The sequence below is a fragment of the Thermoflavifilum thermophilum genome (assembly GCF_900116565.1).
In the GTDB taxonomy this organism is placed as follows: Bacteria; Bacteroidota; Bacteroidia; order Chitinophagales; family Chitinophagaceae; genus Thermoflavifilum; species Thermoflavifilum thermophilum.
Genome location: NZ_FPCJ01000001.1, coordinates 2,495,252 through 2,552,922, shown reverse-complemented (window position 1 = coordinate 2,552,922; position 57,671 = coordinate 2,495,252). Strand labels below are relative to the sequence as shown.

Sequence of the window (57,671 nt, the reverse complement as noted above, 5' to 3'; positions counted from 1 at the left end):
ATCGCTCACCTTTGGCGGTTACTGGGCATGGGATCCGGTGGAAAATGCTTCCCTGGTGCCCTGGCTCACGCTGGTAGCCGGCATTCACACCCTGCTGGTATATAAGCATACAGGACATTCCCTGCGGGCCAGCTTTTTCTTTTTCATCATTTCTTTTATCCTGGTGCTATACAGCACATTCCTCACGCGCAGCGGCATCCTGGGTGATAGTTCTGTGCATGCCTTTACCGACCTGGGCATGAGCGGACAGCTGCTTGTATATTTGTTTGCATTTCTGGTGCCTGCATTGATATTATTTGCACTTAGATACAAAGAAATTCCCGCCCCGCACACAGAGGAGCCTCTGCACACCCGCGAATTCTGGATGTTTATCGGTTCACTGCTTTTGTTCATCTCGGCTGTGTTTATCTCATTTACAACATCCATTCCGGTATGGAATAAAATTTTTCATACCAACATGGCTGAGCCGGTGGACAGGGAATTTCATTATAACCGGATCCAGATTTTCATTGCGATTCTCATTGCATTGGGTACAGCCGTCGTGCAGTATTACAAATACCGACAAAATTCATGGCAATTTCTCCGCAAAAAAATAGCAGTGCCTACGGTTATCGCAATAGCGGCCTGCATTCTGTTTGGCTGGTTGAGTGATATTCATTACAACCGATACGGATTAGGATTTTTGATAGCTATTTATCTGCTCTTCTTTGTAAGCATCTATGCAGTAGTAGCCAATCTGGGTTATATCCTGATCATGCTCAAAGGGAGGCTCAGAAAAGCCGGTGCATCGGTTGCTCATGCGGGTTTTGCGCTGTTTCTCATTGGTGTGGTGCTGTCTTCAGCCAAAAAACAGGTGATTTCCATTGACCGGATGGGCATGATGGATGTGTTTGATTTCAGCAATAAAAATGAAAATCCACGCGAGAATGTATTTCTTCCTTTTGGTGTACCGGTGCAAATGGGCGATTACGAAGTAACCTATGTCGGTGATTCCACCGCTCCGGGTGATCCGAAGATTTATTATGCCGTACAATTTGCCGACAGGCAGCATCCAGATAAGCCTTTGTTTACGCTTTATCCGGATATCCTGAAAAACACAAAAGGCATGCAGGGCTATTCAGCTAACCCGCATACCGAACATTTCTGGAATAAAGATATTTTCACCTATGTCAATTATGCCAGCAATATTGAACCAGATCAAAGCGATACTGCACGTTATTATACCCATGAAATGAAGACTGGCGATACGGTGTTTCTGCAAAATGGCTATCTGGTTTTAAAATCGCTTTACCGAAACCCACAAAATCCGAATTATCATCCGGAGCCTCAGGATATAGCCGTAGCAGCCGAGCTGGATATTTTCAGCGGTGGAAAAACCTACACCGCCAGTCCGATTTACTACCTGCGGGGGCATGAGCAAGGCGCTGTGGATGATACAGTACAGCCCTTGCAGCTCTATTTGCATTTTGGAGGAATCGATCCTGCTGCCCAAAAAATCATGCTATCAGTGAAACAAATTCCTCCTAAAGATCATTTCATCGTACTGAAGGCTTATGTATTTCCGTTTATCAATATTGTATGGCTGGGGGTGGCGGTAACCATTCTGGGATTTCTGATAAGTCTTGTCCATCGCATTCGCCAGCAGATTGAAAAAGCAAAGATTGCTCAAAAAACAGTTTATGCAACAAAAGATGTGGAAGTTTAGCCTGCTGATCAGTTTGGCCCTGATCGGAAGTTTATGGATAAGCAGTTGCGGCCAGTCTGCATCACATGAACCCTGGACGGCAGCAGAGTTACTTTCGCCTGACACGCTGGCCGCCTGGGTGATGCATCCGGAGCAAAGTCCGCATCCCATCATTCTGGATGTAGGCCCGGCAGGCGTAATTCCTGGTGCCCGTGAATTAGGTCCGGCTCATGAAGCCGAAGGAATGGCTCATCTGAAATCCACCCTCAGCCAATTGCCTAAAAACAGCCTGGTGGTGATCTATTGCGGTTGCTGCCCCTTCAGCAAATGCCCGAATGTGCGGCCGGCTTTCCGGTTGGTGAAACAAATGGGATTTACCCACGCCCGGCTGCTGAATTTATCAGACAACCTGAAAAAAGACTGGATTGATAAAGGTTATCCGATAGAGAATCCTTGACAAAACTTTTTCTGCCGAATGAAATGTTAGGTTAAAAGCTGACACGGCTGGTCTTCGGGCTGACCGGAAAATGTAAATTTGTTGATGAAGTATTTTCCCGTCATGCGCCGGATCTGGTTGATGGTGTGTTTGTTGCTGGCAGGCCTTTCGGCCAGAGCCCAGAATCTGGATAGCCTGGTACGCCGGGCTATGGCTTCTCCACATCGCGGGCCTCACGATACCATTTTGGTGGCAGGCATTGTTATTGGCCATGATACCCTGCCTTACATCGGATTACCTGAAGTGGTGATTACGGCTGAAATGCCCAAAGCCCTGCGAAAGCGGCTGGAAGAATGGACACGCCTGCGTAATGCGGTATATGTAACCTACCCTTATGCCCGTGCAGCTTCCCGAATCCTGCGCGAAGCCGAAGCCCAGCTGGCTGCTATGCCCGATAAAAAATCTCGTAAAGCCTATATCAAGAAAAAGGAAGCCGAATTGCGGGCGACCTTTGGCCCTCAGATCGAAAATCTATCCGTTTATCAGGGTCGCATTCTTATCAAATTAATTTACCGGGAAACAGGCACCAGCTGCTATGATATCATCAAGGAAATGAAAGGTGGCTTTTCCGCACGCTTCTGGCAAACCATTGCTTTTTTCTTCGGAAGCAATCTGAAAAGCACTTACGATACCCAGGAGGATCGCGATATCGAAGCCATTGTACAGGAAATTCAGCACAATCCCTATTATCGGTACTATTGATAACAGGAAAAAATATTTAGCCTTTCATCGATTGCTCAAACGTTTCAACCATCTTTGAAGAGCCGATAAACAAGGGTGTACGCTGATGAATATCTTCCGGTACAATATCCAGTATCCGTCTGTTGCCATCTGTAGCTTTACCGCCTGCCACCTCAATGATAAATGCCATGGGATTGCATTCGTACATCAAACGCAATTTGCCTTCGGGTTTATCTTTTCGTGCAGGATATAAAAAGATACCTCCTTTGATTAAAATGCGATGGATGTCGGCCAACATACATCCGGCATAACGCAAGGCATACGGTTTTTTCCCATCCGTTTCACTCATGCAATAATCCACATATCGCTTTACAGGCGGATCCAGTTGAAAATAATACCGATGATCAAATGCATAAAATTCGCCCGTTTCGGGGATACGATAATTGGAAAAGCAATGATAAAATTCACCCACCGTATCATCGAGTGTAAAGCCATTCACACCTCTGCGGGTGGCATATACCAGCATGGTAGATGATCCATAAATAATGTATCCGGCAGCTACCTGTCGGGTGCCGGGCTGCAGAAAGTCTTCCATCCTGCAGGGGGTGCCTTGCGGAGTTACGCGCCGGTAAATGCCGAAAATGGTACCAATGCTGTTATTAACATCAATATTACCGGACCCATCCAGTGGATCCATCATCACCACATATTTCGATTGATTGTTTTGCGGATCATCAAACACAACCATGTCTTCCATTTCTTCCGATACAATACCTGCACAATGAATACCCGCTCGCAACACTTTGATGAATTCGTTGTTAGCATAGGCATCCAGCTTTTGTACTTCTTCACCTTGCACATTGGTGCGTCCTGCATTACCTAAAATATCTACAAGGCCTGCTCTCCTTACTTCTGCATTTACCCGTTTAGCTGCCAACCCGATGCTGCGCAGCAAGCCTGATAATTCGCCGGTGGCATGGGGAAACAAACGCAATTGCTGAATGGTAAATTCATCAAGTGTAAGGAAATGATGATGTTCGCGCATAACGGGTTTTTCGTTAAAGATAAAACAGAATGTGCATCTATCTTCTGCTATCGTTGTATTTTCGCATACATTTATTGCAAACGTTATCAGGATGAAGATTTTTAAATTTGGTGGTGCAAGCCTTCAAAATTATTCACGTATTCAGTTGGTGCTGGATATTTTGCAAACCACTTCCCACAGGCCGCTGGTAATCGTAGTTTCGGCCATGGGCAAAACCACCAATGCGCTGGAAAAAGTAGTGGAATATGCCTTTCATCAGCAACCGGATCTTTCCCTTCAGATGCTGGATGATATTGTAGCCCGCCATACCGAAATCATACATGAACTTTTTCCTGAAGGGAATGCCCAGCTCTTGCAACAAATGCAAGCATTTCTGGATCCAGTCCGGAATTTATTGATACAACCGCTGGGAAAAAACTATGATGCATTTTATGATCAGGTAGTGAGTGTGGGTGAAATGCTGTCGTCGCTCATCATCAGCGCCTGCCTGCACCGGTTGCAGATTAGCCATGATTGGATGGATGCACGCACAATTATTCATACAGATGCGCGATACCGCGAAGCAGAGTTAGATTGGCAGTTAACCCGAAAGGCTGTTGCTGAGAAATTCATTCCCGTTCTGCAACAAAAGGGCTGCGTACTTACACAGGGATTTATAGGCTCTGCACCTGATGGGAGCACCACCACGTTGGGTCGCGAAGGGAGCGACTATACAGCTGCCATTCTGGGACATTTGCTGGATGCAGAAAGTGTAACGATATGGAAAGATGTACCAGGTTTGCAAAATGCTGATCCGAAGCTTGTTCCAAATACAACCACCATTCCGGAAATTTCTTATCGCGAAGTCATTGAAATGGCTTATTACGGGGCACAAGTCATCCATCCCAGAACGATTCAACCTCTTCAGCAAAAAAATATCCCTCTGTTGGTCAAATGTTTTCTGGATAAGCAAATGCCTGGAACCCGCATCCATGAACGGATGCCCGATGAACCCCTTCCTCCGATTATTGTATGGAAGAAAAATCAGGTTTGGGTAGAATTTACCACGCGCGATTTTTCATTTATTACCGAACATCGCATCAGTAAACTATATCAGGTATTTCATCAATTGCATATCAAAATCAACTTGATGCAAAATGGTGCTATTAGCTTTTCCTGTTGCATGGATCATCAGCCTGAAAAATTAAATGCCCTGATTCATGACCTGCAGCATGATTTTGAGATACAATACCGGGAAGGCATGGAGCTGCTTACCATCAGGCATCCGCAAAACGGATGGCATCAGGAATTGATTCGTGATTATCTGGTTTGGGTTGAACAAAAAAGCCCCAATACCTTGCAGATAGTTATACAACATACATCCCAGGCATCCATACCAATAGTTCCTGTACATTGAATTAAATTTGTGCATGGCCAGAAAGGTAGAGGCACATCTGCATGCATTATCTCATTACCTTCCTGAAGGAGCATTACCGCGTGTATTGGATTATCTGCAACAATATAAAGTACACCTGACCATCACATTACCCAGGCAAACGGTACTGGGCGATTACCGTCATCCAGATGATTACAGCGGACATCGTATTTCCATTAACGGCAATCTGAATCGGTATGAATTTTTGATTACCTTATTGCATGAGCTGGCTCATCTTATTGTATTCATACAACATGGCAACCGCGTGGAAACACATGGTGCTGAATGGCAAGCTGTTTATGCCCGTTTGCTGAAGGAATTTATGGCTTTGCAAATTTTCCCGAATGATATTGAACATGTATTGAATCAAACCCTGCAACGACCGGCTGCTACCAAAGCAGGCGAACAGGCATTGGCTCGTGTATTGCGAAAATATAATCCACATAAGGATGGCATGGTACTCATTGAAGAATTGCAATTGGGTGAATGGTTTACAGCTGAAGATGGAAAATTGTATGAGCGGGGACCCAAACTGCGTACTCGCTACAAATGCAAACAACTGGATACCGGCAGGGAATACCTCTTTCATGCTTTGTATGAAGTGAAAAGATGGACAGAGAATAAACAGCAAGAATCGGAAAAATGATTATTGCCAGATGTTTACAGATACAAGTAATAAGGGCTCAACCATTGTCTGAACAACGAAGTATAATTACCCTGATGATCCTGATAAATTAATACTGTTGAATTAAAATGTGTTTTTTGCCTGGAATATATCTGTGCGACTACATGTGAATTTTGCATGCCAGCGCGGGCGTACATCTGGCATTCGTCAGCCGGATATAATCCATACAACAACGCTAAATGATACAATTCTTTCTTACGTTGTGTAGGAAGCAGCACGGCAAACCATCCTGTATCGGCAAGATGCTGATCTGCAAAACACAACAGCTCTTCCAGCCTGAGCTGATGATCATGAAAGGCCAACGCTCTTTTCTCATTCACTGAAGAAAGCTGCCGATGAAAAAAAGGGGGATTGCAGATGATAAGATCCACTGGTTTTGCACTGACCCATGAACGTGCATCTGCATGAACAGCCTGCAGATGATGGCTCCAGGGGCTAAGAGCAAAATTCTCTCTGGCTTGCTCATAGGCAGCTTCATCGGTTTCCAATGCCGTAATCTGATAGGGTGGAATCAGTTGCTGCGCAAGCATCAGCGAAAGCAGGCCTGTACCGCTGCCTACATCCACAATATTGGCAGGCATCAGGGCATGCGTGCGGATGAAATGCGCTACATACGCACCAAATACACAGGCATCGGTAGTTACTTTCATGCCGCACCGATGCTGATGAATGGTGAATTGTTTAAACCGGAAACAAGACTGCGACATATTGCAAAATTAACCACAATCCTGTGCCATATTCATCCAAACATTTTCCTGCCTTCATAGATATTGTGCTTTTAAAAATTTATGCTGACCTATAATTTTGAATAAAAATTTTGATGTGTCCATTTTGTAAGAAAAAGCCCGAAGATTACTTTGCAGAAAGTCAGCATTTCGCAGCTATTTACAATCTTGCACCTATTGTGCCTGGCCACTCGCTTGTCATTCCCAAGCAACATGTCGAAAGCTTGTTTGATTTGCCGGACGAAGCATTCGTTGAAATGATGAAATTCAGCAAGCGAATCATGAAATTCCTTTGTGATTATTTTCACACGAATGCCTTCGATTGGGCTATTCAGGAAAAGCCACCTGCTGGCCAATCGGTCGCTCATCTCCACTTGCATCTGATTCCCAGATACGAGAATGATTTACCTTTGCCGGGCGACTGGTATGTGCAAATGGTGGCATCAGAGAAACAGCAAATTGATGTTCACATGCGTGCAAGGCTGAGTGAAGAGGCATTACAGCAAATGACTGAAAGGCTAAAACAAGCTGCTGCAGCTTATTTTACATCAAACTGAAAAGATTTGCCATGAATACATATTCCATTACCGGCAGCTATACAGATTTATATGAAATGGTAATGGCGCAGGCTTATTTTCTGGAAAACCGCCATCATACGCCGGCTGTATTTGATTATTTTTTTCGCAAAATCCCTTTTGATGGTGGGTATGTGATATTTGCCGGATTGCATGAGTTGCTGGATATGCTGGAAGAATGGACTTTTTCCGAACAGGATATGGATTATCTGCGTGAGACATTGCACTTGCATCCGGCCTTTCTGGATTATTTGCGTGAATTCCGCTTTCATGGCAACATATATGCCTGCAGGGAAGGGGAGGTGGTATTCCCTTTTGAGCCAGTGGTACGGGTGGAAGCTTCAATTCTCGAAGCCCAGCTACTGGAAACCCTGTTACTGAACATTTTGAACTTTCAGTCGCTGATCGCTACCAAAGCAGCCCGCATCCGGTATGTAAGCGGGAGTAAAGTATTAAGTGAATTTGGTTTCAGGCGCGCACAGGGGCTGGCTGGGATTATGGCTGCCAGAGCCGCTGTAATTGGAGGTTTTCAGTCAACCAGCAACGTATATGCCGGCGAGCGATATGGTATTCCGGTAGTGGGCACCATGGCACACTCGTTTGTCCAAAGTTATGAAAGCGAACTTGCCGCATTTCGGGCTTTTGCGAAGCATCATCCAGAGGGCTGTATTTTTCTGGTCGACACCTACGACACATTGCATAGTGGCATTCCAAATGCCATTGCGGTAGCCAAAGAAATGGAACAGGAAGGGAAACGTGCACTGGGTATTCGGCTCGACAGTGGCGACCTGGCGTATTTATCGCGCAAGGCACGTGCCATGCTCGATGAGGCTGGATTGACGTACATGAAAATCGCCGTATCCAATCAACTGGATGAATATCTGATCCGCAGCCTGCATGAACAAGGTGCCCCCATTGATATTTTTGGCGTAGGCACCAAACTGGCCATCGGCCATCCCGATGCCGTGCTCGACGGAGTGTACAAGCTTTGTGAAGTGAATCATTTACCTACCATCAAATTATCGGAAAACCTCACAAAAATGAATCTGCCCGGGAAAAAACAGGTTTACCGTGTGTTCAACTCTGATGCTCAATTTCTGGGTGCCGATGTAATTGCCGCTACAGACGAAAATGAAGCGGAGCTGCTGATCATGCATCATCCATTTGAACCTGGCAAATCAAAAAAAATCAAAGGATATCCGCTTGAACCGTTATTATTTCCGATGATGAAAAATGGGAAACGTATCTCACCCCGTCCTGCTCTTCAGGAAATTGCAGCCTATGCTCAGAAACGCCTGCAACAGCTGCCACCAGAATACAAACGGTTTGAATTCCCGCATGTATACAAGGTAGGGCTTAGTGAAAAACTGCTGCAGCTGCGTGATCAGCTGCGGGCCCAATACCAGCATTCCTGGATGAATCATGATACCTAAATTGCCATGCTTCAGGATGGTTGTACTTCCGGGCATACTGAAACTGCCCACCATACTTCATCTGAAAGCTCAACCAAATAATGCAAAAGATTTGCTATTTTAGAGGCTATGCAGGCATTGATACTGGTAGATATTCAACAGGATTTTTTACCCGGTGGTGCACTGGCTGTGCCGGAAGGTGATCGCATCATTCCTGTGGTGAACGAAATGCAGGCTGATTATCCGCTGGTGATTGCAACACAGGACTGGCATCCGGTAAATCACATGAGTTTTGCCGTAAATCATCCGGGCCACAAGCCTTTTGATGTCATCGAATGGAAAGGGATGCCACAAACGCTCTGGCCTGTTCATTGCGTGCAGAACAGCCCGGGCGCTGAATTTTCACCCTTGCTGCAAACCGATAGAGTAGAAGCTATTTTCAGAAAAGGAACTGATCCGGACATAGACAGTTACAGCGGATTTTTCGATAATGGCCATCTCAAATCCACGGGTCTAACAGGTTATTTGCGTGAAAAAGGTGTGGATGAAGTGGTAATTGCCGGCCTTGCAGGTGATATTTGCGTGTTTTATACAGCCATGGATGCCCTTCAACAAGGTTTTAAGGCTACGATCATCCGCAAGGCTGTACAACCATTGCATGAAAAAGACTTTCAGGAACGCATGCAGCAATTTCAGGCAAAAGGAGGAAAGTTTATCTCCGGCTAATTGAATCACCTGTTATTTCAGATTACTGCCTGGTTTGTGTTTGATAAGTTTGCGCATCCGACGTGTGAGTCGTTCCAGGCTTTCAATGGGCTGGGGAAGGCCTCCAGCATACAAATCATTCATACGCATAGCAAGTTCGTGTTCTTCAAAAATCCGCTGCCCCGGATATAACAACAGAAAATTCTGTTCTGTAAAATGCTTGTTCAGCTTATCTCCCAGATGATCCATTGCTGGCTGATGGGAGAGGGTACCTTTTCTTGCACTGACCACCCATAGCCAATCGTCGCGCCCCACATCACGAGCTGCAATCAGAAAATCTTCCATATCTTCAAACAACACAAAGCTGGGTTTCACAACAGGTTTGATATTTTCCAGCAAATTGAGCAAAGGCGGAATACTGGGTTCTGCACAGTAAATCAGCGGATTAGCGCCAATTTCATAGCTAATGCGTTTTAGCTTCATAACCCATTGCTGAAAGCCGATTTCATATTCTGCATTTCGGGGTACAATCACTACAATTTTGCGTGCTGTATTCAGGGGAAGCGCGAAATTGCATACATATACCGATTGCCATACTTCCTGCACAAGGCTCCCCAGCGTGTTCCCAAAAATCCACTCCAGCGTGCGCTTGCGGCTGCTCCATCCCAACACCAAATCAGTGACCATCAATTCTTTGGTGGCACGTGCAATACCACTTACCGTATTTAAATCAATCCTTGTAACCACCTGCACCTTATGATTTGTAGCAGCTGCACGCCTGACGGCCTCTTCCAGCATGCGATTGCGAATCAGCACTTCATCACTTGCCTTTTCATTATCCTTGATTACGGAAAGGGCAAACACAGGATGTTCTCTTTCCGAAGCTTTGAGCATCAGCGCAAAATCAAGCAACCGTTCAATGGTTTGTGGGTTCGAAATAGCTACCATCACCACATCGCGATCTTCTTCCCGTTCGGGTGTTTTTTGTGCTTCGCTGATGGCCAGTTTCTTTCCAGAAGTTTCTGTTGCAAAAGAAGCCACTAAACAAGTAAATAAAATCAATACAATAGTTCCGTTGAGAATTTGTTCATCGACCAAACCCACTTTATAACCCGTCAGAATCACTGCAAGCGTAGCAGCGGCATGTGCACTGGTAAGCCCAAAAATCACACCCCGCTGAGATGCATCATAATGAAAAATTTTCTGAGCCAGAAAAGCAGCAAGAAATTTCCCAACAATGGCAGATGCCGTCAATGTAATAGCTACCAGCCACGATTCCCATCCCTGAAACAAAATATGCACATCCACCAGCATGCCCACCCCAATCAAAAAGAATGGGATAAACAAAGCGTTGCCCACAAACTCCAACCGATTCATCAATGGAGATGTATGGGGTATTAATCGATTCAGAGCCAGGCCAGCCATAAATGCACCAATAATCGCTTCCACGCCGGCAACTTCAGCCATAAAACCCGCCAGGAAAACCATGCCCAGGACAAACATGAAATGTGAGATTTCATCATCGGACACATGCCTGAAGAACCAACGTCCAATAGCCGGAAAGCTCAGAAATATCAAGGCTACAAACAACACAATGGCTGCACAGAGCTTTACCCAGAATGAAGCTGTGATATTACCTTCAGCATATCCTGTAATGACAGCCAGAATCAGCAAAACCAGCGTATCTGTGATAATTGTGGCACCCACAGCTATAGCTACGGCCTCATTGCTGATAATCCTTAATCGACTGGCTATCGGATAGGCTACCAGGGTATGGGTAGAAAACATGCTTGCAACTAAAATAGAGCTTATCAGCGACAGATGCAACACACGCTCACATACCCAAAAACCAATAACAAAAGGGAAAGCAAAGGTGAATACGCCAAATAAAATACTTTTATGTTGATTTTTTTTAAACTCATTTAAATTTAATTCCAGCCCTGCTAAAAACATAATGTACAACAATCCAACCGTACCAAATAGATTGATACTATTTCCTTTTTGCAATAAATCACCCTCCAGAATATTGAATCCATGATGCCCGAGTATGATACCAGCCAGAATCAGACCAATTATACCAGGTATACGCAATTTCTTCATCAACAACGGCGCCAGCAAAATCACAAACAACACAATACAAAATACCAAAACCGGATCTTGCAGGGGCAAATGAAAACTTATGGCTAAAAAAGGGAAGTCCATGCATAAAAGGTTTAACCAAAAAAAATGCTGATTTCGCTTTTTGCAAAATAGGAAAATCTTTTCAGCCAATAGTCATATTTTCTTTGCTGGCCGTGCATTTCCGCTTCGTTTCCTATATTTGCACAACATCTTTTCATGTTTATTCATCCATCTTTCAACCAATGGGAAAGCCAAACACACGCCCTGAAGGGAATCCGGATACAGTGGATATCCTTGCTGCATGGTATGAACTCATCGTATGGAATGACGATGTGAATACTTTTGACTGGGTGATTGAATCACTGATGGAAATTTGTCATCATACCCTGGAACAAGCTACCCAGTGTGCCTATATCATCCATTTCAAAGGGAAATATGCCGTTAGAAAAGGATCCTATGAGTTGCTGCATCCCATGAAAGAGGCACTCATTGATCGTGGCATTCAGGCTACACTTTCTACCTGTGGAGAAGAAGTTTAACGCATAAAAATCTATCAAACTATGGAATATAGAACCTTGGGGAAAACCAACATGCAACTATCCGTGGTAACTTTTGGTGCCTGGGCTATTGGTGGATGGATGTGGGGTGGAACCGATATCAAAGAAGCGGAAGAAGCCATTCATGCCGCTTATCACGAAGGTATTACCTCTTTCGATACCGCGCCTGTTTACGGACAGGGATTGAGTGAAGAAATCGTGGGCAGGGCATTGAAAGCCTATCCACGCGATAAGGTACAAATCCTTACGAAATATGGCATGCGCTGGGACCTGGAAAAAGGCGAATTCGCATTTTTGAGCAAAGACAACTCGGGAAAAGAAATTAAAATTTACAAATATGCAGGTAAAGAAAGCGTCATCAAGGAATGTGAAGATAGCCTGCGACGCTTGCAGACAGACTATATTGACCTGTACCAAATCCACTGGCCCGACAGTACCACACCAGTAGAAGAAACCATGGAAGCCGTGCAACGGCTGATCGAACAGGGGAAAGTACGGTATGCCGGCGTCTGCAATTATTCGGTGGAACTGCTCCGCAGGGCACATGCAGTAATTGACCTGGCTTCTGATCAGGTGCCCTATAGCATGGTGCGCCGCGATATTGAAAGGGATGTGGTGCCATATTGCCTGGAACACCAGCTGGGTATCCTTGCCTACAGCCCGCTACAACGCGGTTTACTCACCGGTAAATACCAGCCTGATCATGCATTTCGGGAAGGAGACACGCGGCCTGACACGCCCTACTTTAAACCTGAAAACATCCGCAGGATCAATGCTTTCCTGGATCGAATCAAACCCATTGCACAGGACAGGGGCATAACGCTATCACAACTGGTGGTGAGGTGGACCCTACAGCAACCCGGCATCACCGTGGCACTGGTAGGAGCCCGCAATGCCCAACAGGCCAAAGAAAATGCCCGTGCAGGCACATTTACACTTACAGAAGGAGAAATCCAAAAAATCAATCAGGAATTAGCACAACTTGTGTTAGCTTAGTGGAAGTTTTGAATAACCTGCAAACATCATATTTTCAGAACATGAAGCGATGGATGAAAGCCTGGGTGGTATCTATTTTCATCGGATATGCAGCACCCGTATGGGCACAACAGAATTTCCTCCAGCAACAGTTGCAATATGCTACCGTGCAGATGGCTTACCGCAACAAAGACTCTTTGCTCAAAGCTGAATTTGCAGCCAAAGGGCTGAACTGGCCGCCCCGGTATCTGTATATCCGCTCATTTAAATACGACAGCCAGCTGGAGGTATGGGTGAAATCCAATCCCGACGATACTTTCCGGCTCTTCAAAGTATATCGGATCTGTGCGCTTTCCGGCACGATGGGCCCCAAACGCATGCAGGGCGATTATCAGGTGCCTGAAGGATTTTATTACATCAATCATTTCAACCCGAAAAGCAGCTACCATCTGTCGCTGGGACTGAATTACCCCAACACGGCCGATCTGCTTTCTATTGACCATTCCAGCGATCCGGGAGGAGATATCTATATTCATGGCAGCTGCGTGTCGCGTGGCTGTATTCCACTCACAGATAGCCAGATCGAGGAATTATATCTGCTGGCTTTGTATGCCCATAGTGCCGGACAAGATTTTATACCCGTGCACATTTTCCCGATACGTTTTGGCAACCCGGCTTCCGAGGAATTTCTCTCACATTTTACCGGCATCAACCCCAAAGCAGAAAAATTATGGTCCACACTTCGCGAGGCCTATAGCTATTTTAATGAAACCCATCAATTACCCGTTATCATGACCGACGCATCCGGACAATACGTAATGGCATTTCCGCAGCATAAACACCAGCCCGAATTAAGCCAGATTACCAGCAGCAGGGGATAAACCCAATTCGCAACAAACAAGTGGCTTTACAACAAGATGATTTGGCTAAAAAACTTCTTATTTAACATAATATAAATTATAGGACAAAACTACATCAACATCTTTAATCGCATGTAAAGCCAAGAATATTAGGCTTTTCATCAAGAAATTTCTTTCTGCTCAATCTGCTTTATCATTTATCTTTGGCCTTTATTCCAAATTAGCCATGCATTTTCTTTCGCGCGTTTTGCTTTATTCCGCTGCTTTTATTTTAATTGGTGGAACGATTCATGCAAGCTTCGCCCAATCTTTTACCAACCATCCGCCACATGGATGGCAGCTGATGGATTTTGCTACGGATAGCGTGTATGGTGCATCCGTAAACAATGCTTATCAGGAATTGCTGAAAGGCAAAAAAAGTCACCCCGTGATTGTGGCTGTCATCGATGGTGGCCTGGATACTGCACAGGAAGATTTGCGGGAACATATCTGGATCAATCCGGGAGAAATTCCTAATAATGGTATCGATGACGACCACAACGGATATGTGGATGATGTGCATGGATGGAATTTTATTGGCGGTAAAAACAATAAAAACATCATCAACGAAAGCAGCGAAGCTGATCGGGAATATGCGCGACTGTCAGCCATATTCGGCCAGATTACCGACAGCAGCCAGGTAAAGAAAAAATTACGGTCGGAGTATCGTTACTGGCTGAAATTAAAAGCAAAACGGGAAGCCGATTCGGCCGACAATGCCGAAACTTACGAGAATCTGTCCCGGGTATTAACTGTTTTCCATCAGGTTGACAGCATCCTGCAACAGGCGCTTCATCGTGATTCAATAACGGAACTGAGTCTGACCAGCTTCGAGCCACAGGATTCAGCTGCTGCATGGGCATTGAGTATTGCTTACCGGATTTTCGACCGAATCGGCAGTGATGAATCACTTGAATCTTATATTGCCGAAGGTGATGAGTATCTGCGCCAAACCAAACAAAAACTCGATGCCCTGCACGAGGACCCCAACGCCCTCCGCAGGGAAATCGTAGGCGATAATCCTTTTGATATTCACGATCGCAATTACGGGAATAACAATGTAGCTGCCGGAAATCCCATGCATGGTACCCATGTGGCGGGTATCATTGCTGCTACCCGAGGCAATGGCATCGGTATGGATGGCATCGCCGACAATGTAATCATTATGCCTATCCGCGTAGTACCCGACGGTGATGAACGCGATAAAGATGTGGCCCTGGGCATTCGTTATGCTGTTGACAATGGAGCACAAATCATCAACATGAGTTTTGGCAAGCCTTATTCACCCCAGAAAAAATGGGTGGATAAAGCCGTGAAATATGCCGAACGAAAGGGCGTCCTCCTGGTGCATGCTGCTGGCAATGAAAGCAGTGATGATGATACTGTGCCCAATTATCCCAATGCCGATTTTTTACATAGCCACCGGAGAGCCTGGAATTTCATCAATGTGGGCGCCAGCACGGCTGGTCCGGATAGTCTGATCGTAGCCAGCTTCTCCAATTACGGGAAAAAAGAAGTGGATCTGTTTGCTCCGGGTGACGATATTTATTCTACCGTAACCCACAATCAGTATGCTTCGTACAGCGGCACCAGCATGGCCTCACCCATGGTGGCCGGCGTTGCTGCATTGATCCTTGAATATTATCCGCACCTGACGGCCCGTCAGCTCAAATATGTGATAGAACATTCTGTAACCACGCTGCCAGGTGACAGTGTGTATATCCCGGGAACAGACCGTAAAGCCCTATTCTCCGATCTTTCCAAAACCGGTGGTTTGCTGAATGCATACCAGGCCTTGAAGCTCGCTGCTACTTTGCATGGGAAACGCAAAATCACCAAAAAGGAAGAAAAGAGAATGCAACAAATTGTTGATATGATCAAAGGCCAGCAGGGCCGTTCGCCGAATGATGCAAACCCATCGGAATAGGTTTTTCCGATGTTTGTGCGTTACTTTGCAAACCTTATGCAACGTCGCTCCGCTGCATTTTTCTGGTTGCTGCTGGGACTGTCTGCTCTCCTGCTGTTTGCCCGACTGGGCGCCGAAAGTCTTTTTCAGGTTGCAGAAGCCCGCAATGCCGAGTGTGCACGGGAAATGATGACCAGTCATAACTGGATAGTGCCCACTTTCAACGGCATCCTGCGCACCGATAAGCCTCCCCTGGCCTATTTTTTCATGATCCTTGCCTACCACATTTTTGGTATTCATGAATTTGCAGCTCGTTTTTTTTCGGCCGTATGCGGATTATTGCTTGTATGCTGGACCTATACGTTTGCCCGCCGCCACATGGGTCAAACTGCTGCCTGGTACGCAGGACTGGCCTTGATTTGTTCCGTTCATTTTATTGTGCAATGTCGGCTGGCCACGCCTGATCCGTATTTGATGCTGAGCCATGCGGGAGCAGTTTATGCCTTTTATGAAGGCTGGATTCATCGCAAAGCCAAATGGTGGTGGCTGATGTACACGATGCTCGCCCTTGCCGTACTGGCCAAAGGTCCCGTAGGATTGGCCCTGCCGGTACTCACCATTTTTCTTTTCCTCTTAACCCGTCGGCAACTCCGCTGGCCGGTTATCCGGTTGATGAAGCCTTTCAGCGGGGCTGTCATTTTTTTATGCATAGCCCTGCCCTGGTATATATTGGTAGGTATTCACACACAGGGTGTGTGGCTGCGCGATTTCTTCTTTTTCCATAATCTTCATCGCTTCGGGTCAGCTCTGGATGCACACGGCGGTCCGTTTATCCTTACAGCGCTCTTTATACTTGGCGGCATGTTTCCCTTTTCGCTGTGGAGTTTCAGGGCCATGAAGCTGGCCTGGAACAAACATCGGGAATCCGATGCATTATGGCTCATGATGCTGGCCTTCTGGGTAATCCTCATCTTTTACAGCCTGTCACACACCAAACTCATCAATTACACTTCACCCTCCTACCCTTTTCTGGCTGTATTGCTTGGCTACTACTGGCAGGAAGTGTTGCAGAAACGAGCAAATGAAAAATACAACTGGATAGAATGGGTTGTGCTGGCCTTGCTGGTGGTTGCCCTCCCTATTGGCATTTATGTTTGGGCCCGATCATCTCCGCCTTTTACGAAGCTGCCCTGGCTGGCATGGCTGTTTCTGCCTGCTCTCATCGGCGGATGGATGGGCTGGTTTCATGTGCGAAAAAATCTGCAGGCCGAAGCACTCATGCATATCGGCGCAGGATTTACCCTGAGTATATTGTTGGTGATGCTTATCGGATATCCCGCTCTCGACCGGCAAACATCCGTACGCAAACAGGCATCGCTTGTAGCCCATGCTCCCAAGATAGTAGCTTTTCAGCAGATGAATGATGCCTTTGTATTTTATGCCCGGCAAAATATCCCTGTCATCGGGCAGATTGATAGCCTCAAAAATTGTCTGCAGCACGATTCAACCCTTTGGGTCATCCGCCGGGCAAGGGATTTTGCCATGCTCGACAGCCTGCCTCAGCTCAGGCTGATCCGCAAAGACAGAGATGCTTTCAGTTTTCAATACAGCGCTTTGTATTCATCCAAATCCATTGACCCATGACGCTCTCTGTGGTAATCACAGTAATGAATGAAGAAGAAAACATAGAACCCCTGATCCGGCAACTTTCCCTGGCCCTCCAGGGAATGGACTATGAAATCATTTTTGTGGATGATGGTTCAACCGATGGCACTGTGGAGCGTATCAAAGCATGCATGGATGAGCATATCCGCCTGATTGTACTAAAACGCAATTATGGACAAACGGTAGCTATGGAAGCCGGCATTCAACAGGCCTCGGGTAAATATATTGTAACCATGGATGGCGATTTGCAGAATGATCCGGCTGATATCCCCCTCCTGTTGCAGATTGCCCAGCAAGAAGGCTGGGAAGTGGTAGCCGGCCGGAGGGCCAACAGGCAGGATGATTGGCTGCTGCGCAAACTCCCCAGTCGCATGGCCAACTGGCTCATCAGGCGTATGACAGGCGTACGGCTCCATGATTACGGCTGTACCCTGAAGCTCTTTACCCGCGAGATTGCAAAAAACCTGGGCTTGTACGGCGAAATGCATCGCTTCATACCCGTGCTGGCAGCCATGCAGGGAGCAAGGATGACAGAAGTAGCTGTACGACATCATCCCCGCATACATGGCCGTTCCAAATATGGGCTGGGCCGCACTTTTAAAGTGATAAGCGATTTGCTGCTGGTCGTCTTCTTCCAGAAATATTTCCGCAGTCCCATGCATTTTTTTGGTCCTATCGGCCTGTTTGTTTTTCTGGCAGGTCTGATCATTAACCTGTATTTGTTTATCTTGAAAATCGGCGGAGAAAAAATTGGCGAACGACCCTTGCTGATCCTGGGCGTCATCTTGTTGCTAAGTGGTTTGCTGATTGTGCTGTTCGGATTTTTAATGGAAATCATGATGCGCATTTACTACGGCTCCCATCCAGAACGTAAATTTCAGGTGCGGGAAATTATTTCGGGCCCTGATTCCAAAAAGCAAATTTGAAAAGATCATCACTTCGCTGATCGAGAATTTGCCAAATTTCTCAATCCATAATTTTTGCAGGTGAAAACAGCAATCAAATGGTTGTTAAAAATACTGGTGACCGGTGCAGCCTTGTACATCACCTTCCGGAAAGTAAACTGGTCGCAAACCCGGGAAGTATTGCTGCATGTGCGCATCCTCTGGTTAATCATCGCATGGGTATTGTTTAATCTTTCTCAGCTTAGCAGCGCCTGGCGGCTGTTTTACTTTTATCGTGCATTGGATATTCCTCTTTCTTTAGCTCAAAACATCAAATTGTATTACATCGGTATGTTTTACAATTTGTTTTTACCGGGAGGCATAGGTGGAGATGGTTATAAAATTCACTATCTGTATCGTTTTAGCCAAAAATCAAAATCACTGAAATCATTGTTCACGGCCACTTTTCTGGATCGGCTGCAGGGGCTATGGGGCCTGATGTTGTTGTTATCGGCTATCCTGTTGATGGCCTCCGGGCGGCTATCTGCAAGTTGGCAGTCAGATGTACGGATGCTGGTGGCGGGATTGCTATGGGCCTGTGTGATATATGCTGGATTGATGTGGGGTTTGTTCCGGATTTATCGTCCTGTATTCTTACAAACAGCTGCTGCTGCTCTGGTTGTACAAATCTGTCAGCTGTTGGCTGCCTGGGCCTTGTTACATGGACTGGGCATGAACCAGCAAATAGTTTTATACCTGATATTGTTTTTATGCAGTTCTATAGCGGCTGTCATTCCGTTTACCATTGGCGGAATGGGAGCACGGGAGCTGGTTTTCGTGTGGGGAGCTTCTGTGTTGCCTATTCAGGCGAATCAAGCTATTGCTATGAGCCTGTTATTTTTTCTGTTAACTGCATGTAGTTCATTTGTAGGTGCTTTTTTATCCATGCCCAAACAGCCTATTGCATCATCTGCCTGAAATTAGCCACAGGATTGAATTACAGCACATTATTTTGGGTTCAGATTGAAGATTTAACAATTTCATGTCAATCTTACTCATAATCCTGCACTATTTTTGCGGAGCTTTTGAATGAAATTCAATTTGTAACTCCACTGTTCAAATTCCCCTACCATCAATTCAATTGTTTTGCTTACACTTTATTTTTAAAATTAGGATTTAAAAACACATCATACTATGGAAAAAACAAACTTAACACCGAAGGTGGAAGTGAATTTGAATGGATTGGTTGTAGAAGAAAGACTGGCAAAAGCACTGGCAATTAATTCCAACAAAAACAGAAAGCCTGTATTTGGTTATGCAGACCTGAGGAAATGCCAGAAACAATTTAAACCCAGAAAATCTATCCTCAACAGGATTATGCATACCACCATTTAACGCTCCCTCATTCATGTAGAGACGATCCGATGGCCGTCTCTACATGCTTTTTTTCTTTTCCTGAAAGACTTCTTCCAGCAGTCTGATATAGGTATCAATTCCTTCTTTGATTTCATCCAGATAAATAAACTCATCTGCGCTATGTGAACGGGCCGAATCGCCCGGACCCATTTTCACAGATGGACCCGGAATAAGCGCCTGATCGGAAGTTGTGGGTGAGCCATACAATTGTTTGCCGATCCTCTGGGCTGCCTGCACCACGGGATGATCCATGGGTATGGATGAGCTGCGCATACGCAGGGAGCGGGGCTTTACCTCGCATTGCACGTGTTTGCTCACAATGTCCAGAATTTCTTCATGGGTATATGCATCCGTCACGCGAATATCTACGGTAAAATGGCAACACGCAGGTACCACATTATGTTGTTGTCCGGCCTGGATCATGGTTACATTCATATGCACTTCTCCCAACATCTGTGAAACCTTCGGGAACCGGAACGTGCGAAACCATTCGATATCCGGCAAAGCTTTGTAAATCGCATTTTCGCCTTCCTGCCGCGCTGCATGTCCTGCTTTGCCATGGGCTGTACAATCCAGCACCAGCAGGCCTTTTTCAGCAACTGCCATCTGGGTTAATGTCGGTTCGCCTACAATGGCAAAATCAAACCCGGGTAACTGAGGTAAAATGCTTTCTATGCCGTTGAAGCCCGAGATTTCTTCTTCAGCTGTAGCAGTCAAAATAAGGTTATAAGGCAAATCGGGCCGGTCATAAAAATGCATAAAAGCTGCAATGAGTGATACCAGGCAACCTCCGGCATCATTGCTGCCAAGGCCAAAAAGTTTACCATCTTCAATTGCAGGTTCAAAAGGATCACGGGTATAGGCTGGATTGGGCTTTACGGTATCGTGATGGGAGTTTAACAAAATACCCGGTTTGGCCGGATCAAAGTAACGGTTGACTGCCCAGATATTGTGCAGATGGCGATTGGGAGCCACCCCGTGCGATTGCAGAAATTGAGCTATTAATTGAGCCGTTTGGTCTTCCTCCCGGCTGAAAGATGGCGTAGCAATCAGCTGACGCAATAAGGCAACTGCGTCGTGGTATAGGGAAATATTCCACATAAAATCCGTTTAAAAGTTAGAAAAGAAGGGCTTTAATCCAATAAGCAGGCTGATTCAAAGGCGGATGATAGTACCAAAGCTTTGCCCGGATGATGATGCGGAAAGAGCCGATAAGGCATGGGCAGGGCCGATAAGCACCTGTTCCACACCAGCCCGGCAGGCCGCAAAAGCATTGTCGAGCTTGGGCAAAATACCATCGCGCAAAGCCCCTTCCTCCATGAGTGCCGGCACATCGGCGGGCCGGATCAGAGGAATAACGGAATCCGGATCTTCCGGACGACGCAATACACCTTTCTGATCAAAACAAAATACGAGTTGCACCCGATAATGAGCCGAAAGAGCCACAGCTACACAGGAGGCAATCGTATCTGCATTGGTATTCAGCAAATGTCCCTGTCCATCGTGTGTGAGCGGCGCCAGTACCGGCACCTGGCCGGCATCAAACAATTGCACAAAAGCCTCCACACGTACATCCTCGGCCATAAGATCACCTACCCAGCCATAATCCACTTCTTTTACCGGCCGCTTTGTAGCCCGCATCAGATCCATATCTGCACCGGTTAGCCCAATAGCCATACATCCCAGGGCTTGCAGCCGGGCCACCAGTTGTCTATTGATGAGCCCACCATATACCATGGTTACCAGCTGCAACGTGGCTTCATCCGTAATCCGGCGTCCCTGCACATATTGACTGGTAATGCCCAGCCGCTCACCAATGCGAGTGGCCAGCTTACCTCCTCCGTGCACCAGCACCTTGAGGCCAGGTAATGCGGCAAACTGCTGCAGAAAATCTGCACAGGCAGCTTCATCATCAATGACCTGCCCTCCGATCTTAATCACATACAGCCTGGATGAGGATGTCATACAATTTTGTTTTACAGGTGCTGCAATATTTCACTGAACACGGCCTGCGCCGCCCATACCCGATTAGCTGCCTGATGGGTAACGATGCTGTGCGGACCATCCAGAATTTCATCGCTCAGTTCCACATTTCGCCGCACAGGCAGGCAATGCATTACCCGCGCATTTCGGGTAAGGGACAATTTATCTTCCGTGAGCATCCATGCCGGATCATTGCTATAGATTTTTCCGTAATCACGATAGGTGCTCCAGTTTTTTACATACACAAAATCGGCATCGCGCAAGGCTTCGTTTTGATCGTAGGTGATAGAGGCGCCCCGGGTAAAGGTTTCATCCAGTTCATAATCTTCCGGATGGGTAATGACAAATTCCGCTTTTCCCCAGGCATTCACCCATTGGGCAAAGCTGTTGGCCACGCACTGCGGAAGGGGCTTTACATGCGGGGCCCAGGTCAGCACCACCTTAGGTCGGGCCTTGCTGTTGGGCCAGAATTCATGCATGGTGATGAGGTCTGTGAGACTTTGCAAAGGATGCAGGGTGGCGCTTTCCAGACTCACCACCGGTACACCTGCATATTTGGCAAATTGACGGATGTATAGTTCGCTGTAATCTTCTTCTTTGTTTACCAACGTAGGGAATGTGCGAATGCAAAGAATATCGAAATATTTTCCCAGGATAGGAGCTGCATCTTTAACATGCTCGCTGGTATTGCCACTCATGATGGCTCCTTCTTCAAATTCCAGCGCCCATCCTTCCTTATCCACATTAAACACAATCACTTCCATACCCAGATAACGGGCGGCAATCTGCGTACTGAGCCGGGTACGCAAACTTGGATTCAAAAACAGCAAGCCCACACGTTTGTTTTTACCCAAATGCTGATCCTTCCAGGGATCAGCCTTGTAACTCAAGGCCCTTTGAATCAGCGCATCAATATCCTGCACATCGTGTACCGAAAGAAATTGTTTCATGTCGTACGATTAACTTTTTTGTTTTTCGTGAAACGAAACAGCAGACGTTTCCTTGCGTATTTCATCCAGAGATTGCCGCAAAGCCTGCAAAAAAAGCTCGGCTTCCTCTGGTTGCAGGTTCAGGGGGGGCAACAGGCGAATGGTATGAGGTTTGGCCTCTCCGGTAAAGATCCGATGCTGCTGCAACAGGTGTTTCCGCAGCCCGGCAAAATCCGGTTTGGGATCCAAACCCATCATCAGCCCCCTTCCCCGCAGGTTTTCAATTTCTGGTATCTGACTCAGCTGCTGCATAAGCCAATCACCCATCTGTGCAGCATGGCCGATCAGGTTTTCCTGCTCCATGATTTCCAATACGGCCAATGCAGCCGCACAAGCCAGGTAACCACCGCCAAATGTAGTGCCCAGCATGCCTTTGCGGGGTTGAATATCCGGATGAATCAACACACCTCCGATGGGAAAACCATTGCCCATGCCCTTAGCCATGGTAATGAGGTGTGGCTTGATGCCTGCATGTTGATGGGCAAAAAACCTACCCGTGCGACCGAAGCCTGATTGCACTTCATCCAGAATCAGCAAGCTGTGGTAAGTTTCACACAATGCGGCCACATACTGCAGAAAATCATCATCCGGCAAGCGAATGCCTCCCACCCCCTGAATACCTTCCACAATCACGGCAGCCACATCTGTATCCATGACCTGTTGCAAAGCTTCCCGATCATTCAGGGGCACAAAGCTCACTTCATGTTGCTGATTAAAGGGAGCTTGAATGGCCGGATTGTCGGTTACAGCCACGGCCCCGGAAGTACGGCCATGGAAAGATTGCCGGAAAGCCACCACACGCTTGCGGCCAGTAACAAAAGATGCCAGCTTCAGCGCGTTTTCATTGGCTTCCGCACCGGAATTGCAGAGAAAAAGCTGATAGTCGGCATATCCACTGAAGCTGCACAGTTTTGCTGCCAGCTCTTCCTGCAAAGGATTGACGACGCTATTGGAATAAAAAGCAATTTGCCTGAGTTGTTGCTCTATGCGCTGGATGTAATGCGGATGGCTATGTCCGATGGAAATCACGGCATGGCCGCCGTACAGGTCCAGATACCGGTTACCTTGTTCATCCCATATAAACCTACCTTCCGCCCGTACAGGCGTAATAGGTAACAATTGATATACGTCAAAAAGAGGCATGATTGGATGTTTTAAAATACACTTGCTTTTAACCGCAACCCCAATGTTTCATCCCATCCCATCATCAGATTCAGATTTTGCACAGCCTGTCCGGAAGCGCCTTTGATCAGATTATCTTCCACCGAATGCACCACCAGCTGGTCACCCACTTTCTCTGGATAGATCAATACCTTGTTGGTATTTACCACCTGTTTGATATCTACCATTTCCCTGCTCACATGTGTAAAAGGATGAGAGGCATAATAATCTTCATACAACGCAAATACTTCCTCCTGGCTCAGGGTACAATGCAGTTGTGAACTCACAAATATGCCGCGGGTAAAATCGCCCCGCCATGGAATGAAAAATAATTGTCCGTCATAGTCAGGCTGCAAGGCCAGCAGCGTTTGGCGAATTTCGTTGAGATGCTGATGGGTAAGGGTTTTATAGGCATTGATATTATTGGCGCGCCAGGAAAAATGGGTGCTGGGCTGCAGTTTCTGACCGGCGCCTGTGGAGCCTGTGATGGCAGTTGTATGGACATCGGCCAATATCCCGGCCTTGGCCAGGGGCAATAACCCCAGCTGAATGGCCGTAGCAAAGCATCCGGGATTGGCAATATCGTGTGCCTGCCGGATTCTGTCGCGCTGCCATTCCGGTAATCCATATACAAACTCCCGCCCGGCCAGATCACGTGCATGTTCCTGCAATCGGAAATCCTGACTCAGATCAATAATCCGTATATGATCAGGTAAACGATGTTCCTGCAAAAAACGCGATGATTCACCATGCCCCATACAAAGAAACCACACATCCGCATCTTCCTCCAGCTGGTCTGTAAACTGCATGGAAGTATCGCCCAACAAGTCGCGATGCACCTGATAAAGTGGTTCACCGGCATGGCTGCGGCTGTGGACAAAACTGATTTGCACCTTGGGATGATACAGCAGCAAACGGATCAACTCACCCCCGGTGTAACCTGCACCACCGATAATTCCGACTTTTATTTTTTGTTGTCCGTCGCTCATTTTGCTTCCTGTTTTGGATGGGTCTGATACCATATTCTGAGTCCATTGGCCATGATTTTGGAAAAACCCCTCACATCTTCACCCGTCCAGGCGTTGTTCATCTCGCCATAAGTTCCGAATTTGCTTTGCATGAGATCATAGGGCGATTGAATCCCATTAACCTGAAAACGATATGGGAACAGTGTGATCAATACTTTTCCCGTAACCCTTTGTTGGGAAGAAATGAAAAACGATTCTATATCGCGCATCACCGGATCAAGCAATAAACCCTCATGCACCCAGTTGCCGTAAAAGATGGCCAGCTGATCTTTCATCATCAGTTGCCATTTGGTAAGCACATGTTTTTCCAGTGCATGATGTGCTTTCAGGATAATCAACGGGCCAGCGGCTTCAAATCCCACCCGGCCTTTGATACCAATAATGGTATCTCCTACATGGATATCTCGTCCGATACCAAAAGCAGATGCTTTATCGTTCAATGCACGGATCACTTCCACCGGATGAGCATAAGATTCATCATTTAATCCCACCGGTTCACCTTTTTCAAACTGCAAGACAACATCTTCCGGTTCGTGCCGGCTCACCTGATGCGGGAAGGCTGATTCCGGCAAAAACTGATCCGATGTAAGAGTTTCTTTCCCTCCCACAGAAGTGCCCCAGATGCCTTTGTTGATGGAATATGCCGACTTTTCAGCCGAAACATCCACGCCGTGCTCTTTGAGGTATTGCACTTCTGCTTCCCGGCTCAGGCGCAGATCGCGGATGGGAGTGATGATTTCTTTTTCCGGAGCCAGCACATGAAACACCATATCAAAACGTACCTGATCATTGCCGGCACCGGTACTGCCATGGGCTATGGCATCGGCCTGTATTTCCTGAGCTTTTTCCACCAGTATCAGAGCCTGAGTCATGCGCTCGGCACTCACACTGAGCGGGTAAGTATTGTTTTTCAGTACATTCCCAAAAATGAGATATTTAAGCACTCGTTCATAGTAAGGTTTTACGGCATCAATCGTAATATGCTGAACGGCTCCTAATTGATAGGCTCGTTGTTCAATGGATCGCAGCTCTTCCGGTGAAAATCCGCCCGTGTCAATGGTAACTGTATAGACTTCATACCCTTTTTCTTCACTCAGGTATTTCACACAAAAGGAGGTATCCAATCCTCCGCTGAATCCTAAAACAACTTTTTTCTTCATGACTTCGAATTAAAACAGATCCAAGAAAAACTTTCTTTTTTCCTGTACAGGCCCTCCGGCCACAGCAGCTTCATCTTTTTTACGGTAGGGCTTGAGCAACACATAGCGCTTGAAGCGCAGCCAGCGTTCAAACAATTTCCAGTTTCCAGCAAAGGTTCTTCTTTTCTTTCCATTGATTCTTTGTGTGGATGCAGCAGGGGCAGCAGTTGTTGTCTCTGCTTCCTTTTTCTTTTGGGCTGCCGGATCAAACAGCATGGCCGTGCAGAGGCAGTTTTTTCGGTTTTTGCTCATCAGAATTTCATAGTTCACACAACTCTGACAGCCTTTCCAGAATTCATCATCGTCAGTTAGTTCGGAATAGGTAACCGGCACATAACCGAGTTCAGAATTGATTTTCATTACGGCCAATGTAGTAGTAAGACCAAATATTTTGGCCTCAGGATATTTCTGACGCGATAATTCAAATATTTTGCGCTTGATAGCCTTGGCAGCACCGCTTCCCCTGAAGGGTGGAGACACGATGAGACCGGAATTGGCCACAAACTTACCATGGCTCCAGGCTTCGATGTAGCAAAAGCCTACCCATTGGCCGTCGGGCGTGACCGCAATCACGGCTTTGCCTTCCTCCATTTTCTGGCGGATGTACTCCGGTGAACGACGTGCAATGCCGGTGCCTCTGGCTTTGGCCGAAGCAGCCATTTCTTCGGTAATCTGTTCGGCATAACGGGCATCATCTGCTGTGGCTACCCGTACGATAAACGGTTGTTTGTTTTCCAACTTTGTATGGCATTAAAAAGAACCAAAAGATAACATTGAAACGAAAGGATTTCAGGCGCACCGCTATGAAGCGAGGGAACTGATGCAGCTGGTGCCTGTCCCGAAGGGAATAAGCTGCATCAACGGCGAGGTCGTCGGGGTCGAAAAGCATGTTGCAGCAAAGACTTATGAACGCTTCCCCGTTTGGAAAACCGATCAAAACCGTGGTATGAAGTCTGCTGGTTCAATTTCTGTTCAGCATTAAAAGTTGTGAAACGAAAAATAAGTTTGCTGTTGCAGCTTGCAAAGTTATGGGAAAAACTATTGAAAATTTCAAAATTTTTCTGGGCTGATCCACGGCCTGCCCTGCATCAGACCAACTGTGATTGCAAAGCCATTTTTTTGCGTTTCAAATCCTGGATGATGGTCACGGCATGCACGCGCGAATTTTCTATGAACCATTTGTTGGTCTGAAGGCCTCCACACACCACGCCAGCCAGATATACGTTGGGCTGATTGGTTTCCATCGTAGCTTCGTTGTACACGGGTGTGCGCATTTCATCATCCTGAATCTGCACGCCCAGATTTTCCAGCAATTCAAAATTGGGAAGATAGCCTGTCATAGCCAGCACAAAATCATTAGGCAGGGTAATGAGCCCCTGCGGCGTCTGCACATCAATTTCCTCTTCCCGGATAGCCACTACATGCGATTGAAAATAGGCTTTGATCTCCCCGTTTTGGATGCGGTTTTCAATATCGGGCTTAACCCAATATTTCACCCGATCAGAGATTTGTTCCTCGCGTATGATCATGGTCACCTCTGCGGCGCCCTTGCGGTAGGTTTCAAGTGCTACATCTACGGCTGAATTGGCAGCTCCGATCACGGCTATACGCTGGCCAAAATAGGGATGCGCTTCCCGGAAATAATGATGCACCTTGGGCAGGTCTTCGCCCGGCACATTCAGTTTGTTGGGAATATCATAAAAACCTGTAGCAACAATAATGGCACGCGTAAGATATGTACGATTGCGAGATGTATGCACGACAAAAACATCACCCTCTTTTTCTGTGAATGTTACGGCTTCATAAAGCTTTATGTGCAGCTTCCAGCTCAATGCCACCCGGCGGTAGTATTCGAGTGCTTCGGAGCGCGTGGGTTTATAGTTGTGAGAAATAAAAGGCACACCTCCTATTTCCAGGCGATCGGAAGTGGAGAAAAAGGTCATGTTCAGCGGATAGTTGTACAAGGAATTCACCAGGCAACCTTTTTCTACAATCAAATAAGAAAGATCATTTTTCACACATTCAATGCCACAGGCCATCCCGATGGGACCACCCCCGATTATCAACACATCCAGTACATCGTTACTAACTTGCTTTTGCATCATGAATCACCACTTGTGAAACTATGGCAAAGTTACAAAATCCACATCGGCTTGCAGGAAGGAATACAGGGCTTTTATTCATCTATTTGTCAAAATACAGGTTATTTTTTCAATACGGTTCTGGGCCACTCTATTACTTCGGCTCTTTCGATTTTACCCGGTTGCAGATACAGTTTCACGGCAGTACGTACATGATGCCAGCCCTGCATGCCGGCGGCTCCGGGATTGATATGCAATAACTTTCTGGTAGGATCCGGAATAATCTTCAGGATATGGGAATGACCGCAGATGAATATGTCAGGATGATATACATCGAGCAAAGCCCGGATTTCCGGTGTGTAGCGCGGCGGATAAGATCCAATATGAATCATCCAGATGGTAAGGTCACAACAGGTAAACAACAACGATTCAGAAAAAAGACTGCGGATGTCGTGCCCGTCCGCATTACCATACACAGCCCGCAAAGGTTTGCGCGATTGCAATTCATTCACCACATGCATATCGCCCACATCACCTGCATGCCATATTTCATCCACTTCATCAAAATATCGCCACCAATCGGCCGGCAGGCTGCCATGTGTATCAGAAAGAATACCAATAATCATCGCTTTCCTGAATTGCGGACCGGAAACCACATAGGTGCATGGTCGTGTACATCTCCATTGTAATTAATCAGCAGCTCCTCCCCTTTTTTGATTTTTCTGCGCGTGATGATGCGCATTACTTCTTTTTCAAAATCCATTTCATAGATGCAATTCGGATCATACGAATGATTGTATAATGAACAATAACCCAATGCCAGACAGGTTCGGGTTGATCGTTCGCCCCAAAGGAAAATGTAATTGTGCAATAAGGTTTTATCCACATATTTTGTATCTTTTTTGGATAATACCAATACAGGCGATACTTCCACTACTGTGCGAGCCGGAATATCGGCCCGGGTAAACACTCCCCTGCCCTTGCCTTTGATTTTTTTCACGTGCAGGTATGGCTTAATCATCAGCATATCATCCGTTGTTTTTGACAAGCGAAAATAAGATAATCAGATATGAATGTATCAGGATTTTACCGGACAGAAGCATATCTATAAACTTCTGGTAAGAAATGCCTGCATAATATTTTTTACTTTGCATACATTCCCTTTCACCCTTCGTATATGGCATCAATGGAAACATTAACCGAATTCAAAGACCAGGTGCAGGAGCTTTTATCGAAAGACGACAAACAACAGCTCCACACCTTGCTGGATGAAATGAACATTTCGGAAGTAGCTGCCTTACTGCAGGAGATGCCGGATGAGGCTCCGCTATTGTTTTCCCTGCTTTCCTTTAACAGAGCCGTGCATGTGTTTCGTATCCTGGATTTTTCCCTGCAGCGCGATATCATTCGTGCCTTGCCACCAGCGCGTGTGGCTGAACTGATGAACGAATTACCGCCCGATGACCGCGTGGCTTTTCTAGAAGAGCTGCCTCCCAAAGCCGTAAGCGAATTGCTGAAATTACTGACAGATGAGGAAAGAAAAATCACGCTTTCCTTGATGGGATATCCGGAAGACAGTGTGGGCCGTATCATGACGCCCGATTATATTGCCGTATATCCTGACTGGACCGTGCAAGAAGTATTGAAATACATTCGCCAATATGGTAAAAACAGTGAAACCATTGATGTGATTTATGTTGTTGATGAAGAGGGTCATTTGCTGGAAGACCTGCGCATCCGCGAGTTTTTGCTGGTAGATCCGCAAACCCGTGTGCGCGACCTGATGGATAACCGGGCAACAATTGTGCTGCATACACACGACAAACAAGAAGAGGCTATTCAGTTGTTCCGGCTCAATAATCGTGTGGCTTTGCCAGTGGTGAATGAACAACACATTTTACTCGGGATAGTAACCATTGATGACGTATTGTGGATTGCCGATGAAGCTTATGAAGAAGATATCCAAAAAATTGGTGGAACGGAAGCTTTTGATGAGCCTTACCTGGATGCACCTATTCCCTTGCTGGTGCGCAAAAGAGCCGGATGGCTGGTGGCTTTGTTTTTGAGTGAAATGCTCACCGCATCGGCTATGCAGCATTATCAGGAAACCGGCATTTTCATTCGCTTTGCTGATTTGATATTGTTTATTCCTCTTATCATGTCGAGTGGGGGCAACAGTGGTTCGCAGGCTTCAACGTTGATTATCCGCGCCATGGCTGTGGGTGAGGTGAAGCTGCGCGACTGGTGGCGGGTGATGCGCAGGGAATTGATATCCGGATTTTCCCTGGGCTGCATATTGGGAGCCATTGGTTTTTTGAGAGTTACGCTCTGGCAAAAGATGCATATTTACAACTACGGGCCGCACTGGATATGGATGGCTATCACCATTTTCTTTTCTCTGATTGGCGTGGTGCTCTGGGGAAGCCTTATCGGCTCGATGCTGCCTATTGTATTAAAACGATTGGGATTCGACCCGGCTGCTTCTTCGGCTCCCTTTGTGGCCACCCTGGTGGATGTTACGGGCATTGTCATCTATTGCACCGTAGCTGCTCTGGTATTGGGTTATTCGGTATAGTTTGCAGGTACACGAATCGTATCGGGCAGCAAGGGTGGTCTGCCATAACGCGTAGCCACTGCGCTTGTGCTGCCATGATCTATTTGAATAATAAAACCCTGATCGAAGGCCGTATCCGGAAATTGTGCCGGCGCCTGATGTACACCCAAGGCTCGCAGGATGCCGGGAATTTCTTCCGGTAAAGCTATCACCAGCAAATGCTTTCCATAATCGCGATGTGTGGCAATGCTCTGCATAAGAGATGTACCACTATCATCCCAGCGAAAATAAGCGGTATCTATGTTTTTTGCAGCGCGCAACGAATCGGCCGTATGTTCGCAGCGAGCAAAAGGATTAAAATAAATACGTTGCACACCCGAATCTTGCAACCAACGCCTCAAATCGCCCGCCCGCAATCGTCCATACCAGGTAAGTGAACCATTAAAAGCCGGATAGGCCTCTGCATGCGGAATTAAATAAATCTTCGTCAGGCTGTTTTCCGGTGTACGTTTACATGCCACCATCATCAGGCATACCCCGCAAAGGATGCTCAAACTGCTGCCCTTCATATCATGATATCGTTTTCCGTTTACAACTCAAGTCTTTCGAATTTTATTGTCTGATGGCCTTTTCAAACTTGAAGCGTAAAATTACTGGTTTATCATAATGTGCATGCCTGGCATTTTATGATGCAAAGCAGGACATTCCTGTCCGTTGATTGCTGTACATGCATGATTTTTACAAATCGTGTAACAAGCAAGATGATTGTGTGGTATTGACGAGGATATACACGAATTCCCATTCGTCCAGATTTTCATTGACAAACTAAGCGGCAGCCAGTAAATTTGATGCAAATCGCCTGCTATGAAAACATGGATATGCCTTTTATTATGCCTGAGCACGCTGAGCTTGCGTGTTTCAGCACAAAGACTCGACAGCCTCACGATCGAACAAATCATGAGCGATCCGAAATGGATCGGTACCTCTCCTTCTGATCCGTTCTGGAGTCCGGACGGACAAAAATTGTACTTCAGCTGGAATCCTGAACAAGCAGCGGAAGATTCGCTTTATTACATCACACTCCCGAATCATGAGCCCGTAAAGGCTTCTCCTGCCGAGCGTTTACAGGCTCTTGCCCAACGGAGCGGGACTTATGATCGAAAGTTTCAAAATCTCGTATATAGCCAACAGGGGCAAATATATTGGTTGCATATCGCCACACATCGCTTGCGGCAAATTACCCATACTGCCGAGGTGGCTTATCATCCGGTTTTTGCATTTCACGAACAAAAAATCGTATTTCAGCAGGGAGATAATTTGTTTGCCTGGGATACCGCTACAGGAGAGCTTTCCCAGCTGACATTATTTGTGCATGCTGAAAAGTCCGGACAAGCATCGCATCTTTCACCACAGGCTGCTTTTCTGGAAAAAGATGCCCTGGAAAACTCAGTGGTGCTGCAGCAACGCAAACAACGAATAACGGAAGAAAAACAAGCACAACAAAACCTAAACAGCTTCCGAAACTTACCTGATAGCATTTTCATCGGATCTCAACGTGTAGCAGGTCTCAATATCAGTCCAGATGGTCGTTTCATTACCTATCAATTGGTAAAGGAACCGCGTGATGTGCAACGGACAATCATTCCGGAATACGTGACGCAATCAGGCTATACTGAAACCATTCCCGGGCGTACTAAGGTGGGCGCTCCCCAGCCAGAGATGCACATGTGGATATACGACCGGCTGCGCGATACAACTTATGAAGTGGATACCCACGATATGCCCGGTATTCACGACAAACCGGATTATCTGAAAGATTATCCTTCCGAAGACAGCGCGTGGGATGCACATCCTCCTTTCCGCCAGGTCATTGTGAACGGACCGCTATGGAGTCCGGAATCCCCGACAGATGGCAGCTCTCATGCCTTAGTGGTTGTGCGCTCGCAAGACAATAAAGACCGTTGGATCATGGAAATGCATCCGGAAACAGGTAAGCTTACGCTGATCGATCGCCAGCGCGATGAAGCCTGGATCGCAGGGCCGGGTATCGGATGGAACTACAGCATGGGCAATGTGGGATGGGTCAATGATCATATCTGCTGGTTTCAATCCGAAACCACAGGTTATTCTCATCTCTATTTGTATGATTTGCAAACCCATCAGAAACGAGCACTCACATCCGGACAATATGAAGTACAATCGGCAATCCTTTCACGAGACGCAAAATCATTTTACATAACAACCAACGCTGTTGAGCCAGGGCAAACCCAATTCTATCGGCTCGATATCGCTTCGGGGAAACAAACGCAACTTACCCATCAGGAAGGTGGCAATCGTGTTGAGCTTTCGCCTGATGAAAAATGGCTGGCTGTGCTGCATTCCTTCAGCAATCATCCCTGGGAATTGTTTCTCCAGCGCAATGATCCCGCTGCTCGCCCCGAACAAATCACCCATCTGGCCGAAAGCCCACTGTTTCGCTCCTACCCCTGGCGCGCTCCGGAAATCATTACCTTCACCGACCGCGATGGCTACCGGGTGTATGCCCGGCTGTTCAGGCCCAAACAACCTGCCCCTACACATCCGGGTGTGCTCTTTGTGCATGGAGCCGGCTATCTGCAAGATGCCATGAAATGGTGGAGCGACTACTATTTCCGGGAATACATGTTTGAAAATCTGCTGGCCGATCATGGTTACACGGTAATGGATGTGGACTATCGCGGCAGCGCCGGCTATGGGCGAGACTGGCGAACAGCTATCTACCGACACATGGGAGGTAAAGACCTGGATGATGAAGTAGATGCAGCTCGCTTTATGGTTGACAGCCTGGACGTGGATGCTCATCATATTGGCATCTGGGGTGGATCCTACGGCGGATTTATGACCCTGATGGCACTGTTTACCCAACCCGGTGTATTCAAATGCGGTGCAGCCCTGCGCTCGGTAACCGACTGGGCACATTACAATCATGGATATACTTCCAACATCCTCAATGAACCCTACACCGATAGCCTGGCCTACAAACGCAGCTCACCGATTTATTTTGCAGCAGGCCTGCAAGATCACCTCCTCATGTGTCACGGCATGGAAGATACCAATGTGCATTTTCAGGATATTGTCCGTTTAACCGAAAAACTGATTGAACTGGGAAAAGATAACTGGGAACTGGCTGTGTATCCGTTAGAAGATCATGAGTTTAAAGATGCCAGCAGCTGGACAGACGAATATAAACGCATCTTCCGTCTTTTCGAAACCAACCTGAAATAGCTTTCGTTTTTTTATCTGATTTGAATTTTCTGCACGTCTCTTCATCAGCGAAAGATGAAGAGACGTTTTTTTATGCATATACTTGCTTCCCGTCCTTTCGCTGAAAAATCATCTGCTGCACAGACATTATACTGATGCCACTCTTATCCGGCTCTACAGATGCGCGTTTGAATGAAAAATGACAAAAGTCACCATCCGTTTTGATAAGAATCATCACGTGGATTGATGAATATCATCGTGCAGGGTAAAAACACGGAGGAATTTTGCAATGAAATGTTCATTCATTCAAATCAAAAACTAAAAGCCATGAAACGGGATTATGCAAAACAAATCTTGATCGTAATTTTTACGATGATCATGCTTATCGCCTTGCTGATAAGCATTTTCAGGATAAAAGCCTCAGCTCAAAGCGTATTTAAAGCTTCACCTGAATCGTATGTGGTCATAAAAGGTACATCTACTTTACACGATTGGACGATGAAATCGAATGACCTACAGCTTTCGGTAATCTTTACTGAAGATAATCAGCATCAGATAAACGGATTGAGCAACCTTTCACTTGTTATTCCGGTAAAAAGCCTGAAAAGTACGGAAGGCTCCATGATGGATAGCAAGGCTTACAAATCGTTGAAAGCAGAACAACATCCGCAGATTATTTTCAAATCTACACAGGGTCAGGTAAAACAAAGCGGAAACACCTATCAGATTCTTGCAACGGGAAATCTCACCATCGCTGGTGTAACCCATACCGTATCTGTGCGCACTGTTTGTGAAATAAATGGTAACCGAAAGCTTGTTTGTTCCGGAGAAAAAACCATTGACATGACTGATTACAAGGTTACACCACCCACATTCATGGGGCTGATGAAAACAGGAAAAGAAGTTACCATTCAGTTTCAAGTAGATCTGTTTTCCAATGACGGACTTTCTTTCAATAATTAAAAAATGTATTTGTAAACCATTTAAATCTTACAGCCATGAAAAAGTATTTGCTTCATTTTGCCACCACCATGATCCTGGCAGGTTCCGTTCATCTGGCCTATGGACAAAAGATTTTGCCTAACATGCGGCCTTATGATCAAAGAGGACTCAATATGTTTGAGCCACCCAAAAACGATACGGCTACATTCACTCATTTGCAACTGAAAATCGGAGCCGGATTCACCCAGCAATTTCAGGCCCTGCGCCATTCCAACGAAGCCACGCCCAACATCGTGAACGGTGTGGATCAGAATAAGCTCATTACCATTGGCAATGGTTTTAACCTGGCCACAGCCAACCTGAATCTGGATGCCACTTTGGCTGATGGTATTGAATTAAATGTGATTACTTATCTTTCATCCCGTCATCACAACGATACCTGGGTAAAAGGTGGTTATTTGCAAATCGACAAATTAAGCTTCCTGCATAATCAGACCATTGATCATCTGATGAATAATGTGCGTTTTCGTGTAGGTGATTTTGAAATCAACTATGGTGACGCTCATTTCCGCAGAACCGACAATGGACAGGCTATTCAAAATCCTTTCGTTGGTAACTATATCATGGATGCTTTCATGACGGCTATCAGTGGTGAAGCTTATGTAATGAGCAAGGGTTGGATTGGTATGATCGGTGTAGCCGGCAGCCAGGTGAATACCACTGTCACCAATCCATCAGGCCGCGGACCAGCTATCTATGGTAAGTTAGGATTCGATAAGCAACTCACACCCGATTTTCGTTTTCGGCTCACCGGTTCAATCTATACCAATCGCAAATCGCCCGGCAATCAGCTGTATAATGGCGACAGAGGCGGATCACGCTATTATCTGGTGATGGAAAATACACAAGCAACCATTTCTAACAATGCATGGTCGGGTGAATACAATCCGCAATTCAGCAATCATGTGACCAGTATCATGATTAATCCCTTTATTCAATATCGGGGTTTGGTATTCTTTGGTACCTATGAACATGCACAGGGAAGAACAGGTGCAGAAACATCCAACAGAAAAGCAGATCAGCTTGTGGGCGACTTGCTGTACTACTTCGGCCCGAAACAAAACATTTATCTCGGTGTACGCTACGATTGGGTAAAAGGTGAATTACCAGGCATTTCTCAAGCTGTGAATATTGATCGCGTACAGGCTGCATTGGGATGGTATATTGCACCCACTGTGTTGCTAAAAGCCGAATATGTGAATCAACGCTATCATGATTATCCTACAAACAATATCAATTACGGAGGTCAGTTCCATGGATTGATGCTGGAAGGAACGGTTGGATTTTAATTTAAAATTCATTATCCATTCATCAAATTATCAAAACAACTATTCGTGAAAAAATGTTTTTATCAGCAAAATCTTAGAAAACCCTGCATCTTCATGCAAGCAGTTGGAGGTTGATGCTTAACAGGCTGGTAGCGGAGAGGCCTTATCGAAAAGGCCTCTCCTTTTCAACACACAACAGCTGATAAATAAACCTATGATTCAACTTACATGAACGGATAACTTTAATTCATAACTTTTAAATTTTTTGCCATGTTAAAAATATTGTTTTATACCGACGGCATGTATTTCAAACCTGAAATACTCAATTTCCCGGCCTATCTGGCACATCTTACCCATACCAAAATCTTAGAAGTATATCTGGATGATATGCTGAACACGGCACTTTGGTATGATCAGCGATCATTTGTTACAATACCCGGACAAATAGCAGAAAAAGAAAGATACGAGGCTATTGAGAAAAATTTTCAGAAACTACTTGAGGAGGCCGACAAAAAAGGATTGCTGGTTAAATCTTTTGAGGATGGCACTTCCACAAAAGAGTTGTTTTTCAAACACATGAGGTATTCCGATCTGCTTTTGCTCGATATTCATTCACTTAACAATCCTTCGGAAGATATTGTCAGATATAAATTTTTCAGAGATATTCTGATGTATGGGGAATGCCCGGTGATGCTGATTTCTGACAGCATAGATCATATTGATGAAATCTTGTTTGCCTATAATGGCACGCCTTCTTCTGTTTTTGCGATCAAACAATTTTCCTATCTGTTTCCTCAGTTCATGGATAAACCTGTTCGGGCAATCTATGCACAGGAAACGGAAAAAATGCAGGATAAGAAATTATTGATTGACTGGCTAAATGCACATTACATGGAAGCTTATTATGAAGAAACTGAAGAAAAATTGCTGGATAGTTTCTTGACAAGTTATCGGAGAAACAAACAAATTATGGGTGTCATGGGGTCTTTCGGGAGAAGCCTGCTATCGCAGATGCTGCATAAAAGTGAAGCCTTGCATCTGATGAAAATGTTGCCGATTCCGTTGTTTATTTCACACTGGTAATATAAATTCAAAGATGGCAGCTGGATTTGCAGTCATGAATTTCTGACTCCAGCACGCGTACAATTTCATCTTCTTTTTTCAGACCGGCATGCAGCACCTGTTCGGCCTTTGATCCGTATCGGAATATGGTGATGCCTTTGGCCCCTTGCTGCCAGGCCATCCGGTAGGCATTTTCCACATCGGCTATAGTGGCCGAAGCCGGCATGTTGATGGTTTTGGATACAGCATTATCCGTATATCGCTGAAAACTTACCTGATGAGCAATATGATAGGTATAGTCAATTTCCAGCGAAGTTTTCAACAGGCGTCTCACCGATTCCGGAAGTTGCCGGATATGCTGCACGCTTCCTTTCAGGATTATTTCATCGAGCATTTGTTCACTGAAATGTTGCTGGCGGGATAAGATTTCCAATGCAGCAGGATTGATTTCAAACAAGGTTTGGTTGTTCAATACATGTTCGCGTTTGTAGGCAATGGCAAATAATGGTTCAATAGATGAACTGGTGCCTGCTATAAGTGAAATGGTGCCGGTAGGTGCAATGCTGGTCAATGTAGCATTGCGGCGTTGTTGACTGGAAAATTGGCTTTGGATAATAAACGGAAAGGAACCTCTTTGTGCAGCAAGCGATGCCGAAGCTATTTGAGCTTCATGCTGAATAAACTGCATCAACTGCGATCCGAATTGCAAGGCTTCCTGTGAATCATACGGAATGCCCATGCGGATAAGCATTTCAGCCCATCCCATTACACCCAGTCCAATCTTACGGTTCCCGGTTGCCATTCGTTTCAGTTCCGGATGCAAATAGCGATTGATTTCAATCACATTATCGAGAAAACGGACAGCCAGGTGTATCGTTCGGCGCAGCTTTTCCCAATCCACCTGCCAATCCTGATTTTCTCTTTTTTGCAGCATCTTGCTGAGGTTGATTGAGCCCAGATTGCAGGATTCGTAAGGTAACAAAGGCACTTCTCCACATGGATTGGTGGCTTCAATTGTTCCGATTCCCGGTGTGGGATTGAATTGCTGAATGGTATCCAGAAATATCAACCCGGGATCACCCGTTGCCCAGGCTGCATGAACGAGCTTCTGCCAAAGATCTGCAGCCGAAACTTCTCGTTCGATGGTTTTTCCATGTACATCTGAGAAATGCAGGGTATAGGTTTTTCCTGTATCCAAAGCCTTGAAAAAATCATTCTTTATACCTACCGAAATATTGAAATTATTGAGTTGATGCGCATCCTCCTTGGCATTGATAAACGTCAGGATATCCGGATGATTGATGTTGAGAATACCCATGTTGGCACCTCTTCGTTTCCCTCCTTGTTTAATTTCTTCCGTCGCAGCATTGTATATTTTCATAAAAGCTACAGGTCCCGATGACGTACCACCCGTAGAAGACACATAACTGCCTTCGGGTCGGAGATGACTGAAATTGAAGCCGGTGCCTCCACCGCTTTGTTGAATCAGAGCCGCCAGTTTCAAAGTATCAAAGATGGCCGACATATCGTCTTCCACAGGCAACACAAAGCATGCACTTAACTGGCTTAAAGGTGTGCCTGCATTCATAAGCGTAGGTGAATTGGGCAGAAAAAGTTTTTCATTCATCAAATCAAAAAACAAAGATGCCGTTTGCTGTACATCCTTTGCCTGCCCCCAATACAATTCGGCTTCGGCCACAGCCAGAGCCACACGCTCCAGCATTTGTTCGGGAGTTTCTATAAGCTTGCCCTGCTCATCGCGGCGCAGATAGCGCGACTCCAAAACAATGCGCGCATTGGCTGTTAGTTCCATATAAGAAATGATAATCGTAAATGCAACTTATGCTGCAGGCTTATGAAGGTTTCGGCTCATATCGTTGAAACCGGCCGCTTTTTTCAAGCACTCTAATCCGGTACACAATGTTCATGGCTCCTTCTGCCAGCAGCTGATCGGGCTGTACGTCCAGTTCCATGGGCTTTTCAGCAGCTTGATGTACATCCAGCTTGTATATTTTCCGGATCAGCCTGTCCAATGCATAATATCGTTGTTGCGGATCCGTAATTTCTTCATATAATCCCCATACCAGCACGCTTAGCCAGTTTCTTTGATCCATAATTTCATCAACCTGAAAACATACTTCCTGCTGGTTTCGCAATGCCCGAATTTTCTCTCCTTCCCTTGAATGGGCGATAATACTAGTCCCATCAAACAGATAGGTTACCGGAATGATGTATATTCTGCCATTAATCTGGTATCCAATCCTGCCAAACGAATGGCGCTGCAAAAAATCATCTATTTGTGAAACGGTAAGTGAGCCCAGCATTTCCTGAATTTTTCCCCAATTTATGAAAAAACATGATGCGCTTACATTCCTGATGGATGATAAAAATCACCGGCTTTAGCTGATAAAACTCATTTCTGCAAATAGGTACGATTATCTTACTTTACAGGCTGAAATAAACTTCATATACATGAAATGGGTACAAGCTGCTGAAGCTGCATCAGTCGTGCAATCAGGTCATCGGGTTTTTATTCACAGTGTGGCGATGACACCGCATGTGTTGATTGATGCATTGGTTGCCAGATCGCATGAACTGCGGAATGTAGAAATCGTGCATATTCACACGGAAGGTGATCTCCCCTATTGCAAACCCGAATATGCTGATGCTTTTTACCCGAATTCATTTTTTATCGGAAGCAACATGCGGCAGGCGCTTGCCGAAGGAATCGGAGATTATGTGCCTGTTTTTTTAAGCGATATTTCCACATTATTTCGCCATCGCATATTGCCAATTGATGTGGCATTTATTCAGGTTAGTCCGCCCGACAAACACGGTTATTGTTCACTCGGCCCTTCGGTTGATGTAACCCTCAGTGCGGTAGAAACTGCCCGCTGGGTTGTAGCCCAGGTTAATCCTCGTGTACCGCGTACACACGGTGATGGGATCGTGCATGAAAAAGATATTGATTTTGCTGTGTGGCATGAAGCTGATATTCATGAAGTGCAAAGTCAACCAGTAACAGCTGTTGAACAACAAATCGGTCGCCATATAGCCGCCTTGATTGAGGACGGATCAACCCTGCAAACCGGCATTGGTGCTATTCCCAACGCGGTGCTCGAACAACTGGAACACCATCGCGATCTGGGTATTCATACCGAAATGTTTTCCGATGGATTGATACCGTTGGTAGAAAAGGAAGTTATTACCGGAAAATATAAAAAGGTCATTCCCCATAAAATTGTGGCTTGTTTTGTGATGGGATCGAAAAAAGTGTATGATTTCATTCATGATAATCCAATCGTGTCTATGAAAGAAACAGCATTTACCAACGATACGAGTATCATTCGGAAAAATCCCAAAATGGTGGCTATCAACAGCGCTATTGAAATTGATTTAACCGGACAGGTATGTGCTGATTCCATTGGTACGTATCAATATTCCGGTGTGGGTGGACAGATGGATTTTATCCGCGGTGCTGCTTTGTCAGAAGGTGGCAAACCCATCATTGCCATGGCATCTGTTACCAAAAATGGTGCAAGCAAAATTGTTCCTTTCCTGAAACCCGGTGCCAGTGTAACCACTACCCGCGCGCATGTGCATTATGTGGTTACCGAATACGGCGTGGTAGATTTGTTTGGCAAAAACCTGCGCCAGCGGGCAAAAGCATTGATTGAGATCGCTCATCCCGATCATCGGGAATGGCTGGAAAAAGCAGCTTACGAGCGCTTTAAAAGGTGGTAAACAATCCGGTATTTCACCAGCCCATACGTTCCCGTAGCCTCACGATGTGCATGAGGTGATGGCGGCCGTGCCAGGCATACATGCATGCTGCCCAATCCAGCGTAAAAAGCCGCTGCTGTTCAGGATGGTAATAGCTTCGTTGCCAGTCGTCACGGCTCATGTTTTGCATTAGAAAAACCCACCTGCGATGCAAAGCATGCAATAAAGTGATGGATATTTCAACCGGGAGCAGGCGACTATCGGGCAATTCAGCCCACCGTTCTTCGATAAATGGCTTAACCGTAGGCTGATGTTCTGTTAGTGCCAGTTTAAAACGTCCATAAACCTGCATATGGGCATCGGCCAGGTGATGCACTACTTGTTGAACCGTCCATCCACCGGGCCGATGTGGCGTTTGCAGCTGAGTTGCATCCAGATTCAAAACGGCCTGCTCAAGCAGGGAGGGCAGTTGCTCAACGGATTCAATGGCGCGCCGGATATCTTCTTCCGTAATAGGCTGAGGCGGCTGAAAACGACCGATATGGGATAACGCAAGGCTTCTAATTCCTGTTCCTGCATGATGAGATGGATTAATCTTCGCGTAATTCCTTACCGGTAAGGTGCAGAAACACATCTTCTAAATTGGCTTTTTTCACTTCCTTATGCCGTTCAAAACCCGAGCTCACCAGCTCATCGATGAGTCGCTCGGGCTTATCCAGCGCAATGATGCGACCCAGATCAATGATAGCCACCCGGTCGCATAAATATTCCGCTTCATCCATGTAATGCGTGGTGATCACCACGGTGGTGCCGCGTTCACGAATTTGTTTGATAAGATCCCAGAGGTTGCGCCGGGCTTGTGGATCCATGCCGGTGGTGGGCTCGTCAAGAAATATGACCTTCGGTTCGTTGATGAGCGTGGTGGCTACAGAAAAACGTTGCTGCTGGCCGCCAGAAAGCTCCTTAAACTTTTTTTTGGCCTTATCTTCCAGCTTGATGCTGCGCAACAGCTCCATGGCATCCACATGCCGGTTGTATAAGCCGGCAAATAAATCGATCAGCTGCTTTAAATTCAGATTAGGATAATACCCTGCACTTTGCAATTGCACGCCTATGATCTGTTTAATCTTTTGCGGCTCCTTGTCCAGATCATATCCATTCACCCATACCTTGCCGGAAGTTTTCGGGCGCAAGGTTTCGATGATTTCCAGCGTCGTGGACTTACCAGCACCGTTAGGCCCCAGCAAACCAAAAATCTCTCCTTCTTCCACTTCAAAGCTGATTCCTTTCACCGCTTCCAGATCGCCATACCGCTTCACCAGGTCCTGGACGACAATCATCTTTTTGTTTGCCATGCAGCAAACATACGCAAATCCCTTTTAATCCTGAGCAAGCAGGTATCTAAAAACCAATGAGATGAACAGCCCGTTAGAATATCCCATATCTATTCGGTGAATCGGGTATGACCTGCTGCGAAGCTTCCCACGATTCTTTAATAAGGTTATCCTCGAAGCGGAAAATATGAATCACCGACCATTGCGATTCGGCCGTGAGCACCACCTTGCCGTGAATGGCTACCCAATCGCCATCTTCCAGTACCCGCAGCACTTCATACGTTTTGTTTGGAAACTGGCGGGCATTCTCTTCCATAGCCTGCTGAAATGATGCCCTGTCGCCCCTGAAATAAGGATTGTGGTGTATGAAACCGGGATGCACATAGTGAGCAAAGGCTTCATCTACCCGCCCGCTGGAAGCCAGCCTGAGAAACGATTTGGCAATATCTTTTTTGCTGTTCATAACATGATACTTGAGCAAGGCTATTCAGGCATGGAGTAAGCCTTTTGAAGGGCTGCGATGTCAAATTTTTTCATCTTTAAAAAGGCCTGCGTAACGCGTTTGATCTGTTCAGGCGAACCTTCCTTCATCATGCTGTCGAGGATGGATGGTGTAATCTGCCAGGATATTCCAAAGGAATCCTTGCACCAGCCGCATTGTTCAGCCTCGGGCACAGCCGATAGGTGTTGCCAGTATGCATCTATTTCCGCCTGTGTATCGCAGGTTACCACAAATGAAATGGCTTCGTTGAACGCAAATGCATGATCGCCCGGTCCATCCATGATGGCCATCCAGGTTTCGTTGATTTGAAAATCGGCGTACGCTATTGCGTGGGCAAAGGGTGAATTGGTATCCATGTCGCTGTAATGTACCAACTGCCCGACCCTGACTTGCTGAAAAACCGACAGATAAAATTGCAGGGCAGTTTCAGCTTTACCAAACCGATCGCGGGTAAATAATAAACAGGGTACCACAAAAGGTCTTGGATCGCCCTCGGGATTAGACAGAATGAGTTGCCATGATAATCCATATCGATCCTGTATCCAGCCATAACATTTGCTGAAGGGATATTCTCCCAGGGGCATCAGCACCTTACCACCCTCCGACAAAGCAGCCCAGGTGTGTTCCAGATGGGCCTGTGCCTGCCGGTCGCGTGAGGGATCAAAATTCAGAAAAAATGAAATTGAAGGGTTGAACTGAAAATAGGGACCGGCATTGATGGCCATAAAGGGCTGTCCGGCTAAAACAAAAGAAAAAAGCTCCGCATTGCCCGAAGGGGTATCGTGCAAAGTGATGCTATGGGTAACATACGAATCAGGTATGAGCGAACAGTAAAGATCTATCGCTTCTTTTGCCTGATGGTCGAACCAAAGATGCGGAACAATGGGATGCATAGGCAAGCGGTTCAGGTGGGTAAATGGGGTGTATGGATTTGTCCATAAACTTATGATATCTTTTGCGATAAAGAACAATCCGTATTCAATGGATACAAGCCAATCATGCATTTCTGTTAGCGTACAACATAGTGAAGCACCACAATGCCACAATCAAAGGGTTGAGCTTCTATTAACCTGAAGTTTAATTTCCTGTCCAGCTCATGAAAAATGGATAATCCCTTGCCAATGGCTACAGGATTGACAAACAAGAAATATTCATCAATCAATCCGGCTCTGAGAAGGGAGGAAACGAATGTGGCACCGCCATAAGCTATGATGTCGCCGCCTTTCTGATGTTTCAGGCGAGTGATTTCGGTGATCAGATCACCTTTTGCAAGCACCGCATTTTCCCACACAGATTGATCGAGCGTACGGGTAAAAATTACTTTGGGTGTTTCCACCATTTTACGTGCAAAATCATCTGCCGTATGGGGATCGGAAAGTCTGGATTGCCACGCCGGAATAAAACCCTCGGCTAACTTTCTGCCCAGAACAATGGTATCAACGGGCCGGGTAAGATCCAACACATATTGTTTGATGTTTTCGTCCCAGTTCCATTCCAGCCAGTCCATTTCACCTTGGGGCCCACCCACAAAACCGTCTACAGACAGTTGCACTTGCAGTTTTAGTTTTCTCATGTGGTTTGTCATTAAATATTTTGATGCACAATGGCATTTGCCATGAAAATCAACTATTTGAGCTGTAATTGATCATCCATTGTATGCCAAATTTATCCACCACAATACCGTAATAGTCGCCCCAGAACTGATCCTGCATGGGCATTTGCACTTTTCCGCCTTCGGCAAGGAATTGAAAAATGCGGTCAGCTTCTGCTTTGCTATCGGGTGAAAGCAAGATGTAATGATTATTGCCCTTCACCAGTTTATGACCCATCGAGGGCAGGGTGTCGCTGGCCATGAGCATCCATCCATTACCCAGGGAAAGAGTTACATGCATCACGCGTTTCTTTTCTTCCTCCGGCAGGTTATCCATACCCGGCACATCGCCCATGTACATGATGCCCTGTCCCATAAACTCTCCACCAAATACAGATTTGTAAAACAGCATGGCTTCTTCCGTCTGGCCATCGAAATTCAAATAAGGAATAATTGCTTTCATGGTCAAAGTTTTTTAGAGGGTGAATACATTACTTTAGTTTGTTACACATGAGCAAACTTACACAAGGCATTGGTAATGCTGCGGGTGTAAAACAGGCAATTTCGGGGTGTGATTGCGGCAAAATTCTGTTACCTTCGGAAGAAAAACTTTTATGAAACACATTACACTTCTGGCTATTGAGGGAAGCAATTTAAGCAGCCTGGATCAGCCGCGCCGGGCATTTCTGGAAGTCAATCGCTTCCTGGAGCAGCAAAATCAAAGTCCAGCCTTTCAGGTTCAGACTGCCGGGCTTCATGCCACAGTGGAACTCGATCAGGGCTTGTTTACGATTCATCCGGATATACAGATTCAACAATTGCATCATACCGATCTCATCATTATCCCCTCGTGTGAAGTCCACGATATCGCCCATACGTTGCAGCGCAACCAGGAATATATTCCCTGGCTAAAAGCACAATATGCAAATGGCAGTGAAATTGCCAGTCTTTGTCTGGGCACCTTTTTGCTGGCAGCGACCGGCTTGTTGCGCGGAAAAACCTGTGCTACCCACTGGCAGGCTATTCCATTATTTCAACAATGGTTTTCGGATATTCAGGTCGTAACCGACCGCATTCTCACGGATGAATCCGGCCTTTATACCAGTGGTGGTGCTTTTTCTTCTGCCAATCTCATCGTATATCTCATCGAAAAATTCATAGGTCATGAAGCGGCTATTCATTGTGTGAAATTGTTTCAGGTGGATATGGATCGGCATTCCCAATCTCCATTTATGATTTTTCAGGGATACAAGCATCATGCTGATGAAACCGTTAAAAAAGCTCAGGCATTTATTGAGCAATATTATGCCCAACGCATCAGCATATTTCAACTATGCGAAACGTTTGCCATCAGCCGAAGGAATCTGGAACGCAGGTTCAAACAAGCTACTGGCTACACTGTAGGAGCTTATATCCAGCGTGTGCGAATGGAAGCTGCCAGGAAAAAACTGGAAAATAGCCTGTGTACCATTTATGAAGTGATGTATGACGTAGGATATCAGGATCATAAGGCTTTTCGGGAGGCTTTCAAGAAAATAACCGGACTGTCGCCTTTGCAATATCGAAACCGATATGGCAAGCATTGGTTTGCGCCATCGCAGGGTCAGATAGCCGGAGACCAACTGAACTGAAAATGAGTGAGTTTATGAACCATACGCTTCCACCCTACACAGCTCCGTCGCAAACCCGTATCGGGCACGTGCATCTGAAAGTAGCCGATCTGGAACGTTCGCTTTCTTTTTATCACGATCTGTTAGGTTTTGACATCACCATGCGATACGGACATCAGGCGGTTTTTCTTTCTGCCGGCGGCTATCATCATCATATCGGCATCAACATCTGGTACAGCCACCATGCACCACCCGCACCCTTGCATGCAGCGGGTTTGTATCATTTTGCGATTTTATATCCTACCCGAAAAGACCTGGCTGTTGTGCTCAACCGCTTGCTGCTGGCCGAATACCCGATTACCGGAGCCAGCGATCACGGCGTATCAGAAGCGATTTATCTAAACGATCCCGATGGCAATGGTGTGGAATTGTATTGGGACAGGCCGCGTGAGCAATGGCCTTTTCTTCCCGATGGATCTTTGCACATGTACACCCGGGCACTGGATTTGGAAAACCTGTTAGGTGAACTATCTTCAGGCCATGAATCTCGGAGTGAATAGTTTTTTTTCTGAATTTTGGCACATGCAAGCAGCTACACATAAGCTCGATATTCTGGCCATTGCGGCTCATCCCGATGATGTGGAACTTTCCTGTGCCGGCACGCTGATGGTGCATGTACAAATGGGCCACCGGGTGGGCATTCTCGATCTCACAGCCGGTGAACTGGGCACACGCGGAACGCCGGAAATCCGTGCGGCCGAAGCCCGAAAAGCTACCGAAATCATGGGCGTGGAAATACGGGAAAATGCAAGCCTTCCCGATGGATTCTTCCGGAATGATCAAGAACATCAATTGCGGCTGATTCCGTTCATCCGCTATTTCCAGCCCGATATCGTACTCACCAATGCCGAACACGACCGCCATCCCGATCATGGCCGTGCTGCCGAGCTGGTGGAGACAAGTTGCTTTCTATCGGGACTCATCAAAATTGAAACCCACTGGAAAGGCCAACCCCAGCAACCCTGGCGGCCTCGCCACATCTGGCATTTTATTCAGGATGAAGACCTGGAACCCGATTTTATTGTGGATATCAGTCCGGTGATGGATAAAAAGCTGGAGGCCATTAAAGCTTTCCGCTCGCAATTTTTAGCCAATCCCGATGATCCGCTGCAGACGTATATTTCCACACCTGCTTTTTTTGAGCACATTGTGCATCTCGCTCAAATGTGGGGATACCGCATCGGCACACAATATGGCGAAGGCTTCACTTCCCGGAAAAAATTAGGCGTCAGCCATTTGCATGTATTTGTATGAACCTTGAAGTGTATGTCGCATGAAAAGCATCAGCATCGTTTTGTTATGCGGGTTGCTTAGCCTGCCTGGCTTTGCGCAGCATTATCGCATTGACCGCAAGCTGCAACGTAAACTGGAGGCCCTGGTGAAGCCCTTTCAGGGAACCGTGGGGATTTACGTACACAAATTAGGCACAAACAAAGAAGCCGCCATCCATGCCGATTCGCTGTTTCCCACTGCCAGCATGATTAAAGTGGCTATTCAGGCCGTGATTTTTCAACGTATTGCCGACAGCCAGTTGCAATACCATCAGAACTTGTTATACAGAGATTCTCTCTATTACCCGGGCGTAGATATTTTAGGCATGGCCAAAGACAGCACCCATATTGAATTGAGCAAAGTGGTGATGCTGATGATTACGGAAAGCGACAACACAGCGGCCCTCTGGTTGCAATCGCTGGCAGGCGGGGGTACAGCTATCAATCAATGGCTGGCCGATCATGGTTATCAATATTATCGCGTCAACTCCCGCACCCCCGGAAGGGAAGCTGCCTATCGGCAATATGGCTGGGGACAGACCACACCACGTGAAATGGCCCAATTTCTGGTGCAGTTGAGAAAAGGCGAAATCATTTCACCGGCAGCCAGCGAACGCATGTATCGCAACCTGTGTCATATCTACTGGGATGATGTGGCGCTTTCGCAAATCCCGCCCTATGTGCAGGCAGCATCCAAACAGGGAGCCGTAGATGATTCCCGATCGGAAGTAGTGCTGGTAAACGCACCCCATGGCGATTACGTATTCTGCGTAGATACCAAAGACATTGCCGATCAAAGCTGGACACACAGCAATGCAGCCTGGGAGCTGATTCGCCAGGTATCAGCCCTGCTCTGGCATTATTTTGAACCACACGACCATTGGCAGCCACCGGCCGGCTATACTCCATTCATGGAAGAATAAAATCAGGATGAAACCCGCTGGCTGCGACCAATGATGAGATACAAAATGGAGCCCAGCAGCGGAAGCAAAATCACGACCACAATCCAGATGATTTTGGTGGTATCACTATTGAACCGACTTTTGATAATATCAACCAGCGCCCAGATCCAGAGAATCAATGTCAGCAGGCCCCAGAGGCCCCAGCCAAGTAATAACAATATCATGAAATGCATATCCTGAAGGTGTTTGAGGTGAAATAAGCAGATGATTGTGTTAAGAAGACTGCCGCTGCTCCCGTCCAACAATCCAGTACAAAATCATTCCTAAAACAGGCAGCAAAATAATCACAATAACCCAGATCAGCTTGGTGGTATCGCTGTCAAACCGGCTGCGCAAAATATCCACAAGCGTCCAGATCCATATCAGCAGCAGAAACAAACAGAAAAGAACTATCAGGACGATAAACAAAACTCCAAAAGAAAAAGGCATACAATACAAATGATGGATGTATAATCAAAAGATATGCTCACAGTACGCCTCCCGCAAATAAATCCGAATGCTTTTCCAGGTGCATGGTACTTGCTCTGCGTGAAAATTATTGATGCTACCTTTTCTCATCGTTTCTACTTTTCATTATTTCTCCGTAAGCACCAACCAGGTCCGAAATATAGGCAACAATTATCCCATCTGGTATCACCCAAATCGTGAATTTTTCGTTAAAGATAACAATTGTGATGAACAATTTTCCCGAATAAGTTTTACCTTAATCAATAACTTTTCATTTCCCATATTTATCAAAATACACCATTATGTGGAAGAAAAAATTATGGATCCCCGTAATCCTTTTAAGTGGGTTAATATTTGCACAAAAAAGCATGGCACAATCCAATCCACTGAAAAAAGGCGATAAAGCTCCGTTATTTACTGCCAGGGCTTGTTTGGCCGGAAAAACATTTGATTTTTCGCTGAAAAATGCTCTGGCAAAAGGGCCGGTGGTAGTGTATTTCTATCCTGCAGCCTATACCGGTGGTTGTGATCTGGAGGCACATACTTTTTCTGAACTGAAAGAACAATTCACACAAGCCGGTGCTACTATCATTGGTGTATCTGCAGATGATTTGGCAAGGTTGAAATCATTTTCCTCTGATCCCAATTATTGTGCAGGCAAATTCCCGGTAGCTTCTGATCCGCAGGGAAAAATAGCTGCTTTGTATGGATTAAAAATTATACCACCCCAGCCAGGTGTAAAAGATGTGAGAGGTGAACCGGTTACGCATGGTTTTATTCCACGCACCACATTTGTGATCAGTCCTCAGGGTGAAATCATAGCTGTGTTTTCATCTGAAACTGATCATATTTCTCCGGATCAGCACGCAAAGATGTCGCTGGCTATTGTACAACAATTACATGCTCATCATCAGGGTTGATAAAAAAACAGACGGGTCGCTTCCCTTTGTAAACAGGTAATGATCTGGGAAACCGCGTAATTCCAGTGGTTTGAAAGGATTACTTGTATGTGGATGCACCCGATGTGGTATGCATCTCAAATGCTAAAACCATCCGGTAAAATACTTCCTTTTTTCACAACCACAATTCCTTCCTTCACCGTATAAAGCGGATGATCCGTATCGGCCAGATGCGGGCCGCCGTTGATACGCACATCATTGCCCACCCGGCAATTCTTATCGATGATGGCATTTTTGATGTAACAGCGTTCTCCAATACCCAGCGGTGGTATGCCCTTGCTATAGGAAGCGTTGATTTCATCAAGGGTTTGATAATAATCATTCCCCATCACATAACAATTCACCAATGTGGTACCCCGGCCGATGCGTGTGCGAATGCCCACCAGCGTATGCTCCAATCGGCTGGCCATAATAATGCAGCCATCGGCAATCACGGTTTTTTCAAGGGTTGTACCCGAAATCTTGGTGGGTGGCAACATACGAGGACGGGTATAGATATTGCGTTCGTTATCAAACAAATTAAACTTCGGAATTTCGTTGGTGAGTTCCAGATTCGCTTCAAAAAATGAGGGTACCGTTCCGATATCTGTCCAGTATCCTTCAAACTGATAACTTACCACTTTATATTTTCCGATGGCCTGAGGAATGATTTCCTTTCCAAAATCTGTGGAAACCAGGTCTTCCCGAAGAATTTTAAACAACACTTCTTTGTTAAACAAATAAATGCCCATGGAAGCCAGGTAAATGCGGCCGGCAGCTTTCATTTCTTCGCCTGTATCGGAAGCCCATTCCAGAATGGCATCGCCTTTGGGTTTTTCCACAAAAGCGGTGATATTGTGATCGGCATCGGTTTTCATGATGCCAAATGAAGAGGCATCCTGAAAGTTTACAGGCGTAGTGGCAATGGTAATGTCGGCCTGCTTCTCGATGTGATCATTGATCATGAGTTGATAATCCATCTGATACAGCTGATCGCCGGAAAGAATCAATACATAATTAAATTCAAATCCCTCCAGGTGATGCAAACATTGTCTTACGGCATCGGCCGTACCCTGATACCACGTAGGATTTTCAGGTGTTTGCTCGGCAGCGAGAATATCTACAAAACCGCTGTTGAAATGATCAAAATGATAGGTGTTTTTAATGTGTCGATTCAAAGATGCAGAATTGTATTGCGTAAGCACGAAAATGCGCTTCAGGCCTGAATTCAGGCAATTCGAAATGGGAATATCCACCAGGCGATATTTTCCGGCAATTGGAACCGCAGGCTTGGAGCGGCTTTTGGTGAGGGGATAAAGTCTTGTGCCCTGGCCACCACCCAGAATGAGGGAAATAACAGACGGCTGCATATACTTACGGTTTTAATTGGGCATATAAATGTAAATATTCCTGTGCAGATTTATCCCATGAAAAATCAAGCTGCATGATATGTTGCTGCAACTCAAGCATCTGCTGCGGATGCTGATACAATTCCATCGCACGGGAAATGGCATGGGTAATATCCCATACCGAGGGTTGCAAAAAACGAAGGCCATAGCCACCAGGATCGCCAATATCGATGACTGTATCGTACAGACCACCCACCGCCCGCACAATAGGTATGGTGCCATACCGCATGGCATACATCTGATTCAGGCCACAGGGCTCTATGCGAGATGGCATCAGCAGAAAATCTGCCGCGGCATACAGCTGATGGGAAAGATTTTCATCGTAACCAATGTAAGATTTGCAATTCGTGTGATGATGATATTCGGACTGCCTTAACAACCATTCCATATGCGGATCACCACTGCCGAGAAAAATAAAATTCAACGCATATTGCGACTCATACAAACTCCGGGCTACCGCATCGGGCAGCAAATCAGCTCCTTTTTCATACACCAGCCGGCCAATGAATACAAACAAGGGTTTTGTTTCATCCAGCTGAAAGCGCCTGCAGATATCGGTTTTGTTGGCTGCTTTCCCTTCCCTGACTGTTTGCACATCATAATGATGCATGATGCGCGGATCTGTTGCCGGATTCCAGGTTTCCGTATCAATACCATTCAAAATGCCTGAAGCCTTGTGTCGTTCCTGCCTGAAAAGCGCCTCCAGCCCGGCAGCCGACGTACACAGTTCATCCAGGTAATGAGGTGAAACCGTGGTTACCCGCCAGCTGCATTTGACGGCGGCAGCCATCGGATTAATCAGATGATTCCAGTCGAGCATGCCCGCCTTCCAGGGATCATAAGCTGGCAGGTAATAGGCCTTATCCCAGCCAAATTGCCCCTGGTACTGGGCATTGTGGATGGTAAAGACTGTAGGGATCTGCCGGAGGTAATCGTATTTGTAACAATAATTCATCATGAAGGGAATCAGTCCCGTGTGATGATCATGACAATGCACCACATCCGGATGATGACGCCAGCTGTTGAGCCATTCCATCACCCCAATCTGAAAAGCTGTAAATCGTTCCAGGTCATTAAAACAACCATATACCTGATCTCCTTCAATCAATCCCGGGATTTCCAGCAAATACAAATCAAATCCCAGCAGGTTATGTTTTTCCCGGATTACATTAAAATGATACCATGTAGGTCCCAGCCAAAGCCCACCCTGATGCACCAGTTCAAACTCATGTTCAATCAAAAACCGGGTGCGGTAACAAGGCATCACCACCTTGGCAATCCACCCCTGCCGTTGCTGATATTTCGGCAAGGCTCCCACCACATCTCCCAATCCACCTACCTTGGCCACCGGATAACATTCCGCGCTTACGTGCAATACTTCCATGCGAAAAACTTAACTCGATTTCTATTGGATGAAAATCAAACGAAAATCAATCGTAGAACAATTTAATAAGTTCTGATCGAACATACAAGTTTTCGGTAAAATTTGTGTTTGGAACAGATTAAATCGCATGAAAATGCGGATGAAAGCGGTCGAGCGTATCCCGCAGATAGCCTGTATCAATATGGGTATAAATTTCTGTGGTCGTAATGCTTTCATGCCCCAGCATATCTTTCACAGCTTTTAGGTCGGCACCACCTTCCAGCAGATGGGTAGCAAAAGAATGACGGAAGGTGTGGGGCGAAATATTTTTCCGGATACCAGCGGCTTGCGCCAGCGATTTCACAATATGAAACACCATCACCCGCGTAAGCGGCTGGCTTCGCCGGTTAAGAAACAAAATATCCCGATCGCCGGGCTGAGGCGAAAGATGTACCCGCACATGCTGAAGATAAAGATCAATATATTTCAGGGCTAATTTCCCGATGGGCACCAGCCGCTGCTTATTGCCCTTGCCGATAACACGGATAAAACCCACTTCCGGATATAAGTCTGATATGCGCAGGCCGATGAGTTCACTAACGCGTAAACCGCAACTGTACAAAGTTTCCAGCATGGCTTTGTTGCGCATGCCTTCCGGCTTGCTGAGATCAATGGCGGCTATCATGCGGTCAATTTCTTCCACCGTCAGCACATCGGGGAGCTTACGCTTGATTTTGGGTAGCTCCAGCAAAGCAGCAGGATTTTGGGTGATGACTTCTTCCAGGAGCAGAAAATGGAAAAACATGCGCAAGCCCGAAATGATGCGGGCCTGAGAAGTGGCCGCCAGCCCTATTTCGCTGATCGCCCGCACAAAATCCTGCAAATCGCTGAGTTGTACGTCATCCGGATGTATTGTTCGTCTTGTATCTTCCAAGTATTGGGCAAATAGCCGCACATCATGCCGGTAGGCTTCAATGGAATGAGCTGACAAATCCTTTTCCAGCTTCAGGTAAGCCACAAAGCCCTGTATGTACGAGTCCCAGATCATGGAAAAGCTATCCGTTTTCGGCTGTTCCCTGTAAGAAACTGCGAGCTTTCCGGCCTTCACAGCAGATGAGATCCAAGATACTCAAATCCGGCAAAAATCCGGTTCGGTCTTCAAATACCTGATGATAGCGGATCTCCGGATCTGTATTACCCGGTGGAGGCTGAATCCGGCCTCTATAGTCCACAGCAGCCAAACCAGCAGCCTCAGCCGGCGGTATAAAGCGATCCGTAAAATGGATTTCTGCCTCTATTCCAAGCACTTTTTTGATCCATTCCAGCCAATCCCGGTTCCAATCAACCAAAAATGCATAGCGCTTTTCAAAAAACACCCGTAGCTCATCCTCAAAATATTCAAACCAGGGACTGCGCCGGTATGCCGATACAAGCGTCTTCCAATGATGTGCCTGCCAGGATTCCCGGTTATAAATCCGGATATCCTTGATGGGGGTGTGCTGGTGTTTTCCTTTCTCCAATGGGATGCTGATCAAGATCCGTCCATTCGGACCTGCCAAATAAAACCGATTGGCATAACTCTTCTTCTCGTGATACAAATTAATGTCAAATAACCATCGGGAATATTCAATTAACATTTTCATGTAAGAAATAGATGGAACACATTGTAAATCAATTAGTAAATTCTTATCAGAAAGCGTTGATGACATACTGACAGTTATTTTGATTGCATGAACAAATCAGAGCAAATTTTAGGTGAAAAATTTTTCAATAAAAAATCAATACAAAAATAGTAAAACACTGTAAATCAGTTATTTATATTAATAAGTCAACTAAATAAATTAGTATTTCAATTCCCGTATTTCAAGCGATTTCTCGTCTAAAAATATTAGCAACAAATATCCTGAAAATCCGCCAGGACTCCCCTGCCCTTTTGAAAAATTTGTTGAAAACGACTCACCACGGGAATAAAAAAACAGCGTTAAAAACCCGGATTGGAAAAAGGCTTGTTGAGAGGGCCATTATATTTGTGCAAAAAATAAAAGTGAGAACCTGGGTCAGATATGCCAGTTTCATGATATTGATTGGGAGCTGTTACCCGCTGCATGCACAATATTTTTATCAGGATTTGTATTCCACCTGGCAAACCAATACCAAACAGCAGCTTTACCGACAATGGAAGGTGAAGAAAATTCAGATCTACAGCTATGATGCCAACCATGAACGTGATAATAGTTTTTCGGTAGAAAAACAATTTTCTTCGGATTACCGGGAGCTGAATTCAACTACCCATTCGCTGGTAAATGGTGATTCCTGGCTCATCAGCCGCTATGATAGCCAATACAGGATTACGGAAAGCCTGGATAGTTCTGATTTTGCCATTAACCTCACCCAATATCGGTATGATTCGGCCGGAAGGTTGAAGGAAATTGATATCGTTTCCCGGACCCCCTCTACTGCCATCGGTGAAACCATGCTCACAGAAACCCATATATTTCAATATGACTCTGCCGGACATCCCACACGGATGTGGAAAATCAAAAACCAGACAGACACCAGTATAGCTCGGTTTATTACAGATTCAAACGGCAGGATAATCCAGGAAACCGATAGCCTGGACGGACGCATACAGCATTTCTATTTTACTTACACCCCGGAAGGCTGGCTGAAAACTATTTCGCGATATGATTCATCGCAGCAGAAAGCTATCACCACCTTGCAGCTGGATTACGATGGAGATGGGCAAATCAGCCAGATGACGGTCATTGCCGGTGGCAACGGAGGATCAACAGTTTGGACATACGCCTATGATGAACGGCATCTGGTTCAGATCGAAAGATGCCTGGCAGATGGGAAAACCTTTATCGGCAGTGTGGAATATGTGTATGATTTTTATTGAGAAAAAAGTTTGGAAAGGCTTTGGCAGAAAATCAAACTATTCCTTATTTTTGCCATCCCATTTGCTTGCAAGCCTGCACAGGGAGAAGCAAGTATCATCCATCAGGTTCTTTAAGCGGAAGTAGCTCATCTGGTAGAGCACAACCTTGCCAAGGTTGGGGTAGCGGGTTCGAGTCCCGTCTTCCGCTCAGCATTCAAAAGTTCTTTTAAGAATTAAAAGCATTGTTTTTTAGCCGGGATGGCCAGCCCTGCCTGCCGACAGGTAGGAATGAATTGAGTTCTTTCAGTTTATGTCTGCCGGCGTTTCCGGTATGACCTGCATCCTGCTCACCAGCAGGCAGGCCTGCCCGGGTGGTGGAATTGGTAGACACGCAGGACTTAAAATCCTGTGGCCAGCAATGGCTGTACGGGTTCAAGTCCCGTCCCGGGTACCTCTTCACAGGGCAGGTTGCTGCCATGAAAGGCTATGAAAAATGTTCTTTAAAATAACAATTGCCCAGGTGGCGAAATTGGTAGACGCACTGTGTTCAGGTCGCAGCGCCCGCAAGGGCATGCTGGTTCGAATCCAGTCCTGGGCACCCCCTTCTGAAACGACTTTGCCTGCCAGCTGGCAGGCTTTTTTATTTCTTTCTCTTCCTGCAGATTTCTGGGAACTTGTTGTTAATCTGAGATTTAGTCGTTATCTTTCTGATTGTTTTTCTTCCAGCACCCAAAATCTAAGCATATGTACTCCTTTACTATCCGCTACCTTGGCACATTGTTGTGCCTATTCTGCACATCTGTTGCTATCGCACAAAGCACGATCAAAGGTCAGATCGTGGATCAGGTTACCGGAGAAAGCCTCAGCAATGCCTCGGTATATATCCAGGGCAGCGGCGAAGGCACCATTAGCGATCGCACGGGTCATTTTACCCTAACCACCCATCATGCCTTTCCCCTCACACTGGTCATCTCATTTGTAGGATACAAAACCCAAAACATCACGCTTCAGGAGCCGCAAACCTCGCTAAACATCCAGCTGGTACCCACGGAAATCCTCGGTAGAGAAACCATTATCTCAGCCAGCCGCGTGCCCGAACGCATCATCGAATCACCCGTTTCTATTGAAAGGCTGAACAACGTACAGCTGAAACAAGCAGCTGCTCCTGATTTTTACAATGCCATCGGTAACCTGAAAGGCGTGAATGTGGTGAACTCGGGACTGCTCTTTCCTACACTCACCACACGCGGATTTGCAGCCAGTGGCAATACCTCGGTGAATCAGTTTCTGGATGGTATGAATACCGAAGCCCCGGGATTGAATTTCTCGGTAGGCAATGTGATTGGGGTTAATGACCTGGATCTGGACAACGTGGAGCTCCTGCCCGGAGCGGCTTCTGCCCTTTATGGTGCAGGCGGTACCAACGGTACCATTTTAATCACCAGCAAAGATCCCTTTCTGTATCAGGGTATCAGTGCGTTGGTAAAAGAAGGAGTGATGCATGTGAATGATCCGGAACATGGTGCTACGCTTTTCCAAGAATATGAAGCCCGCTACGCCCAGGCTTTTCAAAACAAATGGGCTTTTAAACTAAACTTTGATTACATCAAAGGCTATGACTGGATTGCCGACGATACCAGCAATTACGATGCACAAAACTTTACTGTGAAAGCCGGCAGCCGAGCTACCGATCCCGCATACGATGGCGTGAACGTATATGGCGATGAAATCACCGTCAATATCCATGATGTGGCCCAGCAAATGGCACAAGCCGGCGTCATTTCTCCGCAGGCCGCCAGCCAGGTACCCAACCAGAACGTAACCCGCACCGGCTATCGAGAAAAATACCTGGTCGACTACAATACCTACAACCTGAAACTGAGTGGTATGCTGGCCTATAAAATCACTCCGAAAATTACAGCTTCGCTGACGGCTTATTATGGCTCCGGCACGACTGTATATACCGGCTCAGATCGTTATTCCTTGAATCATTTCCACATCGGCATGTATAAAGCCCAAATCAAAGGCGAACATTTCAATCTGTTTGGTTATACCACCCAGGAAGATGCCGGCAAAAGCTACAATGCCACCGTATTGGGTGAATTGATCAATGAAGCCTGGAAACCCAGCACAACCTGGTATCCTCAATTTGTAGGTGCCTACCTGCA

The 57,671-nt window shown here is 46.1% G+C and carries 57 protein-coding genes and 3 tRNA genes (2 of these 60 running past the window's edge); 32 read left to right on the top strand and 28 right to left on the bottom strand.

All coding sequences use genetic code 11. The annotated features are described in order from the left end of the window. The 3 genes from ccsA to BM367_RS10825 all read left to right on the top strand — a co-directional run. A protein-coding gene (gene ccsA, locus BM367_RS10835; RefSeq protein WP_092460424.1) for a cytochrome c biogenesis protein CcsA crosses the window boundary here: on the top strand, positions 1 to 1,705 show its 3' portion. 791 nt of this gene lie to the left of the window's left edge; the window shows 1,705 of its 2,496 coding nt (coding positions 792-2,496); its start codon lies off the left edge, out of view; the stop codon is at positions 1,703 to 1,705. Continuing rightward, a complete protein-coding gene (locus BM367_RS10830; protein WP_143104016.1) occupies positions 1,680 to 2,141 on the top strand; it encodes a rhodanese-like domain-containing protein in 462 nt (153 codons plus the stop codon). Before ccsA ends, BM367_RS10830 begins: the two co-directional genes overlap by 26 nt. A gap of 84 nt (positions 2,142 to 2,225) precedes the next feature. Further along, positions 2,226 to 2,882: a DUF4294 domain-containing protein gene (locus tag BM367_RS10825; protein WP_177224210.1), complete on the top strand. Its 657-nt coding sequence runs from the start codon at positions 2,226 to 2,228 to the stop codon at positions 2,880 to 2,882. A 16-nt stretch (positions 2,883 to 2,898) separates the two neighbouring features. Here BM367_RS10825 and fbp read toward each other — a convergent pair whose 3' ends face one another. Next, the gene (gene fbp / locus BM367_RS10820; protein WP_092460421.1) at positions 2,899 to 3,906 is read right to left on the bottom strand and encodes a class 1 fructose-bisphosphatase; all 1,008 of its coding nucleotides are present in this window, start codon (positions 3,904 to 3,906) and stop codon (positions 2,899 to 2,901) included. 91 nt (positions 3,907 to 3,997) lie between these two features. On the opposite strand from fbp, the gene BM367_RS10815 reads away from it, so the two are divergent. Both BM367_RS10815 and BM367_RS10810 read left to right on the top strand, forming a co-directional pair. Beyond that, a complete protein-coding gene (locus tag BM367_RS10815; RefSeq protein WP_092460419.1) occupies positions 3,998 to 5,302 on the top strand; it encodes an aspartate kinase in 1,305 nt (434 codons plus the stop codon). A 13-nt stretch (positions 5,303 to 5,315) separates the two neighbouring features. Then, on the top strand, positions 5,316 to 5,966 hold the full coding sequence (locus tag BM367_RS10810; RefSeq protein WP_092460418.1) for a SprT-like domain-containing protein: 651 nt from the start codon (positions 5,316 to 5,318) through the stop codon (positions 5,964 to 5,966). 14 nt (positions 5,967 to 5,980) lie between these two features. Here the strand turns inward: BM367_RS10810 and BM367_RS10805 are convergent, their stop codons facing one another. Next, positions 5,981 to 6,712 (bottom strand): tRNA1(Val) (adenine(37)-N6)-methyltransferase, encoded by a 732-nt coding sequence (locus BM367_RS10805; RefSeq protein WP_092460416.1) that lies wholly within the window; start codon positions 6,710 to 6,712, stop codon positions 5,981 to 5,983. Positions 6,713 to 6,825: 113 nt separating this feature from the next. Here BM367_RS10805 and BM367_RS10800 point away from each other — a divergent pair, with 113 nt between their 5' ends. The 3 genes from BM367_RS10800 (at position 6,826) to pncA (ending at position 9,443) form a co-directional block, all read left to right on the top strand. Beyond that, the gene (locus BM367_RS10800; protein WP_092460414.1) at positions 6,826 to 7,287 is read left to right on the top strand and encodes an HIT family protein; all 462 of its coding nucleotides are present in this window, start codon (positions 6,826 to 6,828) and stop codon (positions 7,285 to 7,287) included. A gap of 11 nt (positions 7,288 to 7,298) precedes the next feature. Then, complete coding sequence (locus tag BM367_RS10795) at positions 7,299 to 8,738, top strand: nicotinate phosphoribosyltransferase (protein ID WP_092460412.1); 1,440 nt, start codon at positions 7,299 to 7,301, stop codon at positions 8,736 to 8,738. Between the two features lie 108 nt (positions 8,739 to 8,846). Beyond that, the gene (gene pncA, locus BM367_RS10790; RefSeq protein WP_092460411.1) at positions 8,847 to 9,443 is read left to right on the top strand and encodes a bifunctional nicotinamidase/pyrazinamidase; all 597 of its coding nucleotides are present in this window, start codon (positions 8,847 to 8,849) and stop codon (positions 9,441 to 9,443) included. Between the two features lie 12 nt (positions 9,444 to 9,455). Here pncA and BM367_RS10785 read toward each other — a convergent pair whose 3' ends face one another. Further along, positions 9,456 to 11,624: a cation:proton antiporter gene (locus BM367_RS10785; protein WP_092460409.1), complete on the bottom strand. Its 2,169-nt coding sequence runs from the start codon at positions 11,622 to 11,624 to the stop codon at positions 9,456 to 9,458. Between the two features lie 161 nt (positions 11,625 to 11,785). Between BM367_RS10785 and BM367_RS10780 the strand changes: the two genes are divergently transcribed. From BM367_RS10780 to BM367_RS10745, 8 genes are all read left to right on the top strand, one after another. Then, positions 11,786 to 12,082 carry an ATP-dependent Clp protease adaptor ClpS gene (locus BM367_RS10780; protein ID WP_092460408.1) on the top strand — a complete coding sequence of 99 codons (297 nt, stop codon included), beginning with the start codon at positions 11,786 to 11,788 and terminating at the stop codon, positions 12,080 to 12,082. Between the two features lie 21 nt (positions 12,083 to 12,103). Continuing rightward, on the top strand, positions 12,104 to 13,096 hold the full coding sequence (locus BM367_RS10775; RefSeq protein ID WP_092460406.1) for an aldo/keto reductase: 993 nt from the start codon (positions 12,104 to 12,106) through the stop codon (positions 13,094 to 13,096). 41 nt (positions 13,097 to 13,137) lie between these two features. Continuing rightward, on the top strand, positions 13,138 to 13,956 hold the full coding sequence (locus BM367_RS10770) for a L,D-transpeptidase family protein (protein WP_092460404.1): 819 nt from the start codon (positions 13,138 to 13,140) through the stop codon (positions 13,954 to 13,956). Between the two features lie 205 nt (positions 13,957 to 14,161). Further along, positions 14,162 to 15,901 (top strand): S8 family peptidase, encoded by a 1,740-nt coding sequence (locus BM367_RS10765; RefSeq protein WP_092460403.1) that lies wholly within the window; start codon positions 14,162 to 14,164, stop codon positions 15,899 to 15,901. A 36-nt stretch (positions 15,902 to 15,937) separates the two neighbouring features. Further along, positions 15,938 to 17,524, top strand: coding sequence for an ArnT family glycosyltransferase (locus BM367_RS10760; RefSeq protein WP_177224209.1), 1,587 nt, complete (start codon positions 15,938 to 15,940; stop codon positions 17,522 to 17,524). Then, on the top strand, positions 17,521 to 18,471 hold the full coding sequence (locus tag BM367_RS10755; RefSeq protein WP_092460399.1) for a glycosyltransferase family 2 protein: 951 nt from the start codon (positions 17,521 to 17,523) through the stop codon (positions 18,469 to 18,471). The genes BM367_RS10760 and BM367_RS10755 overlap by 4 nt, the downstream gene beginning before the upstream one ends. Before the next feature lie 60 nt (positions 18,472 to 18,531). After that, the gene (locus tag BM367_RS10750) at positions 18,532 to 19,407 is read left to right on the top strand and encodes a lysylphosphatidylglycerol synthase transmembrane domain-containing protein (protein WP_177224208.1); all 876 of its coding nucleotides are present in this window, start codon (positions 18,532 to 18,534) and stop codon (positions 19,405 to 19,407) included. 216 nt (positions 19,408 to 19,623) lie between these two features. Next, positions 19,624 to 19,824: a hypothetical protein gene (locus BM367_RS10745; RefSeq protein WP_092460395.1), complete on the top strand. Its 201-nt coding sequence runs from the start codon at positions 19,624 to 19,626 to the stop codon at positions 19,822 to 19,824. Positions 19,825 to 19,863: 39 nt separating this feature from the next. Here the strand turns inward: BM367_RS10745 and BM367_RS10740 are convergent, their stop codons facing one another. The 10 genes from BM367_RS10740 to BM367_RS10695 form a co-directional block, all read right to left on the bottom strand. Next, positions 19,864 to 20,946 (bottom strand): M20 family metallo-hydrolase, encoded by a 1,083-nt coding sequence (locus tag BM367_RS10740; RefSeq protein WP_092460394.1) that lies wholly within the window; start codon positions 20,944 to 20,946, stop codon positions 19,864 to 19,866. 54 nt (positions 20,947 to 21,000) lie between these two features. After that, positions 21,001 to 21,810, bottom strand: a complete 810-nt coding sequence (argB, locus tag BM367_RS10735) for an acetylglutamate kinase (RefSeq protein ID WP_092460392.1) — start codon at positions 21,808 to 21,810, stop codon at positions 21,001 to 21,003. Positions 21,811 to 21,821: 11 nt separating this feature from the next. Further along, positions 21,822 to 22,778, bottom strand: coding sequence for an N-acetylornithine carbamoyltransferase (locus BM367_RS10730; RefSeq protein ID WP_092460390.1), 957 nt, complete (start codon positions 22,776 to 22,778; stop codon positions 21,822 to 21,824). 9 nt (positions 22,779 to 22,787) lie between these two features. After that, positions 22,788 to 23,960, bottom strand: coding sequence for an aspartate aminotransferase family protein (locus BM367_RS10725; protein WP_092460388.1), 1,173 nt, complete (start codon positions 23,958 to 23,960; stop codon positions 22,788 to 22,790). A gap of 11 nt (positions 23,961 to 23,971) precedes the next feature. Beyond that, complete coding sequence (gene argC, locus BM367_RS10720) at positions 23,972 to 24,967, bottom strand: N-acetyl-gamma-glutamyl-phosphate reductase (protein ID WP_092461034.1); 996 nt, start codon at positions 24,965 to 24,967, stop codon at positions 23,972 to 23,974. Continuing rightward, positions 24,964 to 26,166 carry an argininosuccinate synthase gene (argG, locus tag BM367_RS10715; protein ID WP_092460386.1) on the bottom strand — a complete coding sequence of 401 codons (1,203 nt, stop codon included), beginning with the start codon at positions 26,164 to 26,166 and terminating at the stop codon, positions 24,964 to 24,966. The genes argC and argG overlap by 4 nt, the downstream gene beginning before the upstream one ends. 9 nt (positions 26,167 to 26,175) lie before the next feature. Then, complete coding sequence (locus BM367_RS10710; RefSeq protein WP_092460384.1) at positions 26,176 to 26,943, bottom strand: GNAT family N-acetyltransferase; 768 nt, start codon at positions 26,941 to 26,943, stop codon at positions 26,176 to 26,178. A 350-nt stretch (positions 26,944 to 27,293) separates the two neighbouring features. Next, entirely contained in the window at positions 27,294 to 28,310 is a 1,017-nt protein-coding gene (locus BM367_RS10705) for a YpdA family putative bacillithiol disulfide reductase (RefSeq protein WP_245759968.1), read from the bottom strand. Between the two features lie 98 nt (positions 28,311 to 28,408). Next, entirely contained in the window at positions 28,409 to 28,912 is a 504-nt protein-coding gene (locus tag BM367_RS10700; RefSeq protein WP_092460382.1) for a metallophosphoesterase family protein, read from the bottom strand. Further along, positions 28,909 to 29,313, bottom strand: coding sequence for an SET domain-containing protein (locus BM367_RS10695; RefSeq protein WP_245759967.1), 405 nt, complete (start codon positions 29,311 to 29,313; stop codon positions 28,909 to 28,911). The genes BM367_RS10700 and BM367_RS10695 overlap by 4 nt, the downstream gene beginning before the upstream one ends. 159 nt (positions 29,314 to 29,472) lie before the next feature. On the opposite strand from BM367_RS10695, the gene mgtE reads away from it, so the two are divergent. Beyond that, positions 29,473 to 30,861, top strand: a complete 1,389-nt coding sequence (mgtE, locus tag BM367_RS10690; protein ID WP_092460381.1) for a magnesium transporter — start codon at positions 29,473 to 29,475, stop codon at positions 30,859 to 30,861. Here the strand turns inward: mgtE and BM367_RS10685 are convergent. Further along, entirely contained in the window at positions 30,849 to 31,409 is a 561-nt protein-coding gene (locus BM367_RS10685) for a histidine phosphatase family protein (RefSeq protein WP_143104015.1), read from the bottom strand. The two genes, mgtE and BM367_RS10685, sit on opposite strands and share 13 nt — an antisense overlap. A gap of 295 nt (positions 31,410 to 31,704) precedes the next feature. Here BM367_RS10685 and BM367_RS10680 point away from each other — a divergent pair, with 295 nt between their 5' ends. The 4 genes from BM367_RS10680 (at position 31,705) to BM367_RS10665 (ending at position 37,436) form a co-directional block, all read left to right on the top strand. Then, positions 31,705 to 34,104, top strand: coding sequence for a prolyl oligopeptidase family serine peptidase (locus BM367_RS10680; RefSeq protein WP_092460377.1), 2,400 nt, complete (start codon positions 31,705 to 31,707; stop codon positions 34,102 to 34,104). Positions 34,105 to 34,410: 306 nt separating this feature from the next. Further along, complete coding sequence (locus BM367_RS10675; RefSeq protein WP_177224207.1) at positions 34,411 to 35,046, top strand: YceI family protein; 636 nt, start codon at positions 34,411 to 34,413, stop codon at positions 35,044 to 35,046. Between the two features lie 35 nt (positions 35,047 to 35,081). After that, positions 35,082 to 36,374, top strand: coding sequence for a hypothetical protein (locus tag BM367_RS10670; RefSeq protein ID WP_092460373.1), 1,293 nt, complete (start codon positions 35,082 to 35,084; stop codon positions 36,372 to 36,374). 249 nt (positions 36,375 to 36,623) lie between these two features. Beyond that, positions 36,624 to 37,436: a hypothetical protein gene (locus BM367_RS10665; protein ID WP_092460371.1), complete on the top strand. Its 813-nt coding sequence runs from the start codon at positions 36,624 to 36,626 to the stop codon at positions 37,434 to 37,436. Between the two features lie 7 nt (positions 37,437 to 37,443). Here the strand turns inward: BM367_RS10665 and BM367_RS10660 are convergent, their stop codons facing one another. Both BM367_RS10660 and BM367_RS10655 read right to left on the bottom strand, forming a co-directional pair. Continuing rightward, positions 37,444 to 39,228, bottom strand: coding sequence for an adenosylcobalamin-dependent ribonucleoside-diphosphate reductase (locus BM367_RS10660; RefSeq protein WP_092460369.1), 1,785 nt, complete (start codon positions 39,226 to 39,228; stop codon positions 37,444 to 37,446). A 40-nt stretch (positions 39,229 to 39,268) separates the two neighbouring features. After that, positions 39,269 to 39,739 (bottom strand): pyridoxamine 5'-phosphate oxidase family protein, encoded by a 471-nt coding sequence (locus BM367_RS10655; protein ID WP_092460367.1) that lies wholly within the window; start codon positions 39,737 to 39,739, stop codon positions 39,269 to 39,271. 148 nt (positions 39,740 to 39,887) lie between these two features. Between BM367_RS10655 and BM367_RS10650 the strand changes: the two genes are divergently transcribed. Further along, positions 39,888 to 41,159 (top strand): acetyl-CoA hydrolase/transferase family protein, encoded by a 1,272-nt coding sequence (locus BM367_RS10650; RefSeq protein ID WP_092460365.1) that lies wholly within the window; start codon positions 39,888 to 39,890, stop codon positions 41,157 to 41,159. 13 nt (positions 41,160 to 41,172) lie between these two features. On the opposite strand, the gene BM367_RS10645 is transcribed toward BM367_RS10650, so the two are convergent. From BM367_RS10645 to BM367_RS10620, 6 genes are all read right to left on the bottom strand, one after another. Then, complete coding sequence (locus BM367_RS10645; RefSeq protein ID WP_143104014.1) at positions 41,173 to 41,772, bottom strand: YfiT family bacillithiol transferase; 600 nt, start codon at positions 41,770 to 41,772, stop codon at positions 41,173 to 41,175. Beyond that, the gene (locus tag BM367_RS10640) at positions 41,729 to 42,493 is read right to left on the bottom strand and encodes an ABC transporter ATP-binding protein (RefSeq protein WP_092460362.1); all 765 of its coding nucleotides are present in this window, start codon (positions 42,491 to 42,493) and stop codon (positions 41,729 to 41,731) included. Before BM367_RS10640 ends, BM367_RS10645 begins: the two co-directional genes overlap by 44 nt. 73 nt (positions 42,494 to 42,566) lie before the next feature. Beyond that, positions 42,567 to 42,935, bottom strand: a complete 369-nt coding sequence (locus BM367_RS10635; RefSeq protein ID WP_092460360.1) for a nuclear transport factor 2 family protein — start codon at positions 42,933 to 42,935, stop codon at positions 42,567 to 42,569. A 20-nt stretch (positions 42,936 to 42,955) separates the two neighbouring features. Further along, a complete protein-coding gene (locus BM367_RS10630) occupies positions 42,956 to 43,867 on the bottom strand; it encodes a VOC family protein (RefSeq protein ID WP_092461031.1) in 912 nt (303 codons plus the stop codon). A 116-nt stretch (positions 43,868 to 43,983) separates the two neighbouring features. Continuing rightward, positions 43,984 to 44,547 carry a dihydrofolate reductase family protein gene (locus BM367_RS10625; protein ID WP_092461030.1) on the bottom strand — a complete coding sequence of 188 codons (564 nt, stop codon included), beginning with the start codon at positions 44,545 to 44,547 and terminating at the stop codon, positions 43,984 to 43,986. 49 nt (positions 44,548 to 44,596) lie between these two features. Then, the gene (locus tag BM367_RS10620; RefSeq protein ID WP_092460357.1) at positions 44,597 to 45,028 is read right to left on the bottom strand and encodes a VOC family protein; all 432 of its coding nucleotides are present in this window, start codon (positions 45,026 to 45,028) and stop codon (positions 44,597 to 44,599) included. Between the two features lie 151 nt (positions 45,029 to 45,179). Here BM367_RS10620 and BM367_RS10615 point away from each other — a divergent pair, with 151 nt between their 5' ends. Genes BM367_RS10615 through BM367_RS10600 form a run of 4 tightly spaced genes read left to right on the top strand, consistent with a single transcriptional unit; the run spans position 45,180 to position 48,429 of the window. After that, entirely contained in the window at positions 45,180 to 46,196 is a 1,017-nt protein-coding gene (locus tag BM367_RS10615; protein ID WP_092460355.1) for a GlxA family transcriptional regulator, read from the top strand. A gap of 14 nt (positions 46,197 to 46,210) precedes the next feature. Further along, the gene (locus BM367_RS10610; RefSeq protein WP_092461029.1) at positions 46,211 to 46,735 is read left to right on the top strand and encodes a VOC family protein; all 525 of its coding nucleotides are present in this window, start codon (positions 46,211 to 46,213) and stop codon (positions 46,733 to 46,735) included. Positions 46,736 to 46,757: 22 nt separating this feature from the next. Further along, positions 46,758 to 47,489, top strand: coding sequence for a bacillithiol biosynthesis deacetylase BshB1 (gene bshB1, locus BM367_RS10605; protein WP_092461028.1), 732 nt, complete (start codon positions 46,758 to 46,760; stop codon positions 47,487 to 47,489). A gap of 19 nt (positions 47,490 to 47,508) precedes the next feature. Further along, positions 47,509 to 48,429, top strand: a complete 921-nt coding sequence (locus BM367_RS10600; RefSeq protein ID WP_092460353.1) for a serine hydrolase — start codon at positions 47,509 to 47,511, stop codon at positions 48,427 to 48,429. A 2-nt stretch (positions 48,430 to 48,431) separates the two neighbouring features. Here BM367_RS10600 and BM367_RS10595 read toward each other — a convergent pair whose 3' ends face one another. Both BM367_RS10595 and BM367_RS10590 read right to left on the bottom strand, forming a co-directional pair. Then, positions 48,432 to 48,632, bottom strand: coding sequence for a PLDc N-terminal domain-containing protein (locus BM367_RS10595; RefSeq protein ID WP_092461027.1), 201 nt, complete (start codon positions 48,630 to 48,632; stop codon positions 48,432 to 48,434). A gap of 49 nt (positions 48,633 to 48,681) precedes the next feature. Beyond that, positions 48,682 to 48,897, bottom strand: coding sequence for a PLDc N-terminal domain-containing protein (locus BM367_RS10590; RefSeq protein ID WP_092460351.1), 216 nt, complete (start codon positions 48,895 to 48,897; stop codon positions 48,682 to 48,684). A 386-nt stretch (positions 48,898 to 49,283) separates the two neighbouring features. Here BM367_RS10590 and BM367_RS10585 point away from each other — a divergent pair, with 386 nt between their 5' ends. Beyond that, on the top strand, positions 49,284 to 49,835 hold the full coding sequence (locus tag BM367_RS10585) for a peroxiredoxin (protein WP_092461026.1): 552 nt from the start codon (positions 49,284 to 49,286) through the stop codon (positions 49,833 to 49,835). A gap of 116 nt (positions 49,836 to 49,951) precedes the next feature. Here the strand turns inward: BM367_RS10585 and BM367_RS10580 are convergent, their stop codons facing one another. The 4 genes from BM367_RS10580 to BM367_RS10565 all read right to left on the bottom strand — a co-directional run bounded on the left by BM367_RS10580 (position 49,952) and on the right by BM367_RS10565 (position 54,334). Continuing rightward, positions 49,952 to 51,223 carry a glucose-1-phosphate adenylyltransferase gene (locus tag BM367_RS10580; protein ID WP_092460349.1) on the bottom strand — a complete coding sequence of 424 codons (1,272 nt, stop codon included), beginning with the start codon at positions 51,221 to 51,223 and terminating at the stop codon, positions 49,952 to 49,954. A 4-nt stretch (positions 51,224 to 51,227) separates the two neighbouring features. Beyond that, a complete protein-coding gene (locus BM367_RS10575) occupies positions 51,228 to 52,646 on the bottom strand; it encodes a glycogen synthase (protein WP_092460346.1) in 1,419 nt (472 codons plus the stop codon). 118 nt (positions 52,647 to 52,764) lie between these two features. Further along, positions 52,765 to 53,673: a site-specific tyrosine recombinase XerD gene (gene xerD / locus BM367_RS10570; RefSeq protein ID WP_092460344.1), complete on the bottom strand. Its 909-nt coding sequence runs from the start codon at positions 53,671 to 53,673 to the stop codon at positions 52,765 to 52,767. Between the two features lie 7 nt (positions 53,674 to 53,680). Then, the gene (locus BM367_RS10565) at positions 53,681 to 54,334 is read right to left on the bottom strand and encodes a WbqC family protein (RefSeq protein WP_092460342.1); all 654 of its coding nucleotides are present in this window, start codon (positions 54,332 to 54,334) and stop codon (positions 53,681 to 53,683) included. 365 nt (positions 54,335 to 54,699) lie between these two features. Here BM367_RS10565 and BM367_RS10560 point away from each other — a divergent pair, with 365 nt between their 5' ends. From BM367_RS10560 to BM367_RS10540, 5 genes are all read left to right on the top strand, one after another. Beyond that, complete coding sequence (locus tag BM367_RS10560) at positions 54,700 to 55,524, top strand: hypothetical protein (protein ID WP_143104013.1); 825 nt, start codon at positions 54,700 to 54,702, stop codon at positions 55,522 to 55,524. Positions 55,525 to 55,638: 114 nt separating this feature from the next. Beyond that, positions 55,639 to 55,711, top strand: a tRNA-Gly gene (locus BM367_RS10555). A 157-nt stretch (positions 55,712 to 55,868) separates the two neighbouring features. After that, a tRNA-Leu gene (locus tag BM367_RS10550) sits at positions 55,869 to 55,954 on the top strand. A 63-nt stretch (positions 55,955 to 56,017) separates the two neighbouring features. Beyond that, a tRNA-Leu gene (locus BM367_RS10545) sits at positions 56,018 to 56,101 on the top strand. 146 nt (positions 56,102 to 56,247) lie between these two features. Further along, positions 56,248 to 57,671 carry the 5' portion of a TonB-dependent receptor gene (locus BM367_RS10540; RefSeq protein WP_092460338.1) on the top strand. 1,405 nt of this gene lie beyond the right edge of the window, so the window shows 1,424 of its 2,829 coding nt (coding positions 1-1,424); the start codon lies at positions 56,248 to 56,250; its stop codon lies off the right edge, out of view.

Bases quoted from the DNA above. Each gene is read 5' to 3' on its own strand.
- BM367_RS10670 (WP_092460373.1), top strand. From the start codon at position 35,082: ATGAAAAAGTATTTGCTTCATTTTGCCACCACCATGATCCTGGCAGGT.
- BM367_RS10755 (WP_092460399.1), top strand. From the start codon at position 17,521: ATGACGCTCTCTGTGGTAATCACAGTAATGAATGAAGAAGAAAACATA.
- BM367_RS10560 (WP_143104013.1), top strand. From the start codon at position 54,700: ATGATATTGATTGGGAGCTGTTACCCGCTGCATGCACAATATTTTTAT.
- BM367_RS10730 (WP_092460390.1), bottom strand. From the start codon at position 22,778: ATGAAACAATTTCTTTCGGTACACGATGTGCAGGATATTGATGCGCTG.
- BM367_RS10805 (WP_092460416.1), bottom strand. From the start codon at position 6,712: ATGTCGCAGTCTTGTTTCCGGTTTAAACAATTCACCATTCATCAGCAT.
- BM367_RS10590 (WP_092460351.1), bottom strand. From the start codon at position 48,897: ATGCCTTTTTCTTTTGGAGTTTTGTTTATCGTCCTGATAGTTCTTTTC.
- BM367_RS10705 (WP_245759968.1), bottom strand. From the start codon at position 28,310: ATGATGCAAAAGCAAGTTAGTAACGATGTACTGGATGTGTTGATAATC.
- BM367_RS10585 (WP_092461026.1), top strand. From the start codon at position 49,284: ATGGCACAATCCAATCCACTGAAAAAAGGCGATAAAGCTCCGTTATTT.
- BM367_RS10685 (WP_143104015.1), bottom strand. From the start codon at position 31,409: ATGAAGGGCAGCAGTTTGAGCATCCTTTGCGGGGTATGCCTGATGATG.
- BM367_RS10770 (WP_092460404.1), top strand. From the start codon at position 13,138: ATGAAGCGATGGATGAAAGCCTGGGTGGTATCTATTTTCATCGGATAT.
- BM367_RS10680 (WP_092460377.1), top strand. From the start codon at position 31,705: ATGAAAACATGGATATGCCTTTTATTATGCCTGAGCACGCTGAGCTTG.
- BM367_RS10650 (WP_092460365.1), top strand. From the start codon at position 39,888: ATGAAATGGGTACAAGCTGCTGAAGCTGCATCAGTCGTGCAATCAGGT.
- xerD (WP_092460344.1), bottom strand. From the start codon at position 53,673: ATGATCTGGGACTCGTACATACAGGGCTTTGTGGCTTACCTGAAGCTG.
- BM367_RS10800 (WP_092460414.1), top strand. From the start codon at position 6,826: ATGTGTCCATTTTGTAAGAAAAAGCCCGAAGATTACTTTGCAGAAAGT.
- BM367_RS10645 (WP_143104014.1), bottom strand. From the start codon at position 41,772: ATGTGTTTCTGCACCTTACCGGTAAGGAATTACGCGAAGATTAATCCA.
- BM367_RS10830 (WP_143104016.1), top strand. From the start codon at position 1,680: ATGCAACAAAAGATGTGGAAGTTTAGCCTGCTGATCAGTTTGGCCCTG.
- BM367_RS10595 (WP_092461027.1), bottom strand. From the start codon at position 48,632: ATGATATTGTTATTACTTGGCTGGGGCCTCTGGGGCCTGCTGACATTG.
- BM367_RS10795 (WP_092460412.1), top strand. From the start codon at position 7,299: ATGAATACATATTCCATTACCGGCAGCTATACAGATTTATATGAAATG.
- BM367_RS10825 (WP_177224210.1), top strand. From the start codon at position 2,226: ATGAAGTATTTTCCCGTCATGCGCCGGATCTGGTTGATGGTGTGTTTG.
- BM367_RS10640 (WP_092460362.1), bottom strand. From the start codon at position 42,493: ATGGCAAACAAAAAGATGATTGTCGTCCAGGACCTGGTGAAGCGGTAT.
- BM367_RS10630 (WP_092461031.1), bottom strand. From the start codon at position 43,867: ATGCATCCCATTGTTCCGCATCTTTGGTTCGACCATCAGGCAAAAGAA.
- BM367_RS10695 (WP_245759967.1), bottom strand. From the start codon at position 29,313: ATGCTGATGATTAAGCCATACCTGCACGTGAAAAAAATCAAAGGCAAG.
- bshB1 (WP_092461028.1), top strand. From the start codon at position 46,758: ATGCAAGCAGCTACACATAAGCTCGATATTCTGGCCATTGCGGCTCAT.
- BM367_RS10575 (WP_092460346.1), bottom strand. From the start codon at position 52,646: ATGGAAGTATTGCACGTAAGCGCGGAATGTTATCCGGTGGCCAAGGTA.
- BM367_RS10565 (WP_092460342.1), bottom strand. From the start codon at position 54,334: ATGTCATCAACGCTTTCTGATAAGAATTTACTAATTGATTTACAATGT.
- BM367_RS10785 (WP_092460409.1), bottom strand. From the start codon at position 11,624: ATGGACTTCCCTTTTTTAGCCATAAGTTTTCATTTGCCCCTGCAAGAT.
- BM367_RS10725 (WP_092460388.1), bottom strand. From the start codon at position 23,960: ATGCCTCTTTTTGACGTATATCAATTGTTACCTATTACGCCTGTACGG.
- BM367_RS10625 (WP_092461030.1), bottom strand. From the start codon at position 44,547: ATGAGAAAACTAAAACTGCAAGTGCAACTGTCTGTAGACGGTTTTGTG.
- BM367_RS10665 (WP_092460371.1), top strand. From the start codon at position 36,624: ATGTTAAAAATATTGTTTTATACCGACGGCATGTATTTCAAACCTGAA.
- BM367_RS10760 (WP_177224209.1), top strand. From the start codon at position 15,938: ATGCAACGTCGCTCCGCTGCATTTTTCTGGTTGCTGCTGGGACTGTCT.
- BM367_RS10815 (WP_092460419.1), top strand. From the start codon at position 3,998: ATGAAGATTTTTAAATTTGGTGGTGCAAGCCTTCAAAATTATTCACGT.
- argB (WP_092460392.1), bottom strand. From the start codon at position 21,810: ATGACATCCTCATCCAGGCTGTATGTGATTAAGATCGGAGGGCAGGTC.
- BM367_RS10635 (WP_092460360.1), bottom strand. From the start codon at position 42,935: ATGAACAGCAAAAAAGATATTGCCAAATCGTTTCTCAGGCTGGCTTCC.
- BM367_RS10660 (WP_092460369.1), bottom strand. From the start codon at position 39,228: ATGGAACTAACAGCCAATGCGCGCATTGTTTTGGAGTCGCGCTATCTG.
- mgtE (WP_092460381.1), top strand. From the start codon at position 29,473: ATGGAAACATTAACCGAATTCAAAGACCAGGTGCAGGAGCTTTTATCG.
- pncA (WP_092460411.1), top strand. From the start codon at position 8,847: ATGCAGGCATTGATACTGGTAGATATTCAACAGGATTTTTTACCCGGT.
- BM367_RS10810 (WP_092460418.1), top strand. From the start codon at position 5,316: ATGGCCAGAAAGGTAGAGGCACATCTGCATGCATTATCTCATTACCTT.
- BM367_RS10610 (WP_092461029.1), top strand. From the start codon at position 46,211: ATGAACCATACGCTTCCACCCTACACAGCTCCGTCGCAAACCCGTATC.
- BM367_RS10655 (WP_092460367.1), bottom strand. From the start codon at position 39,739: ATGCTGGGCTCACTTACCGTTTCACAAATAGATGATTTTTTGCAGCGC.
- fbp (WP_092460421.1), bottom strand. From the start codon at position 3,906: ATGCGCGAACATCATCATTTCCTTACACTTGATGAATTTACCATTCAG.
- BM367_RS10700 (WP_092460382.1), bottom strand. From the start codon at position 28,912: ATGATTATTGGTATTCTTTCTGATACACATGGCAGCCTGCCGGCCGAT.
- BM367_RS10780 (WP_092460408.1), top strand. From the start codon at position 11,786: ATGGGAAAGCCAAACACACGCCCTGAAGGGAATCCGGATACAGTGGAT.
- BM367_RS10615 (WP_092460355.1), top strand. From the start codon at position 45,180: ATGAAACACATTACACTTCTGGCTATTGAGGGAAGCAATTTAAGCAGC.
- BM367_RS10600 (WP_092460353.1), top strand. From the start codon at position 47,509: ATGAAAAGCATCAGCATCGTTTTGTTATGCGGGTTGCTTAGCCTGCCT.
- BM367_RS10580 (WP_092460349.1), bottom strand. From the start codon at position 51,223: ATGCAGCCGTCTGTTATTTCCCTCATTCTGGGTGGTGGCCAGGGCACA.
- argC (WP_092461034.1), bottom strand. From the start codon at position 24,967: ATGAGCGACGGACAACAAAAAATAAAAGTCGGAATTATCGGTGGTGCA.
- argG (WP_092460386.1), bottom strand. From the start codon at position 26,166: ATGAAGAAAAAAGTTGTTTTAGGATTCAGCGGAGGATTGGATACCTCC.
- BM367_RS10775 (WP_092460406.1), top strand. From the start codon at position 12,104: ATGGAATATAGAACCTTGGGGAAAACCAACATGCAACTATCCGTGGTA.
- BM367_RS10745 (WP_092460395.1), top strand. From the start codon at position 19,624: ATGGAAAAAACAAACTTAACACCGAAGGTGGAAGTGAATTTGAATGGA.
- BM367_RS10740 (WP_092460394.1), bottom strand. From the start codon at position 20,946: ATGTGGAATATTTCCCTATACCACGACGCAGTTGCCTTATTGCGTCAG.
- BM367_RS10765 (WP_092460403.1), top strand. From the start codon at position 14,162: ATGCATTTTCTTTCGCGCGTTTTGCTTTATTCCGCTGCTTTTATTTTA.
- BM367_RS10620 (WP_092460357.1), bottom strand. From the start codon at position 45,028: ATGAAAGCAATTATTCCTTATTTGAATTTCGATGGCCAGACGGAAGAA.
- BM367_RS10675 (WP_177224207.1), top strand. From the start codon at position 34,411: ATGAAACGGGATTATGCAAAACAAATCTTGATCGTAATTTTTACGATG.